The organism is Marmoricola sp. URHA0025 HA25 (assembly GCF_054059435.1).
Genome location: NZ_JBSSCD010000001.1, coordinates 3,706,912 through 3,763,700, shown reverse-complemented (window position 1 = coordinate 3,763,700; position 56,789 = coordinate 3,706,912). Strand labels below are relative to the sequence as shown.

General features: G+C 68.0%; 55 protein-coding genes and 1 tRNA gene (2 of these 56 only partly in view). 44 read left to right on the top strand and 12 right to left on the bottom strand.

Annotated elements, in window-relative coordinates:
* The 7 genes from ACVW00_RS18520 to ACVW00_RS18490 form a co-directional block, all read left to right on the top strand.
* On the top strand, positions 1-1,542 hold the 3' portion of the coding sequence (locus ACVW00_RS18520) for an ATP-binding protein (protein WP_457112364.1). The gene continues 801 nt to the left of window position 1, outside the view; 1,542 of the gene's 2,343 nt are visible here — the last part of the coding sequence; its start codon lies off the left edge, out of view; its stop codon occupies positions 1,540-1,542.
* A 272-nt stretch (positions 1,543-1,814) separates the two neighbouring features.
* On the top strand, positions 1,815-2,819 hold the full coding sequence (locus ACVW00_RS18515) for an AraC family transcriptional regulator (RefSeq protein ID WP_457112363.1): 1,005 nt from the start codon (positions 1,815-1,817) through the stop codon (positions 2,817-2,819).
* Positions 2,820-2,939: 120 nt separating this feature from the next.
* Positions 2,940-3,845 (top strand): alpha/beta hydrolase, encoded by a 906-nt coding sequence (locus ACVW00_RS18510; RefSeq protein ID WP_457112362.1) that lies wholly within the window; start codon positions 2,940-2,942, stop codon positions 3,843-3,845.
* Positions 3,846-3,901: 56 nt separating this feature from the next.
* On the top strand, positions 3,902-5,899 hold the full coding sequence (locus ACVW00_RS18505; protein WP_457112361.1) for an acetoacetate--CoA ligase: 1,998 nt from the start codon (positions 3,902-3,904) through the stop codon (positions 5,897-5,899).
* A 72-nt stretch (positions 5,900-5,971) separates the two neighbouring features.
* Positions 5,972-6,436 carry a tautomerase family protein gene (locus ACVW00_RS18500; RefSeq protein WP_457112360.1) on the top strand — a complete coding sequence of 155 codons (465 nt, stop codon included), beginning with the start codon at positions 5,972-5,974 and terminating at the stop codon, positions 6,434-6,436.
* Between the two features lie 97 nt (positions 6,437-6,533).
* Positions 6,534-7,751, top strand: a complete 1,218-nt coding sequence (locus tag ACVW00_RS18495; protein WP_457112359.1) for an acetyl-CoA C-acetyltransferase — start codon at positions 6,534-6,536, stop codon at positions 7,749-7,751.
* 39 nt (positions 7,752-7,790) lie between these two features.
* Positions 7,791-9,293 (top strand): coniferyl aldehyde dehydrogenase, encoded by a 1,503-nt coding sequence (locus tag ACVW00_RS18490; protein WP_457112358.1) that lies wholly within the window; start codon positions 7,791-7,793, stop codon positions 9,291-9,293.
* Positions 9,294-9,379: 86 nt separating this feature from the next.
* Here the strand turns inward: ACVW00_RS18490 and ACVW00_RS18485 are convergent, their stop codons facing one another.
* The gene (locus ACVW00_RS18485; RefSeq protein WP_457112357.1) at positions 9,380-10,003 is read right to left on the bottom strand and encodes a TetR/AcrR family transcriptional regulator; all 624 of its coding nucleotides are present in this window, start codon (positions 10,001-10,003) and stop codon (positions 9,380-9,382) included.
* A 139-nt stretch (positions 10,004-10,142) separates the two neighbouring features.
* On the opposite strand from ACVW00_RS18485, the gene ACVW00_RS18480 reads away from it, so the two are divergent.
* The gene (locus ACVW00_RS18480; RefSeq protein WP_457112356.1) at positions 10,143-10,937 is read left to right on the top strand and encodes an enoyl-CoA hydratase/isomerase family protein; all 795 of its coding nucleotides are present in this window, start codon (positions 10,143-10,145) and stop codon (positions 10,935-10,937) included.
* Between the two features lie 48 nt (positions 10,938-10,985).
* Complete coding sequence (locus ACVW00_RS18475; RefSeq protein WP_457112355.1) at positions 10,986-11,762, top strand: SDR family oxidoreductase; 777 nt, start codon at positions 10,986-10,988, stop codon at positions 11,760-11,762.
* Here ACVW00_RS18475 and ACVW00_RS18470 read toward each other — a convergent pair.
* Complete coding sequence (locus ACVW00_RS18470; RefSeq protein WP_457112354.1) at positions 11,759-13,213, bottom strand: DHA2 family efflux MFS transporter permease subunit; 1,455 nt, start codon at positions 13,211-13,213, stop codon at positions 11,759-11,761. The genes ACVW00_RS18475 and ACVW00_RS18470 overlap by 4 nt on opposite strands.
* Before the next feature lie 76 nt (positions 13,214-13,289).
* Here ACVW00_RS18470 and ACVW00_RS18465 point away from each other — a divergent pair, with 76 nt between their 5' ends.
* Both ACVW00_RS18465 and ACVW00_RS18460 read left to right on the top strand, forming a co-directional pair.
* Entirely contained in the window at positions 13,290-13,943 is a 654-nt protein-coding gene (locus tag ACVW00_RS18465; protein ID WP_457112353.1) for a winged helix-turn-helix transcriptional regulator, read from the top strand.
* Entirely contained in the window at positions 13,940-14,500 is a 561-nt protein-coding gene (locus ACVW00_RS18460; RefSeq protein ID WP_457112352.1) for a nucleotidyltransferase family protein, read from the top strand. The genes ACVW00_RS18465 and ACVW00_RS18460 overlap by 4 nt, the downstream gene beginning before the upstream one ends.
* Before the next feature lie 89 nt (positions 14,501-14,589).
* Here the strand turns inward: ACVW00_RS18460 and ACVW00_RS18455 are convergent, their stop codons facing one another.
* Entirely contained in the window at positions 14,590-15,183 is a 594-nt protein-coding gene (locus ACVW00_RS18455) for a TetR/AcrR family transcriptional regulator (protein WP_457113140.1), read from the bottom strand.
* Positions 15,184-15,390: 207 nt separating this feature from the next.
* Between ACVW00_RS18455 and ACVW00_RS18450 the strand changes: the two genes are divergently transcribed.
* The 12 genes from ACVW00_RS18450 to ACVW00_RS18395 all read left to right on the top strand — a co-directional run bounded on the left by ACVW00_RS18450 (position 15,391) and on the right by ACVW00_RS18395 (position 27,510).
* Positions 15,391-16,212: a crotonase/enoyl-CoA hydratase family protein gene (locus ACVW00_RS18450; protein WP_457112351.1), complete on the top strand. Its 822-nt coding sequence runs from the start codon at positions 15,391-15,393 to the stop codon at positions 16,210-16,212.
* Positions 16,213-16,275: 63 nt separating this feature from the next.
* The gene (locus ACVW00_RS18445) at positions 16,276-17,457 is read left to right on the top strand and encodes an acetyl-CoA C-acyltransferase (protein ID WP_457112350.1); all 1,182 of its coding nucleotides are present in this window, start codon (positions 16,276-16,278) and stop codon (positions 17,455-17,457) included.
* Between the two features lie 302 nt (positions 17,458-17,759).
* Positions 17,760-18,401 (top strand): SRPBCC family protein, encoded by a 642-nt coding sequence (locus ACVW00_RS18440; RefSeq protein ID WP_457112349.1) that lies wholly within the window; start codon positions 17,760-17,762, stop codon positions 18,399-18,401.
* A 35-nt stretch (positions 18,402-18,436) separates the two neighbouring features.
* Positions 18,437-18,961 (top strand): (2Fe-2S)-binding protein, encoded by a 525-nt coding sequence (locus ACVW00_RS18435; RefSeq protein ID WP_457112348.1) that lies wholly within the window; start codon positions 18,437-18,439, stop codon positions 18,959-18,961.
* Positions 18,954-21,329, top strand: a complete 2,376-nt coding sequence (locus ACVW00_RS18430) for a xanthine dehydrogenase family protein molybdopterin-binding subunit (RefSeq protein ID WP_457112347.1) — start codon at positions 18,954-18,956, stop codon at positions 21,327-21,329. The genes ACVW00_RS18435 and ACVW00_RS18430 overlap by 8 nt, the downstream gene beginning before the upstream one ends.
* On the top strand, positions 21,326-22,192 hold the full coding sequence (locus ACVW00_RS18425) for an FAD binding domain-containing protein (protein ID WP_457112346.1): 867 nt from the start codon (positions 21,326-21,328) through the stop codon (positions 22,190-22,192). The genes ACVW00_RS18430 and ACVW00_RS18425 overlap by 4 nt, the downstream gene beginning before the upstream one ends.
* A 34-nt stretch (positions 22,193-22,226) precedes the next feature.
* Positions 22,227-22,649: a hypothetical protein gene (locus tag ACVW00_RS18420; RefSeq protein ID WP_457112345.1), complete on the top strand. Its 423-nt coding sequence runs from the start codon at positions 22,227-22,229 to the stop codon at positions 22,647-22,649.
* Between the two features lie 84 nt (positions 22,650-22,733).
* The gene (locus tag ACVW00_RS18415; protein ID WP_457112344.1) at positions 22,734-23,906 is read left to right on the top strand and encodes an XdhC family protein; all 1,173 of its coding nucleotides are present in this window, start codon (positions 22,734-22,736) and stop codon (positions 23,904-23,906) included.
* A gap of 61 nt (positions 23,907-23,967) precedes the next feature.
* The gene (locus tag ACVW00_RS18410; protein WP_457112343.1) at positions 23,968-24,420 is read left to right on the top strand and encodes a hypothetical protein; all 453 of its coding nucleotides are present in this window, start codon (positions 23,968-23,970) and stop codon (positions 24,418-24,420) included.
* Complete coding sequence (locus ACVW00_RS18405; protein ID WP_457113139.1) at positions 24,420-25,949, top strand: class I adenylate-forming enzyme family protein; 1,530 nt, start codon at positions 24,420-24,422, stop codon at positions 25,947-25,949. Before ACVW00_RS18410 ends, ACVW00_RS18405 begins: the two co-directional genes overlap by 1 nt.
* 158 nt (positions 25,950-26,107) lie before the next feature.
* Positions 26,108-27,199 carry an AraC family transcriptional regulator ligand-binding domain-containing protein gene (locus ACVW00_RS18400; protein ID WP_457112342.1) on the top strand — a complete coding sequence of 364 codons (1,092 nt, stop codon included), beginning with the start codon at positions 26,108-26,110 and terminating at the stop codon, positions 27,197-27,199.
* Between the two features lie 53 nt (positions 27,200-27,252).
* On the top strand, positions 27,253-27,510 hold the full coding sequence (locus ACVW00_RS18395) for an alpha/beta fold hydrolase (RefSeq protein ID WP_457112341.1): 258 nt from the start codon (positions 27,253-27,255) through the stop codon (positions 27,508-27,510).
* 90 nt (positions 27,511-27,600) lie between these two features.
* Here the strand turns inward: ACVW00_RS18395 and ACVW00_RS18390 are convergent.
* From ACVW00_RS18390 to ACVW00_RS18375, 4 genes are all read right to left on the bottom strand, one after another.
* Positions 27,601-27,703: transfer RNA gene (locus ACVW00_RS18390), tRNA-Ser, on the bottom strand.
* A gap of 2 nt (positions 27,704-27,705) precedes the next feature.
* The gene (locus ACVW00_RS18385; protein ID WP_457112340.1) at positions 27,706-28,830 is read right to left on the bottom strand and encodes a tyrosine-type recombinase/integrase; all 1,125 of its coding nucleotides are present in this window, start codon (positions 28,828-28,830) and stop codon (positions 27,706-27,708) included.
* Positions 28,827-29,039: a helix-turn-helix domain-containing protein gene (locus tag ACVW00_RS18380; protein WP_457112339.1), complete on the bottom strand. Its 213-nt coding sequence runs from the start codon at positions 29,037-29,039 to the stop codon at positions 28,827-28,829. Before ACVW00_RS18380 ends, ACVW00_RS18385 begins: the two co-directional genes overlap by 4 nt.
* Positions 29,018-29,662 carry a tyrosine-type recombinase/integrase gene (locus ACVW00_RS18375; protein WP_457112338.1) on the bottom strand — a complete coding sequence of 215 codons (645 nt, stop codon included), beginning with the start codon at positions 29,660-29,662 and terminating at the stop codon, positions 29,018-29,020. The genes ACVW00_RS18380 and ACVW00_RS18375 overlap by 22 nt, the downstream gene beginning before the upstream one ends.
* A 212-nt stretch (positions 29,663-29,874) precedes the next feature.
* Here ACVW00_RS18375 and ACVW00_RS18370 point away from each other — a divergent pair, with 212 nt between their 5' ends.
* The 5 genes from ACVW00_RS18370 to ACVW00_RS18350 all read left to right on the top strand — a co-directional run bounded on the left by ACVW00_RS18370 (position 29,875) and on the right by ACVW00_RS18350 (position 33,867).
* Positions 29,875-31,032 carry a helix-turn-helix domain-containing protein gene (locus tag ACVW00_RS18370; protein ID WP_457112337.1) on the top strand — a complete coding sequence of 386 codons (1,158 nt, stop codon included), beginning with the start codon at positions 29,875-29,877 and terminating at the stop codon, positions 31,030-31,032.
* A 17-nt stretch (positions 31,033-31,049) separates the two neighbouring features.
* A complete protein-coding gene (locus ACVW00_RS18365; protein ID WP_457112336.1) occupies positions 31,050-31,751 on the top strand; it encodes a creatininase family protein in 702 nt (233 codons plus the stop codon).
* 138 nt (positions 31,752-31,889) lie between these two features.
* Positions 31,890-32,621 (top strand): DUF2637 domain-containing protein, encoded by a 732-nt coding sequence (locus tag ACVW00_RS18360; protein ID WP_457112335.1) that lies wholly within the window; start codon positions 31,890-31,892, stop codon positions 32,619-32,621.
* Positions 32,622-32,882: 261 nt separating this feature from the next.
* A complete protein-coding gene (locus ACVW00_RS18355) occupies positions 32,883-33,173 on the top strand; it encodes a hypothetical protein (protein ID WP_457112334.1) in 291 nt (96 codons plus the stop codon).
* Between the two features lie 328 nt (positions 33,174-33,501).
* The gene (locus ACVW00_RS18350; RefSeq protein WP_457112333.1) at positions 33,502-33,867 is read left to right on the top strand and encodes a hypothetical protein; all 366 of its coding nucleotides are present in this window, start codon (positions 33,502-33,504) and stop codon (positions 33,865-33,867) included.
* A gap of 802 nt (positions 33,868-34,669) precedes the next feature.
* Here ACVW00_RS18350 and ACVW00_RS18345 read toward each other — a convergent pair.
* Positions 34,670-35,302, bottom strand: a complete 633-nt coding sequence (locus tag ACVW00_RS18345; RefSeq protein WP_457112332.1) for a CoA transferase subunit B — start codon at positions 35,300-35,302, stop codon at positions 34,670-34,672.
* On the bottom strand, positions 35,299-36,063 hold the full coding sequence (locus ACVW00_RS18340) for a CoA transferase subunit A (protein ID WP_457112331.1): 765 nt from the start codon (positions 36,061-36,063) through the stop codon (positions 35,299-35,301). Before ACVW00_RS18340 ends, ACVW00_RS18345 begins: the two co-directional genes overlap by 4 nt.
* A 102-nt stretch (positions 36,064-36,165) precedes the next feature.
* Between ACVW00_RS18340 and ACVW00_RS18335 the strand changes: the two genes are divergently transcribed.
* Positions 36,166-36,939: an IclR family transcriptional regulator gene (locus ACVW00_RS18335; protein WP_457112330.1), complete on the top strand. Its 774-nt coding sequence runs from the start codon at positions 36,166-36,168 to the stop codon at positions 36,937-36,939.
* A gap of 475 nt (positions 36,940-37,414) precedes the next feature.
* Complete coding sequence (locus ACVW00_RS18330; RefSeq protein ID WP_457112329.1) at positions 37,415-37,879, top strand: hypothetical protein; 465 nt, start codon at positions 37,415-37,417, stop codon at positions 37,877-37,879.
* Positions 37,880-37,906: 27 nt separating this feature from the next.
* Here ACVW00_RS18330 and ACVW00_RS18325 read toward each other — a convergent pair whose 3' ends face one another.
* Positions 37,907-38,242 carry a hypothetical protein gene (locus ACVW00_RS18325; RefSeq protein ID WP_457112328.1) on the bottom strand — a complete coding sequence of 112 codons (336 nt, stop codon included), beginning with the start codon at positions 38,240-38,242 and terminating at the stop codon, positions 37,907-37,909.
* A gap of 398 nt (positions 38,243-38,640) precedes the next feature.
* On the opposite strand from ACVW00_RS18325, the gene ACVW00_RS18320 reads away from it, so the two are divergent.
* From ACVW00_RS18320 to ACVW00_RS18290, 7 genes are all read left to right on the top strand, one after another.
* Entirely contained in the window at positions 38,641-39,552 is a 912-nt protein-coding gene (locus ACVW00_RS18320) for an AraC-like ligand-binding domain-containing protein (protein ID WP_457112327.1), read from the top strand.
* Between the two features lie 211 nt (positions 39,553-39,763).
* A complete protein-coding gene (locus ACVW00_RS18315) occupies positions 39,764-41,668 on the top strand; it encodes a hydantoinase/oxoprolinase family protein (protein WP_457112326.1) in 1,905 nt (634 codons plus the stop codon).
* Between the two features lie 2 nt (positions 41,669-41,670).
* A complete protein-coding gene (locus ACVW00_RS18310) occupies positions 41,671-42,051 on the top strand; it encodes an acetone carboxylase subunit gamma (protein ID WP_457112325.1) in 381 nt (126 codons plus the stop codon).
* Complete coding sequence (locus ACVW00_RS18305; protein WP_457112324.1) at positions 42,048-44,198, top strand: hydantoinase/oxoprolinase family protein; 2,151 nt, start codon at positions 42,048-42,050, stop codon at positions 44,196-44,198. The genes ACVW00_RS18310 and ACVW00_RS18305 overlap by 4 nt, the downstream gene beginning before the upstream one ends.
* Positions 44,195-46,249, top strand: a complete 2,055-nt coding sequence (locus ACVW00_RS18300; protein WP_457112323.1) for a hydantoinase B/oxoprolinase family protein — start codon at positions 44,195-44,197, stop codon at positions 46,247-46,249. Before ACVW00_RS18305 ends, ACVW00_RS18300 begins: the two co-directional genes overlap by 4 nt.
* A complete protein-coding gene (locus ACVW00_RS18295; protein WP_457112322.1) occupies positions 46,246-46,899 on the top strand; it encodes a hypothetical protein in 654 nt (217 codons plus the stop codon). The genes ACVW00_RS18300 and ACVW00_RS18295 overlap by 4 nt, the downstream gene beginning before the upstream one ends.
* Before the next feature lie 168 nt (positions 46,900-47,067).
* On the top strand, positions 47,068-47,844 hold the full coding sequence (locus tag ACVW00_RS18290; RefSeq protein ID WP_457112321.1) for an SDR family NAD(P)-dependent oxidoreductase: 777 nt from the start codon (positions 47,068-47,070) through the stop codon (positions 47,842-47,844).
* Between the two features lie 243 nt (positions 47,845-48,087).
* Here ACVW00_RS18290 and ACVW00_RS18285 read toward each other — a convergent pair whose 3' ends face one another.
* Positions 48,088-49,026 (bottom strand): 3-carboxyethylcatechol 2,3-dioxygenase, encoded by a 939-nt coding sequence (locus ACVW00_RS18285; RefSeq protein WP_457112320.1) that lies wholly within the window; start codon positions 49,024-49,026, stop codon positions 48,088-48,090.
* Positions 49,027-49,046: 20 nt separating this feature from the next.
* A complete protein-coding gene (locus ACVW00_RS18280; protein WP_457112319.1) occupies positions 49,047-50,027 on the bottom strand; it encodes a zinc-binding dehydrogenase in 981 nt (326 codons plus the stop codon).
* A 99-nt stretch (positions 50,028-50,126) separates the two neighbouring features.
* On the opposite strand from ACVW00_RS18280, the gene ACVW00_RS18275 reads away from it, so the two are divergent.
* The 7 genes in view from ACVW00_RS18275 to ACVW00_RS18245 are tightly spaced (at most 60 nt apart) and all read left to right on the top strand, a layout consistent with a single transcriptional unit that may run on beyond the window.
* On the top strand, positions 50,127-51,509 hold the full coding sequence (locus tag ACVW00_RS18275) for an aromatic ring-hydroxylating dioxygenase subunit alpha (protein WP_457112318.1): 1,383 nt from the start codon (positions 50,127-50,129) through the stop codon (positions 51,507-51,509).
* Positions 51,506-51,841 carry a non-heme iron oxygenase ferredoxin subunit gene (locus ACVW00_RS18270; protein WP_457112317.1) on the top strand — a complete coding sequence of 112 codons (336 nt, stop codon included), beginning with the start codon at positions 51,506-51,508 and terminating at the stop codon, positions 51,839-51,841. The genes ACVW00_RS18275 and ACVW00_RS18270 overlap by 4 nt, the downstream gene beginning before the upstream one ends.
* On the top strand, positions 51,778-53,049 hold the full coding sequence (locus ACVW00_RS18265) for an NAD(P)/FAD-dependent oxidoreductase (protein ID WP_457113138.1): 1,272 nt from the start codon (positions 51,778-51,780) through the stop codon (positions 53,047-53,049). Before ACVW00_RS18270 ends, ACVW00_RS18265 begins: the two co-directional genes overlap by 64 nt.
* A gap of 60 nt (positions 53,050-53,109) precedes the next feature.
* Complete coding sequence (locus tag ACVW00_RS18260; RefSeq protein WP_457112316.1) at positions 53,110-53,688, top strand: 3-phenylpropionate/cinnamic acid dioxygenase subunit beta; 579 nt, start codon at positions 53,110-53,112, stop codon at positions 53,686-53,688.
* A gap of 11 nt (positions 53,689-53,699) precedes the next feature.
* A complete protein-coding gene (locus tag ACVW00_RS18255; RefSeq protein ID WP_457112315.1) occupies positions 53,700-54,572 on the top strand; it encodes an alpha/beta fold hydrolase in 873 nt (290 codons plus the stop codon).
* Positions 54,569-55,402, top strand: coding sequence for a 3-(cis-5,6-dihydroxycyclohexa-1,3-dien-1-yl)propanoate dehydrogenase (gene hcaB, locus ACVW00_RS18250; RefSeq protein ID WP_457112314.1), 834 nt, complete (start codon positions 54,569-54,571; stop codon positions 55,400-55,402). The genes ACVW00_RS18255 and hcaB overlap by 4 nt, the downstream gene beginning before the upstream one ends.
* 12 nt (positions 55,403-55,414) lie before the next feature.
* On the top strand, positions 55,415-56,789 hold the 5' portion of the coding sequence (locus tag ACVW00_RS18245) for an acyl-CoA synthetase (protein ID WP_457112313.1). 188 nt of this gene lie beyond the right edge of the window; the window shows 1,375 of its 1,563 coding nt (coding positions 1-1,375); its start codon is at positions 55,415-55,417; its stop codon lies beyond the right edge, outside the window.

Below are 56,789 nucleotides of genomic sequence, written 5' to 3'. Positions count from 1 at the left end.
GACTGGAGCCACAGCCTGTGCGATCCCGACGAGCAGGAACTCTGGGCACGGCTGTCCGTGTTCGTCGGCGGAGTCGAGGCCGACGCGATCCAGGACGTCGCGACCAAGTCGCCCGACGGGCTGCCAGCGGAGCGCGTCGTCCACCTCGTCCAGTCGATGGTGGACAAGTCGATCCTGGTCGCCGAACCGGGCCCGGACCGGATGCGGTACCGGATGCTCGAGGTCATCCGGCTCTTCGGGACGGCCCGTCTCGACGAGGCCGGTCGGCTGCTCGACCTCCGACGCAGCCACCGGGACTGGTACGCAGAGATGCTGACGCGGTACGACGGGCAGTGGATGAGCGCGCAGCAGGCAGAACACATGCGGCGCGTGCGGCGGGAGGACGCCAACGTCCGGGCGGCGCTGCGGTTCTGCTGGCGTCAGGACGGTGAAGCCGTCCGCGGCCTGGAGATGGCTGCGCGCCTCCGCAAGTACAGCATGGCCTACGGCTGGCTCACCGAGGATCGGCTGTGGCTGCAGCGACTGCTGACGAAGGTTCCCGAGCCGGGCGCTGCCCGCTTCGGCGGGTTGCACGCCGCGTGCTGGCTGGCCGTCCTCCAGGGTGACCGCGAAGCCGCCGCAGACCTGCTCGCGCAGTGCCGTGAGCTGGCCCGCGAGCTCGACGACTCCGCGAGGACCCGTGCCGAGCAGGTGGCGGGCTGGCACGAGCTCTTCCTCGGGGATCTCGCGGCTTCGGTTCCGCACCTGCAAGCGGCGGTCGAGGGCTTCCGCGCGCTGGGATGGCTGGACGAGGAGGCCGACACGCTGGTGCTCCTCGGGATGGCCCATGGCTTCGCCGGCGAGCTTGCCGAGGCAGAGGGCAACTACGCGGAATGCCTCCGGATCTGTGCGGACGGAGCCAACCCGTGGGCCCGGTCGTACGCGCTGCAGTGGGGTGGTCTGGTCGCGCACGAGCGGGGCGACCGCGAGCAGGGCCTTTCCTGGGAGACGGAGAGCCTCCGGCTCAAGCGCGAGATCCAGGAGCGACTCGGCGTCGCTCTGTGCCTGGAGGCACTGGCCTGGATCCACTGCGACACCGACGCAGCCAGGGCAGCGACCATGCTGGGTGCCGGCGCGGCGCTGCTGAAGAACCTCGGGACCACCCCGGGAGCACTGCCGGGTCTGCAGCGCTACCACGACGCCAGTGAGGCGAGGCTCAGGGAGGTTCTCGACGACGCGGCGTTCGTCGAGGCGTTCGAGCGCGGGGCGTCGATGCCGGTCGAGGTCGCGATCGCGTTCGCACTGGACGAGATGCCCGCGGCGGCGGCGTCCGGACCGACGGAGAGCGACGGGTACACGGCGGCGAAGCTGACCCGGCGCGAGAGCGAGATCGGCAGGCTGATCGCCGACGGGTTGAGCAACAAGGAGATCGCGGCGCGCCTGGTGATCTCCACGCGCACGGCGGAGAGCCACGTCGAGCACATCCTGGTCAAGCTCGGCTTCACCTCGCGGACACAGGTCGCGGCCTGGGTCGCGAAGCAGGCCGAAGCAGGAGCTCCGTAGGCGACTCGGTAGTTTCCCCGTCGTACCGCGGCGGGATCTGGCCGCACGCTCGAACGCATGACCGGCGGATCGCCGAGGACGGCACTCGTGTCGCGCAAGGACAAATCCTTGTCGTGCGAAGACAAGCACCGCGGGGCGCAGTCGACGCAGACTACAGATCGCCTGCGATGCCGACCCTCGAGCGCGTCGCCGGTTCGCGACTCTCACCGCGTCCGAGAGCTGCACCTCTCGGGCCACCTCACGATCCGCTGCAGCAGTGCCAGGAGCCGGCCATGACCCTCACCCAGTCCGCGTCCCCGCTCACCCCCACCGTCGATCGCGACGAGCGCGAGCACCTCTGGCGAACGGCGGTCCACGATCGTCTGGCCAGCATGGACATGCGACTCACGGGGCGTTCCGCGGGGCGCCCCTCAGGGGGCTCTTCGACGCGCTCCGCGGGCAACGCACGGCAGCTCTCGTCCTTCGCCCACCGTGACCTCGGCGACCTGCTGATCACGGACTGGCAGACCGCCGGCGTCGAGGGTGTTCGCCGGAGCGCGATGGCGCGACGCGATGCCGAGGCGTTGCTCCTGTTCATCGTCTTCAGCGGCCAGCAGATCGTCGAGACCGCGGACGAGACGGTCGTGCTGCGGCCCGGTGGCGTCCTGCTGATGAGCACCCGCACGACCGGGAAGTTCGTCGTGCCGGACTCGCTCACGAAGCGCACCGTCCGGATTCCGCTGACGGCTCTGTCGCCGCTCGACATGAGCGCCGGGATCCCGGACTGCCTGTACCTGAACACCGCCGAGAACCCGCTCGTGGGCCTCGCACATGACTTCCTCGCCGGGGTCAGCAGCCGGATCGACACCATGTCGCCGGCGGAGGTCGAAGCCTCTCGCAACGCGCTGCTCGTGCTCGTTGCCGGCATGATCCGCGCGACGCAGTCACGCGACGTCGGTGAGACCGACTTCCTTCCCACGCTCCGTCGACACCTGGAGACGTGGATCGTCGAGCACCTCACGTCAGGTGCCATCCGGGTCGGTGACCTGGCCGCCGCCCACAACGTGGCTCCCCGCACCGTCCACCGCGCGTTCGCGGCCACGGGCGACACCGTCGGGTCGGTCGTTCGGGCCCAGCGCATCGCGGCCGCGCGGTCGGACCTGGTGAACACGACCTCGTCGATCGCTGCGGTCGCGCATCGCTGGGGCTTCTGCGACGCGAGCCACCTGGGACGTGAGTTCAGGCGGGAGTTCTCGATGTCGCCCGGCGACTATCGAGAGGCGTACTCGATCGCCTGAGCGCCCACGGATCGACAAGGCGCTCAGGTACCGGCGCCGGGCGCGATCGTTCTATGAGGCGGGCGTCACACGATCCAGTGTTGGTGGTGTCAAAGACCACGACCGAAGGCGGCCACGACCATGACGCGCGAAGACATCGAGTTCCAGGGCGAAGGCGGCGTGACCCTTCGCGGTTGGTTCTACCAGGCTCAGAACACCAGCACCCCGGCACCCGCCGTCGTGATGACCCACGGGATGACGGCGGTCAAGGAGATGCACCTCGACGACTACGCCGAGGTCTTCGCCGAGGCGGGCCTCAACGTCGTGGTCTACGACCACCGCAACTTCGGCGCCAGCGACGGGACTCCACGCCAGGAGAACGACCCGGTCCTGCAGCACCGCGACATCCGCAACGCGATCAGCTACGCGATCACGCGCCCCGAGGTCGACGGATCGAAGATCGGCCTCTGGGGAACGAGCTTCGCCGGCGGGCACGCCCTCCTCGTCGCGGCCGTCGACCGACGGGTGAAGGCCGTGGTCGCGCAGGTGCCGTTCATCTCCGGTTCGCGTCAGCTGACCAGCGCCGTCCGTCCTGACTTCATGTCGCACCTGCGCGACCAGTTCCACGGAGACCGGCTGAACCGCTTCTCCGGCGGCGACCCGGCGCTGATCCCGGTCATCACGCCGGACCCGACCGAGCCGGCGATGATGTCGGCGACCGACGCCTACGAGTGGTTCTCCAAGACCTCGGCCGAGCGGGCGCCGAGCTGGAAGAACGAGGTGACGGCCCGCAGCCTCGAGTGGGCCTCGGAGTACGAGCCGGGCAGCTACATCAGCCGCATCTCGCCGACCCCGTTGCTGATGCTCGTCGCCGACGAGGACACCGTCGCACCGTTCCAGTTCGCGCTCGACGCCTACGAGGCCGCGCGGGAGCCCAAGCAGATCAGGGTGCTGCACGGCGGGCACTTCGACGCGTACGGCGGGCCCGGCTTCGACGAGTGCGCCTCGGCCGCTCGCGACCACTTCGTCAAGCACCTGCGCGGCTGACCCGAGACGGCCCGAGACCACCGAGACCAACCGACTCAAGGGACAAGAGACCACCGATGAACACAGTCGTCCACGAAGCGCCAGGCACGCCGGTCCAGGACCTCCGGGTGATGCGACCTGCCCTCGAGGGGGCGGCGCTCGCGGAGACCGGACTCGGCCGCTACGTGGCGTGGCTGGCCGAGCGCGGGAAGCACTTCGAGACCTATCTCGACCTGTGGGCCTGGTCGGTCGCCGACCTCGACGGGTTCTGGGCGTCCCTCTGGGAGTACTTCGGCGTTCCCGGATCGCCCGGTGAGGCGGTCCTGCCGGACAGGTCGATGCCGGGCGCAAGGTGGTTCCCGACGGCCACGATCAACTACGCCGAGTGCATGCTCGGGTCGATCGACGACCCGGACGCGGTGGCGATCCACGCGCGATCGCAGTCCCGCGACACGATCGAGCTGACCTTCGCCGAGCTGCGCGAGCAGGTGGGCCGGGCGCGCACGGCCCTCGCATCGCTGGGAGTCCGCAAGGGCGATCGCGTGGCGGGGTACCTTCCGAACGTTCCCGAGGCGCTGGTCGCAATGCTGGCGACCACGTCGCTCGGAGCCGTCTGGGCCTGCTGTCCTCCCGAGTTCGGTGCGCGCAGCGTGATCGACCGGTTGGCGCAGCTCGAGCCGAAGGTGCTCATCACCGTCTCCGGCTACATGTACGGCGCCAAGGACGTGGACCGGTCTTCCGAGGTGGCCGCGATCCGCAACGCGCTGCCGACCGCGCAGCACGTCATCGGCCTGACCTACGGCGGCCACGAGGTCGAGAACGCGATCGACTGGGTGGGGCTGCTGGCGGAGCAGGATGCCGACGTACCCCTCGAGTTCGAGCCGATGGGTTTCGACGATCCCCTCTGGACGCTCTTCTCCTCGGGCACCACCGGGCTGCCCAAGGCGGTCGTCCACAGTCACGGCGGGATCGCCCTGGAGCACCTCAAGCTGCACGCGCTCCAGCTCGACACGCGCCCGGGCGACCGGGTGATGCTGATGACCACGACCGGGTGGACGGTCTGGAACTGCATGGTCGGCGCGCTGATGGTCGGTGCCGGGGTGGTGCTCACCGACGGCAACCTGCTGTACCCGGACGTCGCCGAGCAGTGGCGGATCGCTGCCGAGGCCGGAGCGACGCTCTTCGGCACGAGCCCCGGTTACCTGATGGCCGGGCTCAAGGAGGGTCTGCAGCCCGCTGCCGACAACGACCTCTCTGCCCTCCGGACGGTCGCGGTGACCGGCGCGGTGCTGCCGCCCGAGGCCTACGACTGGCTCTACGACGTGCTCGACCCGGCCGTCTACGTCAACTCGCAGAGCGGTGGCACCGACATCTGCTCCAACTTCGTGGCCGGCAACCCGTGGCTGCCGGTGTACCGAGGCGCGATCTCGGGGCCGACGCTGGGCGCCGACGTGACAGCGTTCGACGAGGCCGGCGAGGAGGTCTTCGGCACGGTCGGCGAGCTCGTGGTCCGTGCCCCGATGCCGTCGATGCCGGTGCGGTTCTGGAACGACGACGACATGGAGCGGTACCGCGCGTCGTACTTCGACACGTATCCGGGCGTCTGGCGGCACGGCGACTGGGTCGCGGTGAGCACGTCGCGCACCTTCGACATCCAGGGCCGCTCCGATGCGACGCTCAACCGCGGCGGTGTCCGGCTGGGTACCGCCGAGTTCTACAACGTGATCGAGGGGCTTCCCGAGGTGCAGGACAGCCTGGTCGTCCACCTCGAGGACACCGGCGGCGCCGGACCGGGACAGCTGATGCTGTTCGTCCAGCTCGCCCCCGGGGTCGAGATGGACGAGGCCCGGGTCGCGTCGCTCAAGCGGGTGCTGCGCGACCAGCTCTCGCCTCGCCACGTCCCCGATCTGGTCGCCGCGGTGCCGGCAGTTCCGCGGACCCTCACGGGCAAGAAGCTCGAGACGCCGATCAAGAAGATCCTGACCGGCGGCGACCCGGACCAGGTGGTCTCACGCGGTGCCATCACGGGCTACGACGCCATCGAGTCGTTCGTGCGAGCCGCCGGCCGCACCTGAGGCCTCACGGGCGCGCTCGGACCGCACTCACCGCCAGCACACATCCGCTCCAACGATCAGGAGGAACCGCACATGCCGTACTGGGAGATCTTCACTCCGGAGAACGCCTTCAGTGACGAGGACAAGAAGCAGCTGTCCAATGCGCTCACCCAGGTGTACGTCGACTTCGTCAACCTGCCGCGCTTCTACGTGGTCATCCGCTTCCAGGAGATGGCCGAGAACACCATGTACGTCGGCGGCGAGGTCAAGAACAACTTCGTGCGCATCGTGGTCGACCACATCGCGCGGCAGATGAGCGACCCCGAGTACCGGAAGATGGCGATGCAGGTCTTCGAGGACACTCTCGCGCCCTTCGTCAAGGATCGCGGCTTCGACTGGGAGATCCACTTCGACGAGACTCCGATCGATCTCTGGCGGGTCCAGGGGCTCACCGCCCCGCCGGAGGACTCGGAGATGGAGAAGCTCTGGGCCACGGAGAACCGCCCGGTGCCCTACGACCACGACACCATGCTTCCGATCCCCGTCCCCGCCTCCTGACCGAGGTCCTGGGGCGTGAAAACGCTACGCGCCCCGGGACCTCTTCCACCTCCAGCAGATCCGGTCCGCGACCCGGCAGCCACAGAGAGTTGTTCCGATGCCCGAAGCAGTCATCGTCGCCCACACCCGTTCACCGATCGGACGGGCCATGAAGGGTTCGCTCAAGGAGATCCGACCCGACGACCTCCTCGCCCAGGTGATCGGGTCGGTCCTGGAGGACGTGCCTCAGCTGGACCCGGCGGAGCTCGGCGACCTCATGGTCGGGTGCGGCCTGCCGGGGGGCGAGCAGGGCTTCAACATGGCGCGCCGCGTCGCGGTCCAGCTGGGCTTCGACCACCTTCCGGGAACGACCGTCACGCGCTACTGCTCGTCCTCGTTGCAGACGACCCGCATGGCGTTCCACGCCATCAAGGCGGGCGAAGGAACGGCGTACCTCTCGGCCGGCGTCGAGTCGGTCTCGAGCTTCCCGCGGGGGACCTCCGACCACTGGCCGGGGACGGAGAACCCGCTGTTCGCGAGCGCACGCGATCGCACGACGTCGCGGAGCGCCAGCGGCGAGGCGTGGACCGACCCGCGCGAGCTCGGTCTGCTCCCGGACGTCTACATCGAGATGGGCGAGACCGCCGAGAACGTGGCCTCGCTGACCGGGATCTCCCGTGTCGAGCAGGACGAGTGGGCGGTGCGGTCGCAGCACCGCGCCGAGGCAGCCACCAAGCGCGGCCACTTCGAGTCGGAGATCACGCCGGTGACGATGCCCGACGGCACGGTGGTGTACACGGACGACTGCCCGCGGTTCGGTACGACGTACGAGGCCGTCGCAGCGCTGAACCCGGTGTTCCGCGAGTCCGGCTCCGTCACTGCGGGCAACTCGTGCCCGCTCAACGACGGCGCCGCCGCTGTCGTCGTCATGTCGGATGTCCGGGCGCGTGAGCTCGGGCTCACGCCACTGGCGCGGATCATCTCCACCGGTGTGACCGGCCTGTCGCCGGAGATCATGGGCCTCGGCCCGATCGAGGCGACCAAGCAGGCCCTCGGCCACGCCCGGATGAGCGTCGGCGACATCGACCTGGCGGAGATCAACGAGGCGTTCGCCGTCCAGGTACTCGGCTCAGCCGACGCCCTGAAGCTCGACCTCGACAAGCTCAACGTCAACGGCGGCGCGATCGCGCTGGGCCACCCGTTCGGCATGACCGGTGCCCGGATCACAGGAACCTTGATCAACAACCTCCAGGCCGAGGACAAGACCATCGGGCTGGAGACCATGTGCGTCGGGGGTGGACAGGGGATGGCGATGTTGATCGAGCGCCTCGCGTAGCAATCCGGCAGCTCTCTTCGACCCTGGAAAGGAACGACGATGTCCACCACGCACAAGCCCGAACCGAAGGCCGTGGCCAGGCCGCGCCGCAGCACGCTGGAGCCGACGGGGATCCGGCAGGCAGCTGCGGCCGATGCGACGGCTCTCCATGAGGTCTTTGCTGAGCAGCGCGCCGCGTTCGGCGGCAGCCCGGCACCATCGCTGCGCGAGCGCCGGGCGACGCTGCTCAAGCTGCAACGCCTGGTCGAGCAGAACCGGCTGATCCTCGTCGAGGCCGCCAATGCCGACTTCGGCACGAGGGCTGCGTTCGAGACCGAGATGTCGGAGATCGTGGGCACCGTCAGCTTCCTGCGCTACATGAGGCGACACCTCCGATCCTGGATGGCTCCTCGCCGGCGCGCCGTGTCGGTGTGGTTCAAGCCCGCGAAGAACCGCGTCGAGCCGCGGCCCCTCGGTGTCGTGGGTGTGGTCTCGCCGTGGAACTTTCCGCTGCACCTCGCACTGATCCCGGCGGCGACGGCGCTCGCCGCCGGCAACCGGGTCATGCTGAAGGTCAGCGAGTTCACGCCCCACACCTCCTCCGTCCTCAAGCGGCTGATCGAGGAGAACTTCAGCCGCGACACCTTCTACGTCACCGATGGCGGCGGCGAGGTCGCCTCGGTCTTCACGACCCTGCCCTTCGACCACCTCCTGTTCACCGGTTCGACGCAGGTCGGCAAGATCGTGGCCAGGGCGGCAGCCGAGAACCTGACCCCGGTGACCCTGGAGCTGGGCGGCAAGAGCCCGGTGATCGTCGATGCGGACTACCCGATCGAGAGGGCCGCGGCCAACGTGGCTTGGGCGAAGCTCTACAACGGTGGCCAGGTGTGCATCTCACCGGACTACGTCCTCGTTCCGCGTGGACGAGAGAGGGAGTTCGCGACGGCAGCGCAGGAGGCGGCGCGCAAGCTGTACCCGAAGGCGGCCGGGAACCCCGACTACACCGCGGTCCTCAACCAGCGACACTACGACCGGATCAACGGCTACGTCACCGAGGCGCACGCGCTCGGTCTCGACGTGATCAGCGTCGAGGATCCCGACCTCGGCCGCGACCGCCGCCAGCTCCCGCTGACGATGATCGTCAATCCGCCGGCTGACGCGACCGTGATGAACGACGAGATCTTCGGGCCGGTGCTTCCGGTGATCGGGTATGACAGCGACGACGCGGCGGTGGACTTCGTGAACGCTCGTTCGACGCCGCTGGCGCTGTATGTGATGAGCAGTGGCAAGCGGAACCAGGCGCGTTGGTTGGCGCGGGTGCCCAGCGGGAGCGCGGTGGTCAACGACTTGATGATCGGCTACCTGCAGAACGACCTCCCCTTCGGCGGACGTGGGGGATCGGGGTACGGCGCCTACCACGGTCGTGACGGGTTCGACGCGATGTCGCATCTGCGGCCGGTGATGTACCAGCGCTCGATCTTCGGACGCACCGGCGGCCAGATGCTCTACCCGCCCTACGGCAAGGTCTCCAGCACCCTCCTCGCGCTGATGCGCCGAATCTGACCACCCGGCACAGCCGGACCGTGACCTCGAGGCCACGGTCCGGCCGCCAGGCCGTTGTCAGCCCCGAACGAGCGCGATGGCGATCCTCAGGCCGGCGGGGTCAGGACTGCTGCGATCGTCGTGCGCACCGACTGCAGGGAGCTGTCGTCGTGATCGGACAGCGCCAGGACGAAGCCTCCCTGGACCAGCGCGAGGACTGTGGTCGCCAGGTCCTCGGCGGTGCGGTCCGTGCGGATCTCGGCGCCGTCCTGGCCCTGCGCGAGGAGAGCGGCGAGCGCGGTCGTCCAGCGCCTGAAGTCGTCGTTGAGCTGCGCACGGAACGACTCCGAGGACGCCGCGAGCTCGGCGGAGAACTTGCCGGCAAGGCATGCCCGCCCGAACTCCGACCGGAGGAAGATCGAGACGATCTCGTCGAAGTAGCCCTCCACCTTCTGGCTGGTGGTCAGGTCGTCGCGCTCCGCCCACCCGGCGAGCAGGTCGAGCTGGAACTGCATGTACTGCTCGAGGACGGCCCGCGCGAACGACTCCTTGGACCCGAAGTGGTGGTAGAAGGACCCCTTCGGGACGTCCGCGGACTCCAGGATCGCATCGACCGTGGTCCCGTGGAATCCCAGGGCGTAGAAGGACCGCGTGCCCTGCTTGAGGAGGCGGTCGCGGTGCGACAGAGGCTTCTCGCCGACCGCGCTCCTGCGGCTGACTGGCTGCGCCACTCGCCCTCCTTCTCCGGTCCGGACCTCGGGAAGCGTAGCCCCGTGGCTACCATGCCCAGGTTCTTGACGATCTAGTCTAGACGATTTAGTCTAGCGCGCGGCCGGCACTCGGCCGCCTCCCCGACGCCAGGAGTTCCCGATGAGCCAGGTGAACCTCGAGTTCGTCGACGATGTCGCCGTCGTCACGACGCTCAACCCGCCCGCCGAGCTTTTCGACCACGGCCAGATCGCCGGTCTGCTCGATGCCGTCGCACAGGCCACCGAGAAGGGTGCGCGGGCGATGGTCATCCGGTCCGAGTCACCGATCTTCTCCGGTGGCGCCGACGTGAGCCTGTTCCTGGACAAGGACCGGAAGGCCGCGCGGGAGTTCCTCTCCGAGGCCATGGAGGTGATCTGGGCGATCGAGGACGCGCCGTTCCCCGTCGTCGCCGCCGTCAACGGCCTGTGCTACGCGGCCGGGCTCGAGCTCGCACTGGCCTGCGACTTCATCTACGCCGCCGACGACGCGGTGTTCTCGCAGGTCGAGGCACTGATCGGGGTCACCACCTTCCTCGGGGGCGCCTACCGGCTCGCCGAGCGCTGCGGACCCGGAATCGCGCGCGAGATCGTCTACACGGCGAGCGACTACAGCGCCGAGCAGTTCGCCGGGTGGAACATCGTGAACCGGGTGGTGCCGCACGCGGAGCTGCACGAGGCGGCTCTCGAGGTCGCGCGACGGATCGCGCGCGGCCCGGCGGTGGCCCACGGGCTGACCAAGAGGATGATCCGGCACGCGCTGACGCACGACTCCCGGTCCGCCGACGCCTTCGTCCTCGACGAGGCGACCGTCGTGTTCGAGACGCGGGACATGCAGAACGCCGTCGGGGCGCTGATCGGGCAGGGAGCCCGCAAGTTCCGGGCGAACCACCACGAGATCGTCTTCGAGGGTCGCTGACGCTTCGACGTCACTCGACCCGACCACACCCACAGTGAGGACCTGACCATGCAAGAGCTCTTCTCAGTCCGAGGCAAGAAGGCAATCGTCACCGGCGGCACCCGCGGGATCGGCTACATGATCGCGGAAGGCCTGCTGTCGGCCGGCGCCGAGGTGTTCATCTCCTCGCGCAAGGCGGATGCGTGCGACGAGGCGGCGGCCGAGCTCGGGAGGCTCGGGACCGTGCACGCGTTCGCACGGGACCTCAGCCAGGAGGGCGAGTGCCGACTGCTCGTCGAGGAGGTCGCAGAGCACACGGACTCGATCGACATCCTGGTCAACAACGCCGGAGCCAGTTGGGGCGCTCCGCTCGAGGACTACCCCGAGAGCGGATGGGACCGGGTGATGGACCTCAACGTCAAGGGGCTGTTCAACATGACCCGGTTCGCCCGACCCCTTCTCGAGAAGGCGTCGTCCGAGGGCGACCCGGCGCGGGTCATCAACATCGGCTCGATCGACGGCATCATCGTGCCGGCGTTCGACAACTTCGCGTACTCGGCATCGAAGGCGGCGGTCCACCACCTCACGACGCACCTTGCTGCCGAGCTCGCGCCGACCATCCTGGTGAACACGATCGCCCCGGGCCCGTTCCCGTCGAAGATGATGGAGGCCGCGCTGCGCGACCACGGTGATGAGTTCCGCGGGATGACGAGGGTCGGACGCGTCGGAACGCCCGAGGACATCGCCGGAGCCGTGATCTACCTTGCCTCGCGCGCGTCGACCTTCGTGACGGGCGCACTCATCCCGGTCGACGGCGGCATCAGCACGACGGGGCGCGCCAACTAGGCGGTTGCCGGCCCGGATGCGGACCGTGCCTGGGTGCCGGCGACCGGCACGGCGCTCTCCACCGATGGCGACCTCTGTCGCCGCGGCAGCGCTAGGGCGGCGAGCGACGTCAGCACGCCCGAGGCGAGGAGCATCCACCAGACGCGCTGGAAGTGGTCGACCGCGTTCTGGGGGGTGACGACGCCGAGGAGCGCCACCGTCAGCGCCACCCCGAACGTCGCGGCGAGCTGGCGGATCGCCTGGTTGACCGCAGATCCCGCTCCGAACCCGTCCCGGGGCAGGCTCTGCACGGCGGCGCTCGTCAGGTGGGGGACCACCATCGACACGCCGACGGCGGAGAGAAGGGAAGCTGGCAGCATGTGGTCCACCCAGTGCGGGGCGTCGTCGAGCGACGTCAGCAGGAAGGCGCCTGACGTCGCGTAGACCAACCCGCCCGGTATCAGCAGTGCACGTTGCCCGAAACGAGCAGCGACCCGACCCAGCTGCGGGGCCAGGATCATCACCAGCACCGGACCGGGCATCAACGCCAGTCCTGCGCGCACGATGTCGTAGTGCCAGACACCGGTCATGAACTGGATCAGTGCGAAGAACGTCGCCGTGAAGCCGATCGTGAACGAGAACGTGGCGATGTTGGCCCAGCGAAACGCAGGAAGCGCGAAGAGCGTCAGGTCGAGGGTGGGATGGGGCACCGACAGGCTGCGGCGTACGAACCAACCCAGGATTGCGGCCCCGCCGACGAGTGCGGCAAAGGTGCGGGTCGAGATCCAGTGCCACTCGTTGCTCTGCACGATGCCCAGCGCCATGAGCGCGAGCGCTCCGGCGAGCAGCAGGATCCCGAGCGCGTCGGGAAAGCGCTCACGGACCGCTTCGCGGGACTCGGGAAGCACCCGGACGGCGAGCACCAGCGCGATCAGGCCGACGGGGACGTTGGCCAGGAAGACCGCCCGCCAGTCCCACGCGTGCACCAGCAGTGCGCCGGCTGTCGGTCCGATCGCCGCGGCAAGCGCTCCGACCGATCCCCAGACCGCGACCGCGACCGGGACCTGCGGCCGGGGGAAGACCGACAGCACCAGTGCCATGGAGGAGGGCAACAGCGTGGCGGCGCCGAGCGCCTGAAGGACCCGGAAGACCACGAGGAGGCCGGCGGTCGGGGCGAGGGCGCAGAGAACCGACGCGAGGGTGAACGCGAGCAGGCCGATGACGAAGAGCCGCTTGCGGCCGAACCGATCGGCCATCCGTCCGGCGGGCACCAGCGTCGCCGCGAGCGCGATCGTGTACGCCGACAGCGTCCACGACATGGTCGAGAGGGACGTGGACGGGTAGCTCCGCCGGATGTCGTTGAACGCCACGAACAAGACCTGGGTGTCCAGGAACGCCATGAACACGGCGATGCTGGCGACGCCGAGCACGAGCCATGGCCTGGTCTCGCGTTGCTGGGAGGGCGAAGGCATGGGCCGACTCTAGAGCACGCTGGTTTAGAAAATCAATCGCTTGATAGAGATAGTAGATCTCGCCTAGAGTCGGGGCGTGGTCCAGAAGAGCTACCAGCAGTACTGCGGGATTGCCGCAGCGCTCGACCGTGTCGGCGACCGGTGGACGCTGCTGATCCTGCGGGAGCTCTCGTTCGGCGAGCAGCGGTTCACCGACCTTCGCACGGCGTTGCGGGGCATCGCGTCGAACCTGCTTTCCGAGCGGCTGCGGGATCTCGCGCACGCCGGCCTGGTGGAGCAGCGCGAGCTGCCGCCCCCCGCGGCCCGCACGGTCTACGCACTCACCGCCGAAGGCGAGCGCATCCGTCCGGTGCTCACGGCGCTGGCCAGGTTCGGAGTCCCGTTCCTGGCTGATCCGGCCGACGAGGACGTGCGACCACGCAGTGCCGTCCGTGGAGTGCTGAGGGCGCTGTTCGACCCCACGCGTGCTGCCGGCCGCGACCTGCTCCTGCGCCTGGACCTCGACGGGGAGGAGCACTGGCTGGAGGTGCGCGCCGGAAGGCTCGTCGACGCGGATCGCCGGGGCACTCCCGACCTCACCCTCGCGGGCAGCGCCGCCGCGCTCGTCGAGGTGTGTCGTGGAACCAGCACGCTGAAGGAGGCCGCGCCCCGTCTCGCGGTCACCGGAGACGCGACGGCCCGGGAGGCGTTCGCGGAGATGTTCCCTGCCGCCGACCTGTCACTGCCGTGACCCGCGGGCAGACCGGGTCGGTCGCGGGCGTGCTCCTGGCTGCGGGCGCCGGGATCCGCTACGGCATCCCGAAGGCGCTCGTCGACGGCTGGTTGGCGGGCTCGGTCGACACGTTGCGCGAAGGCGGCTGCGATCCGGTGCTGGTCGTGCTGGGTGCGGGCGCCCGAGAAGCGAGACGCCTCGTACCCGACGGTGTCGACGTCGTGATCGCCCCTGACTGGACCGACGGAATGGGTGCGTCCCTACGGGCAGGGCTCGCGGCGGTCGCGACCTCCGGCGCCGACGCCGCGCTGGTGCACCTGGTCGACCTCCCCGACGTGGGGCCCGACGTCGCGCGCCGGCTCACCGGACTCGCGACCACGGACGTCCTGGCTCGCGCCGTCTACGACGGCCGGGCCGGACATCCGGTGCTGCTGGGGCGCGCGCACTGGGGGCCCGTGGCTGCGGAGGCCCTGGGGGACGAGGGCGCGCGCGCCTACCTGCAGCGTCACGAGGTGGACGGGATCGAGTGCGGTGACCTGGCAGGAGGCCACGACGTCGACGTGCCCGGCCCGTAGCGGCCCGCCGGCTCGAGCGCCGGATCAAGCAGACGTGCAGGGCGAGCTCCGGAGAGCTGCCGGCGTGCCCGCAGTGGGCGAGAGTCGCCTCAGCGCCCGGGGCGGGATCGTGAAGGTCGAGTGGTCCGCTTCCGCGACTTCGGCTGCGCGCTGTCGACCTGGGCGGCGAGGGCGGCGTCGAGGAGCGTCTCGGCGGCCATCCGTGCCTGGAGGGCGGCCTGCGGGTGGTCCGGGTGCATCTGGGTGTTCACGAAGACCCCGTCGACCAGCATCACCAGCTGGGTGGCGAGCGGCTCGGTCTCGCGAAGCCCGGCCTCGGTGAGATAGCGGGCGAACGCCTCCCGCATGAACTCCTTGTGCGCCACCGCGATGGCGACGAACCGATGGTCGGGGTCCGCCATCTCGACCGAGACGTTGATGAAGGTGCAGCCGCGGTACTCCGGGTCCGCAACCACGTCGCCGAGCGCGTCGAACACGGCGAGGACGCGCTCCCTCGGGGTGGTGGCGATGCGGTCGACCTCGCGTTCGAACCTGGCTCGAACTCGCTTGTCCTTGTCGACGAGGAACTCCTCGACGAGCCCCTCCTTGGAGCCGAAGATGCGGTACAGGCTCATGATCGGAGCCTGCGCCTCCTCCAGCAGCCGGTTGATCCCGACGGCCCGGATCCCCTCGGTGTAGAACAGCTCCGCGCGCAGTCATCAGGCGCTGCCGAGGGTCCGGCGCATTGGTCTTCGCAGTCCGTACCATGCGTCGATGGTAGTGAATGTTCTCTCCTGTGCCAAAATCCGCCGTCGGCGACGGCGGTGAACATCGCTGGTGACCGCGGTCTCTTGACGCGGAAGAGAGTGCTCTCTATCGTGAAGGTCCCATTCCCCTGGAGAGGACCGAACATGTCGGGCAGTGCAACCGAGGTGCAGGCAGAGAAGAGTCAGGCGACCGGTCGTGTGGTCACCGAAGTCCAGGGTCACGTGCTGTTGATCGGGCTCGACCGGCCTGACAAGCGGAACGCGTTGACGCCGGAGATGTTCGCGGAGATCTCCGAGATCTACGCGCGCTACGACAAGGACGACGACCTGCGCTGCGCCGTCCTGTACGGCGAGGGCGCGGTGTACTGCGCCGGGGCCGACCTGACCCGGCTCTCGGAGCTCGTCGAGGGCGACGGCATGAGCTACGGCCCGGACGAGTACGACCCCTTCGGGACCGAAGGCGCTCGCCTCTCGAAGCCGTTGATCACGGCCGTGCACGGGATGTGCTTCGCGGGCGGGATGGAGCTCGCTCTCGCCGGCGACATGATCATCGCCGCGGAGGGCACCTTCTTCGGTCAGCCCGAGGTTGCTCGCGGCCTCTTCGCCTTCGGCGGCGGCGCCGCTCGCTGGAGCGACCGGATCGGCTGGGGCAACGCCATGCGCTACCTGCTCACCGGGGACGCCCTGGACGCGACCGAGGCGCACCGGCTCGGCCTGGTCCAGGAGGTCGTTCCGGCCGACCAGCTCAAGGCCCGGGCGACCGAGCTCGCCACGATGGTTGCGAGTGCCGCGCCGCTCGGCGTGCGCGACACCCTCTCCGTGGCGCGGAAGGTGCACGACGAGGGTCTACAGGCGGGCCTCGACCTGATCGCGCCGCTGCGCACGCAGATCCTCGGCACCCAGGACGCGGCCGAGGGCCTGGCGTCGTTCAAGGAGCGTCGGGCCGGCAACTACGTGGGCCGCTGAGCTCCCCGGACCCCCACTCGCAAGCACCATCCACCACACAACTCACGATCTGAGGACTCACCGATGCGCGAAGCTGTCATCGTCTCCACTGCCCGTACGCCGATCGGAAAGGCCTACCGGGGAGCCTTCAACGACACACACCCGACCACGATGGGCGGACATGTCGTCAAGCACGCCGTCGAGCGGGCGGGGATCGATCCCGACGAGGTCCAGGACATCACGGTCGGGCTCGCCATGCCCTCCGACGTCGCGGCCGGCGGCATCGCCCGCCAGATCGCGGTGCGCGCCGGGCTGCCGGTCTCCGTCCCGGGCAGCACCCTGAACAAGTTCTGCACCTCGGGCCTCGAGGCGGTCGCGTTCGCGTCGTACAAGGTGCTGAACGAGGGCCTGGACGTCGCCGTCGGTGGCGGGGTCGAGTCGATCAGCATGGTGCAGGTGCCCGGGTTCCAGTTCATGACCCCGGAGCCGTGGATCGAGAAGAACAAGCCGGACTTCTACACCCACATGATCGACACCGCGGAGGTTGTGTACGACCGGTACAAGGTCAGCCGGGACATCCAGGACGAGCTCTCCTTCCAGAGCCAGCAGCGGACCGCGCGGGCTCAGGCCGAAGGGAAGTTCGACGACGAGATCGTGCCGATGGAGACCTCGAAGAAGATCGTCGACAAGGAGACCGGCGAGGTCTCGTACCAGACGGTGACCCTGACCAAGGACGAGGGCAACCGGCCGGACACCACCCTGGAGGGACTGCAGGCCCTCAAGCCGGTCGTCCGCCCCGAGGGTTGTGTCACGGCCGGCAACGCCAGCCAGCTCTCGGACGGGGCTTCGGCCGTCGTCGTGATGAGTGGTGAGGAGGCCGAGCGCCGCGGCGCGCAGCCGCTGGGATACTTCCGCGGCTACACGAGCGTCGGGCTCGAGCCGGACGAGATGGGCATCGGCCCTGTCTTCGCGGTCCCGCGGCTGCTCGAGCGGTTCGGCCTGAAGATCTCCGACATCGACCTGTGGGAGCTCAACGAGGCCTTCGCCGTGCAGGTTGCCTACTGCCGCGACCAGCTCGGCATCCCCGACGAGCTGCTGAACGTCAACGGCGGCGCGATCTCCATCGGCCACCCGTACGGGATGACCGGCGCGCGCCAGGTCGGGCACGCGCTGATCGAGGGCAAGCGGCGCGGTGCGAAGTACGTCGTGACGACCATGTGCGCGGCCACCGGCATGGGCGCTGCAGGGCTGTTCGAGGTCGCCTGACCCGGACCCCTGTCTCCTGCAGCGAGCCGCTGCACCCGAACCGCAGCTCGACCTCGTCGCTCGGACCCTGCACGCCCCTCACGGGCGGCGGGGATCCTGACGAGGTCGAGCTGTCCGGCTTTCAGGGCCCGGAGGAGGTCGGCGCGAGCGTCGGCCCGAACCGCGGTGCGGGGTGCGGGAAGCGCTGGTCGGTACATTGACATGAGAGTGAGTGTTCTCTATCTTTACGTGACAGCCACCACACCCCAGCTGCGCGGACGAGTCGTCACGACCCCGGGCACACGCGAGCGAGGACCCGGCACGTGAAACTCGAGCACTCATTCCACGTCGACGAGCACATCGATGCGGCATGGGACGTTCTCAACGACGTTCGCAGAACGGCCCTGTGCATGCCGGGAGCCTCCGTCGACACCGTCGACGGCGACGACATCACCGGTCGGTGCAAGGTCAAGCTCGGGCCGATCGAGCTGACCTACCGGGGACAGGCGAAGTTCCTGGAGCGTGACTCCGCGACCCACAGGATCGTGCTGCAGGGCCAGGGCCAGGACGGCACGAACGGGCGCGCGGCGCTCACCGTGGTGGCGAACCTGACTGCTGACGGCGCGCGGACGCGCGTGGACCTCGAGACCGACCTCAAGCTCACCGGCAAGCCCGCTCAGTTCGGACGTGGCGTGATGGCCGACGTCGGCGACCGGATCATCGGCCAGTTCGCCGATGCCCTCGCCAAGCAGCTGGCCGAGGACGAGCTCGCCCCCCAGGACGTCGAGCCGCTGTCGTCGGTCAGCGGCCCTGGCTCCGGGGCAGCAGAACCCCTGGACCTCCTCGCGGTCGCCAGCGGTGCGCTGGTCCGACGTACGGCGACGGTGGCGATCCCGCTGGTGGCGGTGCTCGTCCTCGCCTTCGGTGCACGACGAGCGTCACGACGCCGGGCTCGTCGACGGTAGAACGGCCCACCCTCGATGCAACGGAGCCCCCAGTCATGACACACGACGCGATCACGAAGTCCGCCGGCTCGCACCGCGTGGCGATCTCCTACGCGCTCAACGGAGAACCGGTGAGCTGCGAGGTGGACGCGCGGACCCTTCTGGTCCACCACCTGCGCGAGGAGCGCAACCTCACGGGCACCCACGTCGGCTGCGACACCAGCCAGTGCGGCGCCTGTGCGGTCCACATCGACGGGCGCGCGGTGAAGTCGTGCACGGTCCTCGCGGTCCAGGTCGACCACTCCGAGGTGACGACGATCGAAGGTGTGCGAGGGCAGGGCCCAGATGGGCTGCACCCGATCCAGGAGGCGTTGCGGCGCAAGCACGGCCTGCAGTGCGGCTTCTGCACGCCCGGCATCGTGATGACGGCTCTGGACCTCCTCGACAGCGAGGAGCCGCTGACGACCGAGCAGGTCCAGCACGGGCTCATCGGCAACATCTGCCGCTGCACGGGCTACCAGAACATCGTCGATGCCCTGGTCGAGGTGTCCGCGTCGACGTCGAGCGACACCCATGAGTAGTGCCCCGGCGTCGGACGCCGCAACGTCGACGCAGTACGTCGGCGAGTCCGTGCCGCGACGCGAGGACCTCCGGTTCCTCACCGGCACCGGGACGTTCTCGGAGGACATCACCCTGACCGGGATGCTGCACGCGTCGCTGGTGCGCTCGACCCTCGCCCACGCGGACATCGTCTCGATCAACACCGCGGCCGCTCGCGCACAGCCCGGCGTCGTCGCGGTCTTCACCGCAGCCGACTTCGGCGACGACGAGATGGGCACGGTCCCGACCGACTGGACCTTGCCGATCATGGACGGCATTCCCGAGCGCTACCCCCTGGCCCGGGACGCCGTGAAGTACGTCGGCGAGGCCGTGGCGGTCGTGATCGCCGAGACCCGAGTCCAGGCCGACGACGCCGTCTTCCACGTCGACGTCGAGTACTCCGAGCGGCTCGCGGTGGTCGACACCGAAGGAGCCGCGGCAGAGGGTGCACCCCAGGTGCACGACCGTTACGAGCGCAACACGTCGTACCTCTGGCACCTCGGCTCCGGGGACTGGGACGCCGTGGCCGCGACGGCCGACCATGTGGTCGACCTCCGGCTGGTCAACCAGCGAGTGCACGCGTGCTCCCTGGAAGCGCGCGTCTCGATCGCGGACTACCAGGTGGGCACGGGCACGCTCACGCTGTACCTCGGGACCCAGAACGTGCACGTCGTGCGCCGCAACCTGTCCCTGGCGATCGGCATTCCCGAGAACCGCATCCGCGTGGTCACACCTGCGGTCGGCGGTGCGTTCGGCTCGAAGCTGTGCCTGTATCCCGAGGACGTGATCGTCTCCGCCGTGAGCCGGCGACTGCGCCGGCCCGTGCGATGGGCGGAGACCCGGGCCGAGCACTTCACCGGCACCTCCGGCGGGCGGGACCACGTCGAGTACGTGTCGCTGGCCGCGGACGATCAGGGCAAGATCCTCGGCCTGAAGGTGACCACGTACGCCAACCTGGGCGCCTACGTCTCCGGCATGGGCGCCGGCATCCCGGTGGTCGCGGGCATGGCCTATCCGGGCGTCTACGACATCGAGGTCGCCGACGTCGACATCCACGGGCTCTTCACCAACACGAGCACGACCGAGACCTACCGCGGCGCCGGCCGGCCGGAGGCCGCCTACCTGATCGAGCGGGCGGTCGACGAGCTCGCCGCCAAGTCGGGCATCGACCGCGTCGAGCTGCGCCGTCGCAACTTCATCCAGCCCGACCAGTTCCCGTACTCGAACTCCACAGGAATGACCTACGACTCGGGCGACTACGAGCGGGCGCTGGACAAGGCACTGGAGATGATCGGCTGGGACCAGCTCGTGGAGGAGCAGGCAGCAGCCCGGTCCGAGGGCAGGATCGTCGGGCTCGGACTCAGCGTGTACACCGAGTTCGCCGGGTTCGGGGACTCCTACCAGCTGCAGCTCATCGGCTTCGACCGGGCGACCTGGGAGCAGTCGGTCATCACGGTGACCAGGACCGGCTCGGTGATCGTCCAGGTCGGCATCGATGCCGCCGGCCAGGGCCATGAGACCTCGATCGCCCAGATCGTGGCGACCGAGCTGGGGGTGCCCATCGACGACGTCGAGGTGCTCCAGGGTGACACCGACATCGTCCACTTCGGCACCGGCACGTTCAACTCGCGGTCGATGTCCAGCGGCGGCACCGCAGCGGCCCTCGCCGCACGGAAGATCCTGGCCAAGGCGACCGTGCTCGCTGCGCACATGCTCGGCGCCGACGTCGAGGACGTCGCGTACGCCAACGGAGTCTTCAGCAAGGGCCCGGACGGCGGCCCGCAGGTGACCTTCGAGGAGGTCGCCGTAGAGGCATGGCGTGGAGTCGACCTCCCGGAGGGCATGGAGGCGACGCTGAAGGAGATGGCGGTCTTCGACCCGAAGGGGTTCACGGCTCCGTTCGGAGTCCACGTCGCCGCAGTCGAGATCGACCGCGACACCGGTGCGGTCACGATCGACCGTTTCGTCGCGGTCGACGACTGCGGGAACCTGATCAACCCGAAGCTCGCGGACGGCCAGATCCAGGGAGGCGTCGCGCAGGGCATCGGGCAGGCGCTCTACGAAGGTCTCACCTGGGACGAGGACGGCCAGCCGACGACGGCCAGCTTCATGCAGTACGCCGTGCCGCGAGCCCACCACCTGCCTCGGCTGGAGACCGGACACACCATCACCCCGTCGCCCGTCAACCCGCTCGGGGTCAAGGGCATCGGTGAGTCGGGTGCCATCGGTTCCCAGCCCGCGGTGGTGAACGCCGTCATGGATGCGGTGCGCCCGCTCGGCGTCGGCAACCTCGACATGCCGCTCACGCCGGCCAAGGTGTGGACCGCACTGCAGGAGGTCGCGAAGTGATCCCGTCGTCGTTCGCCTACGCCGCCCCGGAGACGCTCCAGGACGCCTTGTCGATCCTGGCGTCGAACGCCGACGACACCAAGGTGATGGCCGGCGGTCAGAGCCTGATCCCGCTGCTCAAGCTCCGTCTCGCCAGCCCGGCCGTGGTGATGGACATCTCCCGGCTGGACGACCTGCGGAGGATCGAGCGGACACCCTCAGGGTTCAGGATCGGCGCACTGGTCACGCACGAGGGCCTCATCAGTGACGAGCACGTCGCCCGGAGCTGGCCGATCGTCGAGGATGCCGGCGAAGACCTGGCCGACGCCCTGGTGCGCAACCGGGGGACGTTCGGCGGGTCGTTGGCCCACGCCGACCCGGCCGGAGACTGGCCCGCGGTGGCGCTGGCGACGGACGCCGTCGTGCACGTCCGGAGCCTGCGTGGCGCACGGAGGATCCCGATCGGCGACCTCTTCACCTACCTGTTCACCGCCGACATCGCCGACGACGAGATCCTCACCCACGTCGAGCTCCCGGAGCCGGCGCCCGGCACCGTCACGGCGTACGTGAAGATCGCCCACCCTGCCTCGGGCTATGCGGTGGCCGCGGCCGCGGTCAGCCTCACCGTCGACCCGGACGGCACCTGCCGATCCGCGCGGGTCGCGTTGACCGGCGTCGCGACCACGCCGCTGCGGTCGGCCGGTGCGGAGCGTGCGCTCGAAGGGGCCGTGCTCGACGCCGACACGGTCGCGCGTGCCGTCGAGCACGCGGCCGACGGCGTGGATGTCATCGGTGACAGCTACGCGCCCGTGGAGTACCGCAGACATCTCATCGGAGTCGTGACCGGTCGCGCGATCCAGCGCGCGCTGGATCGCCGACCCTGACAACCACCCACCAAACCGAGGAAAGTCGACCCTGATGACCGAACAGCTGAAGTTCTTCTCCGACGAGTGGTGCGCCGCCGCCGCTGCTGCGCACCACGGCGAGCTCGCAGAGCGCCAGGCGAAGGCCCTGAAGGATCCCGCCAACTTCAATCGAATCCTGGGGTTCGGCGTCAGTGATCGGCCGGACCTGGTCACGCACGTCGAGATCGTGGCCGGTCGCGTGGTGAAGTGGACGGCGACCGAGCTCTACCCGGACGACCAGATCTTCGCCGCGTTCAGCGGGAAGGTCGAGCACTTCCGTGAGGCTGCCGAGGGAAAGACTCCGGCGGCGAACCTCGTCATGGGGGGCAAGGTGCGCCTGGTCAAGGGGGCGATGAAGGACGCCATCGAGAACGCACGTGCGCTGAACGTCCTGCTCGGCGCGTGGGGTGAGCTGTCGACCGACTGGGACGTCTGAGGCAGCGTTCGACCGCGCTGACAGCCGAGCACGAACGCGGCGAACGCGACCAATGGGTTCGCCACCGACGGAGAGGAGAGACCGATGCGCGACATCGTCGACGGGTTGATCGCCTGGCGCTCCCGGGGTGAACCGTTCGCTCTCGCCACGGTGATCCGGACCTGGAGCTCTGCTCCCCGCCCGGCCGGTACGACGATGGCGGTCTCGGCATCGGGGGAGGTGCTCGGCAGCATCTCCGGCGGATGCGTCGAAGGAGAGACCTACGGGCTGGCGCAGCAGGTCATCGTGAGTGGTTGGGCAGAAGTGAGGCGCTTCGGCGTCACCGACGACGACGCGTTCGCCGCCGGTCTCACCTGCGGAGGCACGATCGAGGTGTTCGTCGAGCCTGTCGGCGACGAGCAGTACCCGATGCTCGACAGGATCCTCGACGCGATCAAGGGTCATCGCCCGATCGTGCTCGCCACCGTCACCTCCGGGACCCACGTCGGACACCACTTCTCCCTGGACGAGGACGGGTTCAACGGACCCGTGGCCGCCCTCGGGTCCCAGAACGATCTGCTGCCCCGGATGGCTGCGATGCTGAGCACGTCCGGCACCGACGTCGCCGAGGTCGAACAGGCAACCGGTGCGCCGACGCCGGCCTCGGTGTTCGTCCAGTCGTTCGCCCCGCCTCCGCGCATGATCGTCTTCGGGGCCATCGACTTCGCCGCCGCCGTGGCGAGCATCGGACGGTTCCTCGGCTACCACGTCACCGTGTGCGACGCGAGGGCCGTGTTCACGACCCCGGCGCGGTTCCCCGACGTCGACCGCCTGGTCGTGGACTGGCCGCACCGGTTCCTGGCGACGGAGAAGGTCGACGAGAGCACGGTGCTCTGCGTCCTCACCCACGACGAGAAGTTCGACATCCCGCTCCTCAAGGTCGCGCTGCAGACGAGGGCCGGCTACATCGGCGTGATGGGTAGCCGGCGTACCCACGCACGACGCGTCGAGGCCCTGCGAGACGTGCAGGTGCCCGAGTGGCAGCTCGCGAGGCTGTCCTCGCCGATCGGGCTGGACCTCGGCGCGCGCACGCCGGAGGAGACCGCGGTCTCGATCGCCGCCGAGATCATCGCCACGACACGGGGCGGCAGCGGCGTCTCGCTCCGCGACTGCCGAGGCGCGATTCATCGTGACGCCGTCGCCGTGCCGGGCGAGGACACGACCGGCGCCTTGTCTCGTCAGCCGACCGACCGACACGACCTGGTTCCACAGCAGTGAGCGCCCGACATGCCCGACGACGCCCCCATCAACCGCCCGCGCGCAGTCCCAAGGAGAAGTGATGGCCAACCCGGCTACGAGTGACTACCAGGTCACTCTCGACGACGGCTCCGACGCCAACGGCATCGCCGGCGTCGTGGCAACCCTTCTGAGCCAGAACCTCGAGGCCTTTCCCGATCGGATCCGGCTGGCGCGCAAGCTGACCCGGCCGGTGACGATCAGCACCACCGACATCGACAGCACCTGCACCGTCACCTGCGGGTCGAGTGCAGTCATGATCTCCAACGATGTCGTCGGCAAGCCCAGCGTGACGGTGACGGCGACCGTCGAGCAGATCCTCGACCTGTCCCAGCTGAAGATGAAGGCGTCCGGGCTGCTGCCCGTCGGCTTCTTCACCAGGCGCGGGGGCCGGATCCTGGGCGCCATCGCCACCCGCAGCCTCAAGGTGCGAGGCTTGATCACCCATCCGGTCACGGCGCTGCGCGTGATCGCTCTCCTGTCGGTGGTGTCGTGATGCTCAACGTCGCGCAGATCCTGTCGGACGCTCGGGCGAACGCGCCGCAGCGAGTGGCGCTGCGTTTCGGTGACCTGGCCATGCCGGTCGAGATGCTCGACGACCTCGCGCGCCAGTGTGCCCGGCTGTTCGCGGGTGCCGGCGCAGGGCCGGGTCATCGGGTGGCCATGGTGATGCCGAACGTGCCGCAGTTCCCGATCGTGTACTACGCCGCGCTGCGGACCGGCGCAACGATCGTTCCGCTGTCACCCCTGATGAGCGCGGGGGAGTTCGAGTTCATCTTCCGTGACTGCAAGCCGACGGTCGTCGTCGCGTGGAGCGGCTTCCACCAGGCTGCTGCGAAGGCCGCGGAAGCCTGCGGCGTACAGGTGGTGTACTCCGCGGGACCTCCCGGCGGACCGGACACCGGGCTGCCCGACCTCCTGGAAAGTGCTGCAGCGGCACCGGCCGCTGACGACGCGATCGTCCGGACCGACCCGTCCGACCTCGCGGTGATCATCTACACATCGGGGACCACCGGCTCGCCGAAGGGTGCCGCGCTGACCCACGACAACCTGATGTGGAACACCCGCCTCTTCAGCCAGGCCGTGGGCCTGCTCGAGGGCGACGTCGCGCTCGCCACGTTGCCGTTCTTCCACTCCTTCGGGCAGACCTGCATCATGAACGCCGGCCTCGGCTCAGGCGTCGAGATGGTGCTTCAGCCGCGCTTCGACGCGGCCGGAGCCCTCGACCTCATCGAGCGGCACAAGATCACCCTGTTCATGGGCGTGCCGAGCATGCACGCAGCGCTGCTGGCGGAACAGCGCTCGCAGCCGCGCGACGTGTCCTCGCTCCGGTGGCTGGCTTCGGGCGGGAGCGGTCTGGCGGCCGGACTCCGGGAGGAGCTCTTCGGTGAGTTCGGGGTGCCGCTGTACGAGGGCTACGGCCTTTCGGAGACCTCTCCGATCACGCACGTCTGCGGTCCCGGCCGGCACAAGCCCGGCAAGGTCGGTCCCCCGATGTGGGGCATCGAGCAGCGGGTCGTCGGCGACGACGGGACACCGCTCCCGGTCGGTGCCGTCGGTGAGCTGCACGTGCGGGGGCACGCGATCATGGCGGGCTACTTCGGCCGCCCGGATGCGACGGACGCGGTGATCGACGCCGACGGCTGGTTCGCAACGGGCGACATCGTCACGATCGACGAGGACGGCTTCGTAGAGATCGTGGACCGGAAGAAGGACATCATCATCCGCAACGGCCACAACGTGTACCCCTCGGACATCGAGACGGTGCTGAGCGAGCACCCAGCGGTGCACTTGTCGGCCGTGATCGCCGTGCCGGACGACAGGGTCGGCGAAGAGGTCGCTGCCGTCGTGATGCTGAAGGCTGGTGCCGAGGCGACAACCGATGAGATCACCGCGTTCGTCAAGGAGCGGGTGGCGGCAGACAAGTACCCCCGGATCGTGCGGATCGTCGACGAGCTCCCGCTCGGACCGACCGGGAAGGTGCTCAAACGGGCGATCGAAGTGCCGATGATCGACCCCACGTAGGCATCGGCCGGTCGAGGAGCCGTCTCGTGACCCGGAGGATCGTCGTCCCCGCCAGGTGGCGACTCCACGGGCACGACGACCTCGACTCCGCCGCGGATGTGCAGTTTGCTTTCCGAACTCGGGATTGTGCTTTGCCCTCACACGACGAGGAATGGTCCTTGCGCGACACCGACCTACCCATCCGGGCGTCGGTGCTCGACGGCCTGTCGGCGCTGGTCACCGAGCTCGGCGGCTCGGGCGACGACTTCTTGGCCGCCTACGGGGTCGATGCCCTCACTCCCACCAGTCGCGATGCCTTCATCAGCCTGCGCCTCGTGGAGCGGATCCTGGACGATGCTGCGCACCAGCTCGACGCCTTCGACGTCGGCCTGCGGATGGCTGCCCAGCAGGACCTCAACATCCTGGGTCCGCTTGCGATTGCCATGGAGAACTCCCCCACCGTCGGCGACGCGCTCGAGTGCGCGAACCGCTTCCTTTTCGTGCTGAGCCCCGCCCTTTCCCACGCGGTCGTCCCGGACCCCCTCGGAAACCCGGGGGTCCTCGGTGTCCGCTTCGCCAACAGTCTCGGTGACGGTTGGCCCCAGGGCATCGACTACGGGCTCGGGGTGACGCATCGCGCGGTCGCTCTGGTCGCCGGAGGCGTGCCGTACGGGCTCCGATCGGTCCAGCTGCCGCACGCGCGGCTCGCTCCGGAAAGCGTCTATCGCGACCACTTCGGTGCGGAGGTCGCGTTCGACTGTCCTGATGCGGTCCTGCGCGTGCCGCGGCAGATCATGGACCTGCCGGTGCAGGGAGGCAACCACCTCCTGCTCGACATCGCAATGGACTTCCTCGAGTCGCACTTCAGCGATCGGGCCGTGCCGGTCTCCGAGCTGGTCTCGGTGATCCTGACAGCCCAGCTGGGGCCCGAGCAGCCTGATCTCGCCAAGGCCGCCCGCCTCCTCGATCTCCATCCACGGTCACTCCAGCGCCTGCTCACGTCAGAGGGCGTCGGGTTCAAGGACCTGGTGGACCGGGCGCGCCGTCAGCACGCGCTGGACCTGATCACGACCACCAGGCTCTCGTTCTCGCAGATCGCCGCTCTCGTGGGCATGCGCGAGCAGTCGAGCCTGACCCGTGCGGCACGCCGGTGGTTCGGCATGTCGCCGTCCCAGCTTCGGAGCTCCGGGCGGGGCCCGATGACACCAGCCGGCTCGACCGACCCGATCAGTGCTGAATTCGGCGCGTGGTCGGCGAGGCCCGAGGCGTAGCCGGAATGTCGCGCTGGCCGGAGCCGAACCCTTCACCGAGTGACTACTCGAGGGTGAGCAACGGCCGAGGCGCGGTGCTCGTCCGCAGCATCGAGGGCTTCGACCGGGCCCGGGAGCGCTACCCGCAGGTCTCCGCGCCGGTCACCCTGGTCTACAGCGAGAACGACTGGTCCCGACCCTCCGAACGCGATCGTGTGGCGGACGCGCTGGTCGACGTCCACCGCATCACGCTGCCCCGCACCGGCCACTTCTCCGCGTTGGAGCGCTCCGAGGCGATGGCGCGGATCCTCCTCGACGTGGGCCCGAGCTGAACCAACACCCGCACCGAGCTCGACCACCGTCATCCCGCCTTCGGGAATGGCGAAGCCGCAGGCCAGCGAGCTGACCTGCGGCTTCGTGTGTGGTGGGCAGGGGCGGGGTCGAACCGCCGACCTTCCACTTTTCAGGCAGAACGAAACCGCAGGTCAGAAGGCAGATCTGGAGGTTCGTGCACCCCACGTGCCCCATCACTTGGTCGTTACCGATCTCGGGAGCTTGGCCGCATCGCCATACTCGGCGATCACGCTCAAGGCCTCAGCGATCGCCTCGTCCCGACCGTTGACCGTGTGGAGGTACCTCATCGCGGCAGCCGGTGAGCTGTGGCCGAGTCGCTTCATCAGGTCAGCCAGCGTGGCGCCCGTCGCCGCGGCGAGCGTCTGACCTGTGTGCCGCAGGTCGTGGAACCGAAAGCCCTCCATGCCAAGTCGGTCGCGCGCACGGGAGAACGCCTGGGTCAGCGTGTCGCCCGGCATCGGTCCGCCGCTCCTCGACACAAACAGGCGACTCTCGCCGGCGTGCGTCCGGAGGTGTTGGCGGAGGTACGGGATTACATGAGGTGGCAGCGCCACAGTTCGATAGCCGGCATCGGTCTTGGGCTTGGCATCGAAGCGGGAGCGTGACGAGAGCAACTCGACCTGATTCCGGTGGACACTGACAGTTCCGGCTTCGAGGTCCAGGTCCGCACGGCGCAGCGCCAGGATCTCGCCGCGCCGCAGGCCACCCCAAGCCGCCAGGATGACGGCCGCCTTGTAAGGACCGGGAACCTCGTTGACGAGGGCGGCGACCTGCATCGGCGACGCTACGGTGCGGCGCTTGGCGCGAGTGGTGCCGGCGCCGGGTATCTGGCAGGGGTTCTTGGCCAATATCCCCTCCCGGACGGCGGTGTTGAGGATCGCGCGCAGCAAGCGGTACGACTGGTCGATCGAGGTGTTGCCGCCCTTACCGCGCATCGCGGAGGCGTACCACGTGCGTACCCGCGCCGGGGTCAACGACTTGACGGGTACCTCGGCGAGCGGCGCGAGGTGAATACGCAGGTTGCGCTCGTGTGTCTCTCGCGACCTCGGGCCGAGCCGACGGTTGTCCTCGAGCCACTGCTCGGCGTACTCGAGGAACGGTGTGCTTCCACCCGTTTCATCGAGCCATGTGCCGCGGCTGATGTCGAGCTCGGCTGCGGACAGCCACCGGTCGGCGTCCGTCTTCGTGGCAAAGGTGTGGGGCGCAGTCTGTCGGCTGCCTGAGGGCCCGACGAACGACGCCTGCCAACGACCCGAAGGGAGCTTGCGGATTTTGCCGAAGCGGCGGCGGTTCCTCATCCGACTGCGCTCCTGCTCTGCCAGCCGTCAGGCGGCGTCACGCGCCCCGCCTCGACGAAAGCCTCAAGATCCCGTTCGGCGATTCGTACGTGTCGGCCGACGTGGTGAAAGCAAATCCGGCGCTCGGCGATCAGTCGCCGGACGAACCTCGGTGTCGTGTTGAGGGCGTCCGCTGCCTGGTCGACCGTCAGCAGCTTCTCAAGTGACATGATCGCCTCCGATCTGGGTCGCGCGGCTTCCTGGTCGGCGCGACGGCCGTCCTGCGCACGTCGGCAGCCCTACGCGCCGGATCCAATGGGGGATCGACCTGGCGAATCTGGTTCGTGCTGGTCGGAGCGATGGTGCGACCGAGCCGCTCGCTGATCACAGCTGTCGGGATCCCGGTCTCGATCGCAGCGACGACGTACGCCTGGCGCATCGTCTGAAATGGGACGACGGGTAGACCGGCCTTCTGGCAGTGCCGGTGGAACAGGACCTCGACGGACTTCGGATGCAGCGGCGCTTCGTCCGCCCACACGAAGAGGCGCTTCGAGCGCTGGTCGTCGCCAGAGACGTCCTTGTCCCAGGCGATGACATGTTCGCGGAGCGCTTCGTGGGCATCCGGGTCGAGGGCGTAACTGCGTGCTATGCCAAAGGGCATTTCACGGTGCTTCTCGGCATCGGCAGGACTCGTGCTCAGACGGGTCTCCTGCAGGTCGACGTCTTGTCGTCGAAGGTCGAGCAATCTCTTAATCGGGATCCCAGTTGTCGCGATGAGCATCCAGAGCGCAAAGAACCGGTCGTTGCGAACCTGGTCGACGAAGTCGCCGAGTTGCTGCGGCGTCCACGTCATGGGCTGGAGTGGATGCTTCGGTGTTGTCACAACATCTCCCAAGAGCTTGGTCCTGACGTCGATCGAACACTGCTGATGCGGTCCGCAGAAGATGGCACCGGGTAACAGCGGTGATACCTGGTTATCCACAGGTTCTCGATTGCCACTGGGTTCCTGTCCCCGCCATGTGCTGCACTCAAAGGGCGACGAACCTTCTCGGGACCGGAGCAGCAGTGGAGACACGACTCAAGGCATCACGTCAGGCACGCGGCTGGTCACAGTTGCATCTTGTTGCGGAACTCGAGCGTGCATGCACCGCGCGAGGCATCGGGCCGCCGACCCGCGCAAGTCTGAAGACCCAGGTTTCCCGCTGGGAGAACGGCCATATCGAGCCGGACGACCTGTACTCGTCATTGCTGGCCGAGGTCTACGGCACGACGCCCGCGGACCTGGGGCTGCGGTCGCAGTCAACGCTGTGGGAGCCGCGTGCCGGCGCCCTCGGCCGGCCCTCGGCCGAGCTCGTCGAGTCCCTACGGGGCGTTCTCAACGAGTACACCCGGACTGACAACGCCGTGGGGCCCGGTCACTTGATCGGGCTTTCGGTCCAGCATGTTGTCGAGCTCCAGCAACTGGCGTTGAACGCACGCGGTTCCTTGCGCGGCGAGATTATGGCGCTGTGTTCGCGGTTCGCCGAGTTCGCCGGCTGGCTCTGTCAGGACGCTGGTGATCTTCTGGAGGCCGAGCGCTGGACTGACCGAGCCTTGGACTTCATCGAGGGCTCTGACGACGCGCAGGCCCGAGCCTACTTGCTGATGCGGAAGAGTGCCGTCGCCGCTGAGCGAGGTGAGCCGCTGCGCGCGGTCAACTTGGCCGAGGCCGCGTCGGGGCGAGACGCAGCGCAACTGAACCTCAAGCTGCAGGCCGTGATTGCCCGCCAGCTTGCGATTGCCCATGCATTGAGCGGAAACGCGCCCGAAAGCGACCGCGCGGCCGAGACGGCCGTCGGTCTGGTGGTCACGGACGGCGAGGACACGCCCAACGAGTTGGCGTACTGCACGCCGGCCTACGTGCTGATGGAGACAGGTGCCGCGGCGGCTCGACTCCGCTCGTACGACCTCGCCGCTGACCGACTGTCGGAGGCCGTCTCGAGTTGGCCGGACGGCTTCAGACGCGATCAAGGCTTGGCCGTCGCTCGGCTGGCGATTGTGGAAGCAACCCGAGGCGAGATCGACATCGCGTGCGAACTCGGGAAGCGGGCCCTCGACCTCGCCGCGGTTGCCTCATCCGCGCGGACGCTGGCGCTGCTGAAGAGCCTCGAGAAGAGACTTGCTCGCCATCGTCGGTCTACGGTGGTCACTGAGTTCCGGAGCTACGCGGGCAAGCCGGACTGAGGCGCCGAGGAGGAGAGGTGGACTTCCTGCCCACCGCCACGTCAACCGACGAAGCAGACCGAAGCGCGAGCATTGCCGTCCTCCCCGTAGGGAGCTTCGAGCAGCACGGCAGCCACCTCCCGCTCGCGACGGACGCGATCGTCGCGTGCACTATCGCAAAGGCCGTCAGTGAGCATTACGACCTCATGCTCCTGCCCCCGATCACGATCTCCTGCTCCCACGAGCACAGCGACTTCGCCGGGACCGTGAGCATCAGCGCTCCGACCCTGCACGCCGTCATCCGCGACATCGCTGACTCACTCGAGCGCGGTGGCATTCGCAAACTGATCCTCGTCAACGGTCACGGCGGCAACTACGTCCTCGGCAATGTGGTCCAGGAGGCCAACGTCGGTGCGAGGCGGATGGCGCTCTTCCCGCATCGCGACGATTGGGAGCAGGCCCGCAAGGCGGGGGGGCTGGTCACCTCGAACCATGAGGACATGCACGGCGGCGAGCTCGAGACATCGATCCTGCTCCACGCGGCGCCCGATCAAGTCCGAAATGGTGCGGATGACTGGGTATCTCCGGAGCGCACGCACCTTCATCAGCTCGGCGTTGGTGCCTACTCGCGCTCCGGAATTGTCGGCCGCCCTTCGCTCGCGTCTGCCGACAAGGGCCGCTTGGTGCTCGATGAACTCGTCCGACTCTTGACGGCGCATCTAGAGCACCTGAAGCAGTAGCCGATGGCAGGTGGACAAGTCGGCTCACCAGGCCGATTGTCCACAAGTTCTCGGCGGCCTGCTGTGCAACGGGGCATCAGCTGCTCCACTCGGTTGCCCAGACCGTAAAGAGCAACGCTCGGGAGGTGCTCTGTCACCATGGCAACCGCAGACCACCGTGCTGCACGAACTGCGTCTTTCGGCGTGGGGCTCGTAGCGATCACCGCTGCGGTGATCAGCCTCTCTCATGTCCGCGCTCTGGCTCTGCGAGCCGGCGAGAGCGAGCTGACGTCGTGGCTGCTGCCAGTTTCGATCGACGGTGCCGTCGTGGCTGCCGTTTCGGTGCTGCTGGCCGATTCCCGTGCCGGCCGCCGGCCGGCACCACTGACCTGGCTGCTGCTGGCGCTCGGTCTTGTTGCTTCCCTGGCCGCCAACGTGGCATCGGCGGAGCCAACGGCAACGGCCAGGGCCGTAGCCGCCTGGCCGCCGGTCGCGCTGGCGCTCGGCATCGAGGTTCTTGCTGGTCTCACGCGCCGTAGCGACCGCGAAGCGATTCAGGCGCATGCCGGTGTGCGCCGGTGGGCTGTTTCGGCTAGGACCATTGGGCCGTCCGGCAACGGCAACGGCGTGGTCGCGAGCGGCCGGCCTGCCGACGGCATCTCCGGCAGGCGGCCGGTCAGCCAGTCGGCGAACGTCAGCGCTCAGCCGGCACGCCCTCGGCCTGGCGTAGATGACCGCGCTGCGGTGGACCGGATCCGTGCCCTGGACGCCGCGGCTTCTGGTGGCCGCGCATCGCGTCTGCAGATCCAGAAGGCGCTGGGTTGTGGTGGCTCTCGTGCGGCGCGGTTGGCGGAACTCGCTCGCCGGCCGGTTCCCGACTCGGCCAGCTGAGATCGAGGGCATTCGGTCGGGCCCCGACACACTGTGGCGTGGACCACATCCACACTCCGGTACTACCTCACGGTAACGACTCTCATCGGTTCTACCGTCCATGCACCGGCGCGGGCTCGACCCCGCGCTCCCTCCGACTCTTGTCGATGCGGTCTCCCACGGACCCGCGCCGGTTCCAAGCACGCGGCGGCAGTCTCGCGCCGGGTCGGTTGGAATCCGACTTTAGGCCCGGCAGAGGACGCGGCGCTTAAAGGGATAGGAATGACCACTCGTGGCAGGCGGGAGCGCTTCCTTGCGGTCAACAGCGATGCAGAGCGCCGCGCCCGGTCAGAAGCGCTGGTGGCGGAGATCGCCGACGCGCTAGCTGCTGCGGGCGAATACGTGGCTCGGATCGACGCGCAGCCGACTCAACGCGTCGTCGATTTCAACTGGGCAGCCCGGCAGGCGGGTCGGCGCTTGAGCATTCGCGTGCATGTGGACATGAAGTACTCCAGAGCTGAGCCCGATGGAAAGGCTCAAGTTCGGGTGACCCCACTGAACCCGCCGAGCTAGACCCACTTTCGGACTCCGATACTCAAGGAGCTGAAAGGAGAGGACACACCTTTTGCACCTCCGGTGAACAGGGCCGAATCGGGTCTCCTTCACGCTACGGTTCGGCCGGTCATGCAGGAGGTGTGTTGTCGATCGCTGGCTGCGTTCGGGGAGGGGGAACGTTGGTCGGCTGGGAGTCGGGTAGCCGGTTGAGTCGGGTGGGGCTGATGGCTTGTGGTCGAGCGCGAAAGGTTCGGCGAGAAATGTGGTCGGTGGTGAGCACGAGGGCGGCTCGCAATGTCGTAGGCGGGTGACAGAGTCCGAACCGGATGTGTGAAAGGAACCCCCGATGAGCGAGAAGAGCCAGCGAGCGTTGGTCGCGGAGGCGCGCAGGACCGCGCGTGATGCGCAGACGAAGCGGCGGGCGGACGCGCAAGCCCGGGACAAGCGGATCGAGGACCTCGCGGTGACGGTGATGGTTGCGGTCGCGGAGCGGAACCAGGTGGTCGAGCAGGCCGAGCGGCGCGCGGGGGAGGCGCTGCGGACTATGACCGAGGCTGAGGGGCTGAGCCTGAGCGAAGCGGTCGAGTGGTGCGGGGACGCGCTGGATGAGCGCGAGGCGACCCGGCTGCGGCGGATCGTGCACGAGAAGAAGCGGGCAGCCGTGGCGGCGACGGCAAAGCCGAGCCGCGACCCGGTGACGGCGTCTGTCTGAGTCGGGGGAGTCCGTGCCGGTACGCCGGATGGATGAGGCTGGCGTTGCCGCGCTCGCGGTGGCGCTGGCCGATCCGGTGCGGCCGGCGCGGTACCGGTCGAAGATCGTGACCGTGCCGGGAAACGACTGCATGTGGTGGACCGGAGCGGTCTCGGGCCGGTCGCGCCGGGAGGCGCAGAGCTGGGCACGGGGGGTTCTGGTTCGCGCCGGGGCGAGTGATCATCGCTCACCGGTTCGCGTACGCCGTGGTGCACGGGATCGAGTCGTTGGCAGAGACGCGGCAGCTCGGTGACCGCTGTGACAATCCGCTGTGTCAGCGGATCGCGCCGGGCCATGTCGAGCCGTCGAGCGCGCTGCGCAAACCGGCGCGAGTGGGCGGTGCGCCGCCACGACCTGGGCAGCCCGCTAGGGTCTTTTTCGTAGGTCATCATCACAAGGGCACTTGATGCGGCGCGCCACACACTCGACGCGCCACGGACCGACCAGCTGCTCCCCGGTGACGGTGTCTGACGAGCGATGGACCAGGTTGCCTAGGTCGGGATGATCGCGCTGGACATGGCGTCGACGCACTCCTCGCATCTGTCTCGCAATCAAGGTTCAAAGGCGACGTCCCAGTCTCGGCGCATGTTCAGTGCGCTTCGACCGCAAGCAGTCATTGTCGTACCGAACGACTTTGCGTGGACGCGCCGTTCAGCCTTGAGTTCGCGACTCCAAGAACCTAGCTCGACAACCTGGAACCACTTGTGGGGCTTCAGAGCTCTGTTGTTGCCTACCTTCGCCATGATGGCACCCATTGCCGAAGTCACGTGACCAGGAGTTCGGGCTCGGTCTTCTGGCGGACCTCGTCCTCGGTGACGTCCGGGGCGAGCTCGACCAGGTGCAGCCCGTCCGCCTCCACCTCGATCACCGCGAGGTCGGTGATGATCCGCTGGACGACCTTGCGGCCGGTGTAGGGCAGCGTGCACTCCTCGACGATCTTGTAGGACCCGTCGCGCGCGACGTGCTCCATCAGCACGATCACCCGCTTGGCGCCGTGGACGAGGTCCATCGCGCCGCCCATCCCTTTGACCATCTTCCCCGGGATCATCCAGTTGGCGATGTCACCGGTCTTCGAGACCTGCATCGCGCCGAGGATCGCGGCGTCGATCTTGCCGCCGCGGATCATCCCGAAGGACGTGGCGGAGTCGAAGAACGACGCCCCACGTCGCAGCGTCACGGTCTCCTTGCCGGCGTTGATCAGGTCCGGGTCCTCCTCGCCGGCGTAGGGGTACGGGCCGACGCCGAGGATGCCGTTCTCCGACTGCAGCACCAGCTCGACATCGTCGGAGACATAGTTGGGGACCAGCGTGGGCAGCCCGATGCCGAGGTTGACGTACGACCCGTCGGTCAGCTCCGCGGCGGCCCGGGCGGCCATCTGCTCGCGCGTCCAGCTCATGCCGGTTCCTTCCTGACGATGCGCTTCTCTATCCTCTTGTCGGCGGCCTGCTCCGGCGTCAGTGCCACCACCCGCTGCACGTAGACGCCGGGCGTGTGTACGTCGTTGGGGTCGAGCTCACCCGGTTCGACGAGGTGCTCGACCTCGGCGATCGTGAGCCGGCCGCACATCGCTGCCAGCGGGTTGAAGTTGCGGGCGGAGTCGCGGTAGACCAGGTTGCCGTGCCGGTCGCCCTTCCAGGCGCGCACCAGGCCGAAGTCCGCGACGATCGCCTCCTCCAGGACGTACTCCCGCTCACCGAAGACCCTCGTCTCCTTGGGCGGGCTGGAGACGATCACGTTGCCCTCGGTGTCGTATCGCCACGGCAGTCCGCCCTCGGCCACCTGGGTGCCACCGCCGGTCGCGGTGAAGAACGCCGCGATGCCCGAGCCGCCGGCCCGCATCCGCTCCGCCAGGGTGCCCTGCGGGGTGAGCTCCACCTCGAGCTCGCCGTGGAGGTACTGCCGGGCGAACTCCTTGTTCTCCCCCACGTACGACGCGATCACGCGCCGGAGCCGACCGGAGCTGAGGAGCACACCCAGACCGAAGTCGTCGATGCCTGCGTTATTGGACACGACCTCGAGCTGATTGGTGCCCGCTTCCAGGATCGCCTGGAGCAGCACCGAGGGAATGCCACAGAGACCGAAGCCGCCCACCGCGAGGGCGGCGCCGCTCGGGATGTCAGCGACTGCTGCCGCTGGGGAGTCACTGACCTTATCCATGGAAGAACCCAATGTGATCGTCCGTATGTGGTCAACGACTGACCGTTGAACTGACGCAGATCTCCCGTCAGATGAGTCATTTGAATCTAAGATGTTCACTCAATGGACACCCCAAACGATGTCATCGGTCGCGTCGCAGCGGTCCTGCGTGCACTCTCCGCGCAGGAGCCGAATGGTGCGACGACAGCGGCCCTCGTCCGGGAGGTCGACCTTGCTCGGGCGACCATCCACCGGATCCTGACGTCGCTTACGGCCCAGGGCTTGGTTGATCGTGATGACGCCGGCCGGTGGCTGCTTGGCCCGGAGCTCTACCTGTTCGGCACGATGGCCTCGGGTAGGTACGACCTTCGCAATGTCGCCCGACCTTGGGTGCGCCGCCTCGCGGAGGCAACCGGTGAAAGCGCCTTCTTCTCGACTGTTCGCGGTGACGAGACCGTGTGTCTCCTCCGGGAGGACGGAGCCTTCCCGATTCGTTCGCACGTCTTGTACGAGGGCGTGCGCTTTCCGCTCGGCGTGGTCTCGGCCGGGATAGCAGTGCTTGCTTTCCTTCCTGAAGGTGAGATCGAGGAGTACCTCCGATCACGCGACTTGACCGCGGCCTACGGCGAGTCGCACTCAGCCGGGGCAATCCAGGCCAGGCTGGAGCAAACTCGCAACGTCGGGTGGAGTCTCAACCCGGGCTTGATCGTCCCCGGCAGTTGGGGCATGGCCGCCGCAGTGTTCGCTGGAAACCGGCCGGTGGGCGCCCTGACGCTGACTGGAATTGAAGCTCGATTCGGTCCCGAGAGGGTGCCGGAGCTGGGCGCGCTGCTACTCAAGGCGGCTCACGGCCTGGGTCGAGCAGCACAGGGCGAACAAGCGCCGTCTCGTACTTAGGAATCTGCTCCAGAGTCCCAGAGTGGGCTGAGCAAGGCTTCCCGCCACGCCTCGGGAGCGAGCGGTGTGGGTCCGTTGGCTTCACGAACCTCCCGGATCGCCCGGGGGCATGTGAGTCGCGCGGGAGATTACTTGGATCCCGCCGGTGCTCTGGTCAACGGGACGGGTGTGAATCGACTGGTCGGTCATCTAGTCGGTCATGGCAGACTGCTCCTTGTAACTAATAGAACTAACTGCCAAGATCAGTCTTTCGAAAACCGGCCTCTCTTTGGGCCTGTCGGTCCCGGGACTTCGGAAAGGACGGGCTCTGGTGACGGGTGTGGACAGCCGCGTGCCGGATGCCGCCCGCGCTCACGGGCGGGTTCGCGCTTCGCCCTCGATGCTCTGGTGAGCTGGAATGGCACAGTGACGGGAGAGACGACGAGCAGGACCTGCACCGGGAATGCAACGGTGTTGGTGTTAGCCGGGTGGCTGCGTGACTGAGAGCCCCGAGGCCCCGGCCGCGCCGTCCGCCGCTGGGATGGTCCGGACAGGCGTCTACTGGCAGCGCGAGGTGTACGAGCTGGCGCGGTCGGCGTACATCGCCGACCTCGACGCCGCGCCGGCCGGCCCGGAGTTCTTCGTCGACTGGCTGCGCCAGGCCCTCGAGGAGCACGCGTCCATGGATCCGCGGACCAGAGCTGATTGTGCCGCGCAGCTGCCTGAGGTCACGCCCGGGCGCGGGTTCAACCAGATGTACCCGTTGTCCGCCGAGCTGCTCGAGCAGGTCCGGGAGGCGATTGTCGAGGACCGCAGACAGCTGGGCCGCGCCTCATCACGCTCCGCGTTCGTCCGCGAGGCCGTCCTGGTGGCCGTCGACGCCGCCCGCCGTCGCCGCGGCGGAACTCTGCCGCCTCCGCCTCACCGGCTGCCCAACCGTCGGCCTCGGCGATTCGGCTGACGCTGTCGTCCCAGGTGGCCGATGAGGTCAGATTCGCGCCTGCGTGAGCACCGGGACGACCTGGAATGCCTTCTGTGGGTAGCGGGCGAGCGCCTGCGCATCCGGACAGGAGGCGATGTGATGCCAGTCATCACCCACTACGTCGACGCCGCCGCCGAGCTCGCCGAAGCCACCCGGCCCGCGCTCCGCGATCACGGCCTCGTCGCACCGTCTCGTGCCGTCGTACGACGACTTGCCCAGGACATCGAAGATGGGCTCGCGCCCGACACCGACGACGCGGCCCGCAGCGACCTCATCGCCATCGCGGTCCGCGAGAACCGGATCGAGCCCGTGCCCGCGCAACTGCTTGACGCACTCGGACATGCGGCGACGATGGCGAGCCTCAATTCGGCGGCGGCGGCGGGCGCGGTCGGCACGGGGACTGGTCCGCAGCCCGAGAGTGCCGTGAACGACCGCCACGGTCGTCGAGAGGGACGAGCCCAAACCATTGTCAGCTCCTCCACGGCGGCCCGGAAGGAGCCGGATGCAGGGCCAAGGCTGCAGCGCTTGCCGGCGGGGGAGCGGCGCTGGCTCGCCGGCTCGGCTGACCCATGCGTCCATCGGTGCACCCGAGAGCTGACGCCGAACGCGCCCGGTGCGAGCCGTTCCGTTGAGCGGCACACCGCTTCACTGTGGCCTGGCTCACACTAGGTTGTAGTGAGCGAATCGAGGACCCGACCGTGGATTTGTTCGACACGAGGCAGACCTCCGAGGGAGACCGCATGGCGTTCTGGCTCGAGACCGTTTGCCAGCAGATCCTGCCGGTCAAGATCGACCCTCGGAGCGACGCGCAGCCCAAGGCGGCGATGTCGTGCTCGCGGATGGGCGACCTCGCCGTGCGCGAGGTCGTCGGCGGCGACCACGTCTACGTCCGTGACGACAACGACGTCCGCAAGGGTGACCCCGAGACGGTCCAGATCGGCATTCCGACGCGCGGCAGCTCGATCCTTGTGCAGGACGGCCGTGAGGCCGTGCTGAACAGCGGCGACATGGTCCTCTACGACAGCTCGCGTCCCTTCACGCTCGTCATGGAGGACAGATTCCACTGGCACGTCTTCCTGCTCCCCAAGTTGAAGCTTCGGCGCTCGGACGCCGAGCTGCGAACCTTGACAGCCGTGACGATGCGCGGCGGGGACGGGATTCCCGGCGTCGTCTCCCACTTCCTCCTCGACCTCGCGGCCAGACGTTCCGATCTAGAGACCAGTGCCGCTGCGCCGGCGCTGGGGGAGAACGCCGCCGACCTCATCGCCACCCTTGTTCGCTCCGAGTTCGGAACCCCATGGAACGTGGACCGCCCGGAGGTTGTGCTCCGCCAACAGGTGATGTTGCACATCGAGCAGCACCATCACCAGCCGGACCTGGATCCGACCGCGATCGCCAATGCCATCGGAGTGTCCATCCGAACGCTGCACCAGCTGTTCGTGGGCGACGAGTTGACGGTGATGGAGGCGGTGCGCAAGCACCGGTTGGCGCAGATCCGTCGCGACCTGTCCGACCCGCGCCTCGCGCACCGCTCGATCGGGAGAGTTGCAGCGGCACACGGACTCACCAATGCCACCGTCTTCGCACGTGGGTTCAAGGCAGAGTTCGGCACCACTCCGCGCGAGTTCCGCGCCACCGCGCTGCTGTCCTGACCGCGGGCCCGCGGCACCGCGTCACGGCGGACCACCCCACGACGCACGGTTCGACCTTCAGTGCAGCTCTTTCGACCTGGCGCGCGGCCTTTGGTGCAACGTCTTGTCGCCGTGTGACGGGGGACACAACATCGGCAGTGCGCCGCTCACCTGAGGGCGCGAACCCAGCTCCGCTGCAGGTTCCAGACCACACCGATGGGAGTCCCCAGCGATGTACAACGTTGACATCGACACTGGCGGCACAATGACTGACGGCCTCGTCAGCGGTGAGGGCAAGGTCGTGTCGCTGAAGGTGGAAACCACCCCGCACGACGTGACCATTGCCTTCGTCGACATCCTCGAGGCCGCCCGAGACGAGCTCGGGTTCGACAGCCTTCGTGCCTTCCTGAAGGAGGTCGAGGTCATTCGCTGGTCTTCGACCATCACCTCGAACGTCCTTGCCCAGCGCGTCGGCCCCAAGCTCGGCCTGCTCGTCACCAAGGGTCACGAGCACGACCTGTACGACGCGGCCGCGGCCGGGACCGTCATCGGTTCCCTCGTGTCGGCGGAGGACATCACCGGCATCGGCTCGGACGCCGACGAGCACGAGGTCCGGATGGCCATCAAGTCGCTGCTGGACCGGGGTATCCGCCGTATCAACATCAGCCTGGCCGGCGCTTTCCCCGAGAACTCCTCGGAGATGAGGGTGGTCGAGGCGATCGGTCAGGACTACCCGGATCACTTCCTCGGCTCCATCCCGGCCCTGGCCGGCACCGAGGTCATGCTGCGTCCTGACGACAGCACCCGCACCATCGCGTCCCTCATCAACGCGTACGTGCACCCCTCTCTTGCCTCGACGCTTTACCGGGCTGAGGAGATCGTGCGCGAGCAGCACGGTTGGCAAGGCAACGTCCTGATCGGGCACATCAAGGGCGGGGTTGCGAGGATCGGCAAGACCAAGGCGTTCGACACCATCGAGTCCGGGCCGGTGTTCGGCACCTACGCGTGCGCGAACCGGGCCGCAGAGGTCGGCGACGCGAAGGTGATCGCCATCGACGTGGGTGGAACGACCGCGAAGGCCAGTGCGGTCGAGAACGGTCAGGTCGTGCTGAAGGCCGAGGGGGACCTGTTCGACATTCCCCTGAAGTTCGAGTTCCCGCTCCTGCGTTCCATCGCCCTCGGCGGCGGCTCGGTCGCCCGCGTCGCCGACGGTGTCGTCACACTCGGGCCCGACAGCATGGGTGCCGCGCCAGGTCCTGCGGCCTACGGCCTGGGTGGGCGGAACGCCACGATTACCGACGCATTCGTCGTCGCCGGCTTCGTCAAGCCGGATGGCTTCCTCGGCGGCAAGCGGCAGCTCGACGTGGAACGGGCCGAGAAGGCTCTCCTGAAGCACGTCGGAGAGCCCCTCGGGGTCGACGCCGCCGCCGCCGCGCGAGCAGTCGTCGAGGCGGCCTGGGACGACGTCGCCCGGCTCGCGCGCGAGACGGCCGAGGAGGTCGGATGGGACCCCAGCGAGTGTGTCGTTTACGCCTACGGTGGCAACGGCCCCCTCTTCGTGACCGCCGTGGCAGCGCGACTCGGCGCGAAACGCGCACGCTTCTTCCAGTACGGCAACGTGTTCTCCGCAGTCGGGTCCGCCATCTCTGACGTGGTCCACGTCTACGAGTCCGCGCTCACCGGTGCATCCCGGCTCGAATCCGTCGGAGCTGCACTCGTCGACGAGGCGCACCGTGATCTCCGGGGCGAGGGCTTCGCTCCGGAGCGGGCCACGCTCGAGTGGGAGCTGCGTGCAGGCGAGTCCGCCGCGGCGGGCGAGGGCGGCTCGCCGAGCGCCCTCACCGGAGACGTCGACGGTGAACCGACCTTGGTGAAGCTGACGGCGCGCTACCCGCTCCCGACACTCGAGCAGCCGAAGGTCGCGAACGGTGGCAGCGGCCGGCCGAGCGGCAGCCGCAGCTCGGTCTACGGCACTGACGGGACGATCCACACCTACGCGGCAGCCGACGTCGCTGGTGGTGAGCTGTCCGGTCCCCTGCTGGTGGACGGCGGGTCCTACACGTGGCTCGTGACCCACGGCTGGACCCTCGCCACCGACAACCTCGGCGACGCCGAGCTCACCTGGAAGGAGGCCTGACCATGTCGAGCACCCTGCTTCGCGTGGCCGAGTACCTCGACGCAGACCTGACGACGGAGCGGTGGCACTGCCACGACTGCAGCCGTGACCTGGGCAACCTGCGCGAGAACTACAAACGCGGCCTGCTCGTCGCCGAGCGCGACCCGCGCGAGATCCACAAGCCGGTCCTGGAGGGCGAGTACACCTTCGCGCCGAAGAGTGACTGGATCCGGATCATCGAGTTCTACTGCCCCGGCTGCGGGCGTCAGGTGGAGAGCGAGTACCTCCCACCCGGGCACCCCCTCACCCAGGACACGTCGCTCGACGTGGACTCCCTGAAGGCACGACTCGCCGCCGGCGAGGTTCGCATCAACGAAGACGGAAGGCTGGAGGTAGCACGATGAAGGCGATCGACATCGACGTCGGGGGTACCTTCACCGACCTCGTCCTCACGTGGGACGACCGGCGCTATGTGGCGAAGTCTCCGACGACCCCCTATGACCTCTCCGTAGGCTTCCTCAACGTCCTCAATGCGGGCGCCGAGCAGCTCGGCCGTCCGCTGCAGGATGTGCTCCCCGAGGTCGAGATCGTGCGGTACTCCACCACTGTGGCAATGAACCGCCTCATCGAGCGCAAGGGCCCACGGCTCGGCCTGATCACGACCGAGGGTCACGAGGACGCCGTGCTGATCGGGCGTGGTGCCCAGTGGACCGACGGCAAACGCATCGGCGAGCGGCGCAACCTTGCCGTGCAGGAGAAGCCCACGCCGCTGGTCGAGCGCGACATGATCGTGGGGGTCGCCGAGCGGATCGACTCCAAGGGCAACGTGCTCCGCAAGCTCGACGAGGACGACGTGCGTGCCAAGTTGCGACAGCTCGTCGACAACGGCGCACGTGCCATCGCGGTTTCCCTGCTCTGGTCGTTTGCGAACCCGGAGCACGAGCGGCTGGTTCGCAAGATCATCCGCGAGGAGTACAAGGGGTTCCACGTCGGCTACCTTCCGGTCATCCTCTCCCACGAGGTGGTGGGAAAGGTCGGCGAGTACGAGCGCACGATGACCGCGATCCTGGACGCATACCTGCAGACGAGCATCAAGTTCGAGCTCGAGACGACCTGGGACCAGCTGCGCAACAACGGCTACTCCGGCACCTTCCTGCTGACCCACAACTCCGGCGGCAGCGCGGAGATCTTCAAGACCACTGCGAGCCGGACGTTCAACGGCGGGCCTGTCTCCGGTCTGATGGGTTGTTTCCACATCGGGCAGGCTCTGGGCTACCGGAACGTGATTGCGTCCGACGTCGGTGGGACCAGCTTCGACACGGGCATGGTGGTCGACGCCTCGGTTCGGTCGTACGAGTTCCGGCCCATCATCGACCGGTGGATGGTCGGCATCTCAATGCTGCAGACCGCGACGATGGGTGCCGGCGGCGGCTCGATCGCCTGGATCAACGACCTTCTCGGCGGACGCCTCGAGGTGGGCCCGAAGTCGGCCGGCTCCTACCCGGGGCCGGTCTGTTACGACCTTGGTGGCACGGAGCCGACTGTGACCGACGCGGACGTGGTCCTCGGGTACATCGCGCCTGACGGGTACTTCGGCGGCAAGATGGCGCTGAACAAGGAGAAGGCCGTCGATGCGATCCGCACGCAGATCGCGGAGCCGCTCGGACTCAGCGTCGACGAGGCCGCGGCCATGATCCGGCGCATCGTCGAGTCGAATATGGCGTCGGCCATCAAGCGGGAGGTGCACCTGCGCGGTTACCACCCGGAGGACTTCGCCCTGTTCGCCTTCGGTGGTGGTGGTCCGACGCACGTCGCCGGCTACCGCGAAGACGTTCCCGCAGCCGTGATCTTCCCGGAGGCGCCGGTGTTCTCGGCTCTCGGGAGCTCGGTGATGGACATCATGCACGTCTACGAGCAGAGCGGACGCATGCAGTTCATGGCTCCGGTCACCCAGGAGATCGTGCTCGACCGTGAGGACTTCAACGCCCGGGTCGGAGTCATGCTGGACAAGGCGAAGAAGGACCTGGAGGCCGAGGGCCTCTCCGACGCGAAGACCGTCTTCAGCCTCGAGCTGGACATGCTCTACGGCGGACTGGTCCAGGTGAAGCGGGTCTCCGCTCCCGTCCTGACGATCGAGTCCGACGACGACGCGAACCGGGTCTACAACGACTTCGAGAAGGAGTTCGCCGAGGCGTTCAGCCCGCACGTGGTCAACAAGCCGGGTGGTGTCTACATCGACGGCATCATCCTCAAGGCGACGGTGATCACCGAGAAGCTGGCACTCGAGGTCCACGAGCTCACCACTCCGGACCCGACTGCCGCGGTAACCGGCAGCCGGTCGGCTTACTGGCCCGAGCTCAGCGAGCGCGTGGACACCGCGGTATTCGCGTTCGACAGCCTCGAGCCGGGGAACGTCGTCGTCGGCCCCGGCATCGTCGAGATGGAGTTCTCGACGATCGTCGTGCCGCCGCACCAGCAGTTGCGCATGGACCAGCACGGACTTGGCATCCTCGAGAACCAGGCAGTCAACCGACCGGAGGTTGCACGATGAGCTACCCCACACTGGAAGAGAAGCTTGGTGCGCTGAAGGTGAGCGAGCCGAGCGAGTACGAGCTCAAGTGTGTCCAGCTCGTGCAGTCCGGCGACTACGAGATCGGCGTCCAGCGCACGGCCGACATCCTCGACGAAGGCTACGAGATCTTCATGCGGAGCTCGCGGTCGTCGATGGGCGTCGCCGGCGACTCGATCGTGGCGATCTTCAATGCCCAGGGCGACCTGGTCAACGCCTCGGCGGGTACGTACCTGCACGCGGTCATCCCGCCGATCGTCATCAAGTACATCATCAGCCGGCACTCGCAGAACCCGGGCATCAACGACGGGGACGTCTGGTACACGAACGATGCCCTTTACGGCGGTATCCACAACCCGGACCAGGTCGCCATCATGCCCGTCTTCTACGAGGGTGAGCTCGTCGCGTGGACCGCCGCGCTCTCGCACACCACCGAGACCGGCGCGATCGAACCGGGCGGCATGCCGCTCACGGCGAAGTCCCGGTTCGAGGAGGGCATGAACCTCCCGCCGATGCGGGTCGGGCAGAACTTCCAGATCAGCCACGACGTCCTCGAGATGTTCGCTGCTTTCGGTATCCGCGCCGAAGCGAACGTCACGGTCGACATGCGTGCTCGGGCGACGACCGCCGACCGTGTCCGCGTCCGGCTCCTGGAGATGTTCGAGCGCGAGGGCAAGGACTTCGTCGTCGGACTCCTGCGCCGCATGCTGCAGGAGGCCGAGGCGGGTGCGCGCAAGCGCATCAAGCACTGGAGTGACGGCGTATACAGGGCGGTCACGTTCAGCGACGCAGCCGGCCTCCAGCCGGGGCTGATCAGGAACTGCTCGATGACGATGACGAAGAAGGGCGACACCCTGACCTTCGACTTCGCCGGTACGAGCCCGGAGACGCCCTCGTCGTACAACGCCCACCCGCAGGCAGTGATCGGGCACATGGCGAACTACATCTACGAGTATGTCTTCCACGACCTCCCGGTCAGCTCGGCGACGTTCCAGCCGATCGACTTCATCTTCCCGCCGAACACCATGCTGTCGCCGGACGCCCGGGCTGCGACGTCCTGCTCGGTCATGGCGGCGACCGGGGCGATGAGTGCCGTCGCGAACTGCATCTCCCGGGCCCGGTTCGGGTCCGATGAGTGGGGCCAGGTCGCATCCAGCCAGGGCAACGGCGGCAACGCGGTCGTCCTTGCGGGCGTAAGCCAGTGGGGCGCGAACTTCGCCGACATGATCGCGTACCCGATCAACACCGAGGGCCAGGGCGCTCGTGCCGTCAAGGACGGCATGGACGCGTACGGGTTCCCGTGGTGTGCCTTCGGGCGGGCGCCGGACGTGGAGTCGATGGAGAACGAGTTCCCGCTCCTCATCCCGTTCTCCTCCCATTGGAAGGACTCAGGCGGGGCCGGCAAGTACCGCGGCGGCGTGGGTACGGCGCAGCTGTGGGTGACGCACCACGTGCCGATGCTGTTCGAGATGGCGATCGCCGACAACTCGTCGATCCAGACCCCGCAGCCCCTGTTCGGTGGGTACGCCCAGCCGACGGTGCCAGGCATCGTGCTCAACGGCATCGACGTCAAGGAGGCGCTTGCCGCTGCCGAGTCCGGAACGCTGACACTCGAGGCGCTCCTCGAAGGGGCTTTCGGTGGCGAAGTCGTGTCCCAGCCGTATGGCAGCGCGATCCACCCAGTCATGGACGGTCAGAGCGTCATCGTCGGTCTCTCGACCGGCGGGACCGGGTACGGCGACCCCGTGGACCGCGAGCCGGCCGCAGTCGAGCGCGACGTGATGAAGGGCTTGGTCTCCATCGAGAACGCCAAGGACCTGTACGCCGTCATCATCGACCCGGAGGCGGTCCGCGTCGACGATGAGGCGACCCAGGCGTTTCGTGCCGAGGTCGTCCATGCCCGGCTCGGCCGGGGTCGTCCTTACGACGAGTTCGAGGCCGAGTGGTCGCAACGGAAGCCGGACGACTCCATCCTCGAGTTCTTCGGGTCGTGGCCCGAGGGTGACGTCGTCACCCCCGTGATGCGCCCATGAGTCGGACTCTCGTCCGCACCCTGCTCGGCGGGGGCGAGGGCACGCTGGCCGTGCCGCTCGCCCTCGCCGCGGCAGCCCGCATTCAGGAGCGCGACTGGGAAGACTTCCTGGAGGACCCGACCCAGCTCGCAAACGGCATCAGGGACCTCGTTGACGCGGTCGCCCCGGACGGCGTCCCCGTCAGCGACGACCTGGTCCTCCTGGAGCAGGCGTCGTCCGCTGGGCTCTCCGGCGGACCGCACGCACTTGCTGCGGTCGTGGCGACCGAGAGACTCCGACAGAGCCTCGGTGACCGCGTTGCGCTGGTCAGCGTCCTTCCTGGTCCGGCGAGGCTCGCGGCGGCTGGCGCGGTGGCCGCCGCCGAGGCGATTCTTGAGCTCGGCAAGAAGTTCCTTGCCGCAGGGGCTGACGTGGTCCTGGTCCGCGACGAGGCCGGCGAGGCGGCAAGCCTGTCCACCCTGCTGAACATCGCGCGGTTCCACCAGGCGCTGGCGGTCACTGATGTTCGCGACGACCTGGGATTGCCGCTGGTCACCCGGGTCGCTGTCGAGGATCCAACTTCGGCATCGGGGGTGGTGATCACCGCTGAAGTCATCAGCCGTGACATCGACTTCACCCAGCTGGAGGACTGGGTCGACGCGGTCCACTGACTGCCGAGCCTGGCTCGATCCCACTCCCCCATGGGAAGCACCATGACCAGGTCCGCCGCCGGAACCGCGCTCAGTCGACGGGGTCTTCGTGACCGCTTGACTCGCACAGCACATCCACTTTCGATCGGTTCGTCGCGCTGAGCTGCGAACTATATGAGGAGAAGAACCGTGAGCACGGAACTCAAGAACGCAGGCGTACTCATCACCGGTGGAACCTCTGGCCTCGGAGCCGAGACAGCGCGAGTCCTCGCCGCCGAAGGCGCGTTCGTGGTGATCGCGGGTCGCAACGCCGATGCGGGAAAGCAGCTTGCGGACGAGCTCGGCGACAACGCGAGCTACGTCCAGACCGACGTGACGGACGAGGACCAGGTCGCGTCAGCAGTTTCGGTAGCAGCGGGTGCCCCGAACGGCCTGAGGCTCGCGGTCTCTGCGGCAGGTGTAGCCACGGTCGCCAAGACCCTCGGCCGGGACGGCTCGCCCCACCCGCTCGCCCCCTTCCGGCAGATGCTCGACGTCAACCTCGTCGGTGCCTTCAACCTCCTGCGCCTGTCCGCGGCTGCGATGGCCGCGAACGACCCGAACGAGGATGGAACCCGAGGTGCGGTCGTCCTGACCTCGAGTGTCGGCGCGTACGAGGGACAGATGGGTCAGATCGCTTACGCGGCATCGAAGGGCGGGATCGTGTCGATGGTCCTTCCTGCTGCTCGTGACCTCGCTCGCTCGGGCATCCGCGTCAACTGCATCGCTCCGGGCGTCTTCGACACTCCATTCATGGACATCCTGAGCGAGGAGGCTAAGGCCGGTCTCGGAGCGTCCATCCCGCACCCGTCCCGCCTCGGCAAGTCGTCGGAGTTCGCCGGGCTGGTGAGGCACATCGCCCACAACCCGATGCTGAACGGGGCGACGATTCGGCTCGACGGCGCCCTGCGCCTGGGAATGAAGTAGGCGCGGGTCCCGCTGCTCGACGTTGGCGAGATGCACCGCGCCCTCGATGCGAACCCATGTCGGGTTCGGAGCAGGCCAGTGCCCTCACCGCCCGTGTCGGCGGAGTGATGTGGCCCTCAGTGCCGAGACTGACGAGCGGCAGTGCGCCCCTTCGTAAGTCGCTACAGCCGTCCTGGACGTTGAGGGCGTCGCAGCACGCTGTTGCGTCCGTCGGCCCGACCTCACGAGCGTGGAGCACCAGGCTCAGACAGGGCGAGCGGTCGCAACCGCGAAGCCCGCGATCCACTCTGGGATGGGGTGGTAAAAGCGCGAGGTCATCTCGTAGTCGCCCGTCGCCGAGAGGGCTGAGAATGCAGCGATCCAGGTCCGAACTTCGTGCCCGGAGCCGCCGCCTTCCTTGCCCATCGACTCGACGGACCACTCGTCGAGAGGCTCGAGGTCGTTCTTCTCGAAGTGGTCGAGCAGACGGTTGTCCCATTCGGGGTTGATCGGGATCATCGTGGACTCGCCGGCGGCGTACGCACGCCCGGCCGCGACCACCCGCTCCTCGCCCTTCGCTCGCTGCTCAGGGGTTGGCGGGAGCCCTTCGATGAGTGCGTCCGCGACCCGAGGCGGCGCGCCGTCGAGGACCGGCACGGGCGGATCGTGCGACAAGCCGCCTGAGCCGAGGAATAGGACCCGCTTGTCGAGGTCGGCGGCGGCCTGCCCGATCGCGGTGCCAAGCGCTCGGATGCGGGAGACCGGCCCGAGAGGTGTTGCGACACCATTGACGAAGACCGGAACCACGGGGACACGGTCGATCCCGTCGAAGATGACCTCCAAGGGCTGGACGAAGCCGTGATCGACCGTCATCCGGGCAGAGACGGTGAGGTCGATGCCTCGATCGAGCACCCCTTGGGCGAGGTGCTTCGCGGACTCCTTGTCCACCGAGAGCGGTCCCGACGCCGACCCGAAGTCTCCGACCGCGTTCGCGTCGGTCGCCAGGCAGAACGGCGGCATCTCCTTGTAGAAGAACCCGTTGTAGTGGTCCGGGGCGAAGAGGACCACGAGCTCGGGGTCGAACGCCTTCACGAACGTGCGGGCCTCGTCCACCGCGGCATCGACCGCCGCGAGGACGTCGGCTGCGGGGTCGTTCTTCCCGATGAGAGGGGAGTGGGACAGTCCGAGGACGGCGGCAGTCATCGCAAGGTGCTCCTTCAGGTCTAGCTGTCGTGGTTCGGGTGGACGACGATCTTGCCGGTGATGGCGCCTTCGATCATGAGCTGGAAGCCCTTGTGGATCTCGTCAAGGCCGATGGTCTGGTCGATCACGGGACGGACGCCGGTGGCGGAGAGCATCTGCAGAAGGGAGACCATCTCGTGACGCGTGCAGCCGGTCGAGCCGAGGATGCGCTGCTGCTGGTAGAACACCCGACCGAGGTCGGCCGGCGGGTTCATCCCGCTGGTGGCTCCGGCGATCACGATCGTGCCGCCCGGGCGCAGACACTTCAGTGAGTGTGCCCAGGTCGCCTCGCCCACGGTCTCGATGACGACGTCGACCTTGCCCGGGAGTCGGCCGCCGGTCTCGATGACGCCGGCTGCGCCCCAGGCCAGCGCTTCGGCGCGCTTCGACTCGCTCCGCGACGTCGCGTAGACCTCCGCGCCACCGGCGGATGACAGCATGATGGCAGCTGAAGCGACGCCTCCGCCGGCACCCTGTACTAGAACCTTGTCGCCCGGCTTGATCTGTGCCTGGGTGAAGAGCATGCGGTAGGCGGTGCCCCATGCAACGGGAAGGCAGGCCGCCTCGTCGAACGAGAGGCCGGCCGGCATCGGGAGAAGGTTTCGTCGCGGCACCGTCAGGTACTCGGCGAACGCACCGTCGTGTCCCTCGGAGAGCAAGGACCGCTGCGGGTCGATGGTCTCGTCGCCCATGCCGCGGTCGGCGTCGGCCACGATCGGGTAGACGACCACTTCGTTGCCGTCCTCGTCGTACCCGGCGGCGTCGCACCCGAGGATGCGGGGGAGGAGTCCCGCCGGGTGCCCCACGCCACGGAGGGTCCACAAGTCGTGCATGTTCAGCGACGAAGCGACAACCTTCACCAGCGCCCAGCCCGGCGACGGGGTCGGGGTCGGCACCTCGAGAAGCTCGAGGCAGGACAGCGGGTCGGTGGCGCTCTGCGACGTCGCGACGGCAGCTCTCATGGGTCCACCGTGCTCGCTGGGCACTTCTCGGGCATGCCATGTGCCGGTGGACGGCACGCGAAGTGGATGCGCTCCGCACCCGAGATGTTCCCTGACCCCATGACGTCCACGATCGAGCCGACCAACGCGCCCGCGTCGCCGTGTGGCACCAGCGGGCGCGCCACCGAAACGCCACACGGTGCTCTCAACAGGCCCGCCGAGCTCCAGCGGACTCTGGACGTGTCCGGCCTAGTGGACTCCGAGGGCGGACTGCTCGACCGTGCCGTCTTCACGGACACTGAGGTGTACCAGCAGGAACTTCGGCGCGTCTTTGCGCCGAGCTGGCTCTTCCTGGCCCACACAGATCAGTTCAAGAAGCCGGGTGACTTCTTCGCGACCTTCATGGGCGAGGACCCCGTCCTGGTGACGCTCACCCGCGAGAGGAAGCTCAAGGCGTTCCTCAACTCCTGCCGGCACCGGGGGGCGCGTGTCTGCCGGGCCGATTTCGGGCAGACCCGGAACTTCACCTGCAGCTACCACGGCTGGTCCTACGACCTGGACGGCAACCTGGTGTCGGTGCCGAACGAGGGCGGCTACCCGGAGTCCTTCGCCCGCGAGCAGTGGGGGCTTGTCGAGGTGCCGCACATCGAGACCTACAACGGACTCGTCTTCGCCACCTGGAACCCTGCTCCGGTCCCGTTGGGCGATTCGCTCGGCGACATGGCCTACTACATGGACGCGATGCTCGACCACGACGACGAGGGCACCGAGGTCATCGGCGGTGTCCACAAGTGGGTCCTCGAGGGCAATTGGAAGCTGGCCGCGGAGCAGTTCGCGACCGACTGGTACCACGTGAACATGAGTCACGCCTCCGCGCTCATGGTGATGTCGCCGACGGGCAAGGGGCCTCGCGACAAGATCGTGCACCGGACCGGTCGCCAGTACGTCGACCCGAACGGCCACGGTGCAGGGTTCCCGGTGCACCCGAAGAACAGGTTCGATGCCAACACCGTTCACGACCACATCGACTACACGGCTCTTCGCGAGCGGCTCGGTGATGCCCGTGTGGAGGGGCCGCTGACCAACGGGCACGCGACCGTCTTCCCGAACTTCTCCTACCTTCCGGTCAACGGGTCCATCCGCATCTGGCATCCCAAGGGGCCGGACCGGATGGAGGTCTGGGCGTGGACGGTCGTCGACAAGTCGTGGCCTGAGGAGGTCAAGCAGGCCCAGCGCCTGTACAACCTGCGTACCTTCGGCCCGTCCGGGATCTTCGAGCAGGACGACGGTGAGAACTGGTCCGAGTGCCAGGCGATCGCTCACGGATTCATCACCAACGGGGTCGCGCTGAACTACCAGATGGGACTTGGCTCCGAGCGGCACGACGGGCGTCACCCGGGGACCACCTCGGAGCTCTACAGCGACGCCGCCGGCCGATCGTTCTACGCGCGTTGGCGCACGCTCATGAACACCCCCGCCTGGCACGAAGGAGACGCACGATGAGCGACGGAATCCTGGTTGCCAAGCTCGACGACATCGCTGAGGGCGAAGGCATCGCCATCGACAAGGCAGTCACGGGCACCGTCGGCAACATCGCTCTGCTCCGGGACGAGGACGGCAGTGTCTGGGCCCTCGACGACACCTGTACCCACGAGACTGCCTCGCTGGCCGATGGGTGGGTCGAGGACGGCCACGTCGAGTGTCCCATGCACGCCTCCAAGTTCTGCCTGAAGAACGGCGAGGTTCAAGGGCTTCCGGCGACGAAGAACACATGTCCGCACCGCGTCGAGGTCCGAGACGGCGATGTCTGGCTGTATCCGAACGAGGCGCCGTGACGGTCAACGACGTCGTCATCGTCGGAGGCGGCGTCGGCGGGATCAGTACTGCCAGCGCCCTCCGCGCTGGCGGGTTCCTGGGCCGGATCACCCTGGTCGATGCTGGCCAGCACCCGTACGACCGACCGCCGCTGAGCAAGGACTACCTCGCCGGCAAGAAGGGGCTCGCGGACATCGCGCTGCAGCCGCCCGGCTGGTACGACGAACAGAGCGTCGAGCTCCGCAACAACGCGACAGCAACAGCGATCGTGCCAGCGGCTGGCGTGGTCGAACTGGCCACCGGTGAGCGGCTCAACGCAGACCGCGTCGTCCTCGCGACCGGAGGTGAAGCGGCGCGACTTGCCGTTCCTGGCGCGGACCTTGACGCTGTCCACGTCCTCCGAAGCGCGGACGACGCCTGTCGCCTGCGGCGGGCTCTCCTCCCAGGGGCGCGAATCCTCGTGGTCGGCGCGGGACTCGTCGGCGCGGAGGTCGCCTCGACTGCGCTCGGGCTCGGCGCCGAGGTGACGCTCGTCGACCCACTTGCCTCGCCTCTCTCAGCAGCCATTGGTCACGAAGCGGCCGACTGGCTGCACTCCGTCCACGCCGTCAACGGGATTCGGACCCTGCAGACAGGGATCACAGGATTCGAACAGACCGCCGTGGGGATCGAGACCGTGCTCGACGGGACGCCGGAGTCCTTCGACGCTGTCGTCCTCGGTGTTGGGATGAAACCCAACACCGCCCTCGCAGAGGCGGCCGGTCTCCAGGTGGACCGGGGCGTCGTCGTCGACGCCGGCCAGACGACGTCGAATCCCGCCGTCCTCGCGGTCGGTGACCCCACTCGCCGCAGGGTGAACGGGTCGGTCGCCAAGCGCGCTGAACACTGGGAGGCAGCCCAGCTCGACGGAGCGCGCGCCGCAGCAACGATCCTGGGCTTGCCGGTTCCGGCAGAGACTGTCTCCTGGTTCTGGACCGACCGACACGGGATGCACGTGGAGGCGATCGGCTCCTTGGCCAGTGCCACGACGACGGTTGTCCGCGGCACGCTCGGAGAACCACCGTTCGCTCTCTTCGGCCTCAAGGACGGGCAGATCGTCGGAGCCGTGGCTGTCGACGACTCGAACGTCGTACGCGCGGCGCGTCGCATGGTCGACCGACGCATGCCGGTTGACCCGGGAAAGCTCGCTGACCCGACCACCGACCTGCGCAAGCTTCTTCGCGGTTGAGCGTGCCGAACACCGGCACGCCGCATGGTGTCGCACACCGTTGAAGGGTCGAATGACAGGGTGACGACGACCGAGACCAGCGCCGAAGCCGGACCCGTGGCCGGCGCGCTTGCGTCCGCCCAGATCCATTTCGAGGTCCAGCAGTTCTACTTCCAGGAGGCGGAGCTGCTCGACGACGGTCGCTATGCCGACTGGTTGGCCCTGATGGCCGACGACCTCGACTACTGGATGCCGACGCGAACCAATCGACTGCGACGCCAACAGGCCCTCGCCACCGCGGCCCGGGGCGAGGCGGCGTACTACGACGAGTCCAGGGAATCACTGGCGTGGCGCATCCGACGATTCGACTCGGGGATGGCCTGGGCCGAGGACCCTCCTTCCCGAACGCGGCACCTGGTCACCAACGTGGTGGCTCGGTACGTCGACCCCGAGGAACACGCCGGCTTCGCGGCGGGAGACCTTTCCGTCCGATCCGCCTTCCTCGTCTACCGCAACCGTCTCGAGCGCGAGGAGAACGTCTTCGCCGGATCCCGCGAGGACGTTCTCCGGTGCACCGGCGGCGGCTTCCAGGTGGCACGCCGGGTCATCCTCCTCGATCAGAGCGTCCTCATGTCCAAGAACATCTCCACCTTCTTCTGAGAGGCCACCCCGTGACCGCCACTGAACGCATCGGGCTCGAGATCACCCGCCGCACCGTCCCTACCTCCCTGGGCGACATCGCCGTCGCCGAGGTCGGCTCCGGACCTGTGCTGGTGATGCTGCACGGCGGAGGACCGGGCGCATCGGGTGTCAGCAACTACCACCAGAATCTGCCCGCACTGGCACAGCACTTCAGGGTGGTGCTTCCTGACCAGCCGGGCTTCGGCGACAGCTACCGTCCCTCGGAAGCCGAGCTGGATGCGCGCTCGATCACCGAGATCACCGTCGACGCTCTGTGCCAGGCCCTCGGCGCCCTCGACATCGGCCAGTTCCATCTTCTCGGCAACAGCCTCGGTGGCGCCGCGGCGATCGCGATGGCCCAGAGCCAGCGCGACCGCGTCGTCAAGTTGGTCCTGATGGCACCCGGTGGCGGCTGGCTGCCGTTCGGCCCCACACCCACCGAGGGTCAGAAGCAGATGTTCAGCTACTTCAACGGGGCAGGACCGTCGGAGAAGAAGATGGCCGCGTTCATCCGCACGATGGTCTTCGACCACAAGCAGTTCGGCGAGGACGTGGTCCGCGCTCGCTACGAGGCCTCACTGGACGAGAGCCACATCGAGTTCTATCACCGCTACAACGCCGCCTTTGCCAAACGCCACGGGATGGACCCGCTCTGGAAGAACCTCCACCTCATCAAGGCCCCGACCCTGCTCCTGTGGGGCAGGGACGACCGCACCATCACGCTCGACGGAGCCCAGCTGATGCTCAAGCTGATCCGCGATGTCCAGCTGCACGTCTTCGGAAACTGTGGCCACTGGGTGCAGCTCGAGAGGCAGGCTGAGTTCGAGCGCCACGTCTGCGACTTCCTGGGTGCCCCGTCGTGACCGGCTGGCTCGAGGGGTACTGCGCACTAATCACGGGCGGAGGGTCCGGGATCGGCGCCGCCGTGGCGCACCGGTACATCGACGAGGGTGCCGCCGTGGCCATCATGGGGCGTGGCAAGGACCGCCTCGAAGAGGTGATCGCTCGCAGCAGCAACCCTCGACGCATGCTTGCCATCGAAGGTGACGTCCGGTCCGTCGAGGACCTGGCGAATGCGGTGGATCAGACAGTCCGAAGCTTCGGCAGGCTCGACGTCCTGGTTCCCAACGCCGGCATGTGGGACTTCCAGCGTCAGCTCACCAAGCTCACCGGACATGAGCTTGCCGAGGCGTTCGACGAGTTGTTCTCGGTGAACGTGAAGGGTTACCTGCTCGCGAGCCACGCAGCGTGGCCGGAGCTCGTCAAGACCCGCGGCAGCATCGTCATGACCTTGTCGAACGCTTCGTTCTACGTCAACGGTGGCGGGCCGGTCTACACCGCGAGCAAACACGCCTGCCTCGGCCTCATGCGAGAACTTGCCTACGAGCTGGCGCCCAAGGTCCGGGTCAACGGAGTTGCCTGCGGTGGGATGAACACCGATCTCCGGGGGCCTGCGTCGCTCGACCTGGCAGGGCGGTCGATCGCGACTTCGTTCGCCAAGAACAACGACAGCTCGCCCAGGCCACCGATCCCGCTGTGGGACTCGAGCACCGACCCCAACGACTTCACCGGTTCCTACGTCCTCCTGGCCTCTCGCGAACAAGCAGGCCCCATCACCGGTCAGGCCATTTCGGTCGACGGCGGCATGGGCGTCAGAGGTTTCAGAAGCGATGCCGGCGGCGACAACCTCTGAGGAGCAGCTCACATGACCAGCGTTGACATCAATCCTGCCGCGGCAGTCGCCTGGCATGCGCGTGTCCGGCCGGACGCCACCGCGGTCATCTACCGCGGAGGTGACCTCTCCTACGCGCAGCTCGACGACAAGAGCGCCAGGTTCGCCGCGGTACTCGCCGAAGCGGGGGTGGGAAGTGGCGATCGCGTCGGGTACCTCGGCATGAACAGCACGTCGTTCCTCGTCACCATGCTGGCATCCTTCCGCCTCGGCGCGATCTACGTTCCGGTGAATTTCAGGCTCGCCGGGCCCGAGCTGTCCACCGTGCTCGAGCGGAGCGGCGCCCAGGTGTTGGTGTGCGAAGAAGGCCACCGCGGCCTCGTGGACAGCCTGAGCCCCGCGCCTCCTGCACTGAAGCGGTACCTGCTCGTCGACGACGACCGCGAGGTTCCGGCAGCCGAACCCGGGGGAGTCTGGGAGACCTGGACCGGCCTGATCCAAGCTGTCGAGCCGCAGGCGAGCATCGTCAAGCGCGACCAGGACGACCCGGCTGTTCTCATGTTCACCTCGGGGACGACAGGCCTTCCCAAGGGAGTCATCCTCACCCACGGCAACGCCTGGTGGAACTCCTTGAACGTCGAGCTGATGGTCGACTCGCGCATCGGCGACACTACCCACGTCGCAGCGCCCCTGTTCCACATCGGGGCGCTGAACAGCTTTGCCCTCAGGTCACTGGTGCGCGGCAACAGGATGGTTCTGCGCCGAGCGTTCGAGCCCGAGGAGACGCTCGACGACTACGCCGAGTACGGCGTCAACTCGACCTTCGCGGTTCCCGCGATGTTCCAGGCGATGCAGCGTTCTGCGGCCTACCCAACGGTGGACCTGAAAGAGCTCCGGTCCGTCGTGGTGGCGGGTGCTCCGGTTCCGCCCTCCCTCATCCGGGACTGGTCCGACCGCGGCGTCCTGCTGCAGCAGGCCTGGGGTCTCACCGAGACGGCGCCCTTCGCCACTCACCTTCCGGCCGACTGGACGCTGAGCAAGATCGGCTCCGCAGGGGTGGCCATGCCCTACACCGAGGTCATGGTTGTCGACGCCGACAACAAGCCTGTGCCCGAGGGCGAGCGCGGCGAGATCCTCGTCCGGGGCCCGAACGTCACTCCGGGCTACTGGAAGAACCCGGAGGCGACCGGTGCTGCCTTCGATGCAGAGGGCTGGTTCCATACCGGCGACATCGGCTACCTCGACGAGGATGAATGCTTGTTCATCGTCGACCGGCTCAAGGACATGATCATCTCCGGTGGGGAGAACGTGTACCCGGCCGAGGTCGAGCGTGCCCTGGCGGACCTCCCCGGGCTGGGCGACATAGCCGTGATCGGTGTGCCGGATGAGAAGTGGGGCGAGGCCGTGG

Coding starts and splice junctions, on each gene's coding strand:
- ACVW00_RS18515 (WP_457112363.1), top strand. CDS start 1,815: ATGACCCTCACCCAGTCCGCGTCCCCGCTCACCCCCACCGTCGATCGC.
- ACVW00_RS18510 (WP_457112362.1), top strand. CDS start 2,940: ATGACGCGCGAAGACATCGAGTTCCAGGGCGAAGGCGGCGTGACCCTT.
- ACVW00_RS18505 (WP_457112361.1), top strand. CDS start 3,902: ATGAACACAGTCGTCCACGAAGCGCCAGGCACGCCGGTCCAGGACCTC.
- ACVW00_RS18500 (WP_457112360.1), top strand. CDS start 5,972: ATGCCGTACTGGGAGATCTTCACTCCGGAGAACGCCTTCAGTGACGAG.
- ACVW00_RS18495 (WP_457112359.1), top strand. CDS start 6,534: ATGCCCGAAGCAGTCATCGTCGCCCACACCCGTTCACCGATCGGACGG.
- ACVW00_RS18490 (WP_457112358.1), top strand. CDS start 7,791: ATGTCCACCACGCACAAGCCCGAACCGAAGGCCGTGGCCAGGCCGCGC.
- ACVW00_RS18480 (WP_457112356.1), top strand. CDS start 10,143: ATGAGCCAGGTGAACCTCGAGTTCGTCGACGATGTCGCCGTCGTCACG.
- ACVW00_RS18475 (WP_457112355.1), top strand. CDS start 10,986: ATGCAAGAGCTCTTCTCAGTCCGAGGCAAGAAGGCAATCGTCACCGGC.
- ACVW00_RS18470 (WP_457112354.1), bottom strand. CDS start 13,213: ATGCCTTCGCCCTCCCAGCAACGCGAGACCAGGCCATGGCTCGTGCTC.
- ACVW00_RS18450 (WP_457112351.1), top strand. CDS start 15,391: ATGTCGGGCAGTGCAACCGAGGTGCAGGCAGAGAAGAGTCAGGCGACC.
- ACVW00_RS18445 (WP_457112350.1), top strand. CDS start 16,276: ATGCGCGAAGCTGTCATCGTCTCCACTGCCCGTACGCCGATCGGAAAG.
- ACVW00_RS18435 (WP_457112348.1), top strand. CDS start 18,437: ATGACACACGACGCGATCACGAAGTCCGCCGGCTCGCACCGCGTGGCG.
- ACVW00_RS18430 (WP_457112347.1), top strand. CDS start 18,954: ATGAGTAGTGCCCCGGCGTCGGACGCCGCAACGTCGACGCAGTACGTC.
- ACVW00_RS18420 (WP_457112345.1), top strand. CDS start 22,227: ATGACCGAACAGCTGAAGTTCTTCTCCGACGAGTGGTGCGCCGCCGCC.
- ACVW00_RS18415 (WP_457112344.1), top strand. CDS start 22,734: ATGCGCGACATCGTCGACGGGTTGATCGCCTGGCGCTCCCGGGGTGAA.
- ACVW00_RS18410 (WP_457112343.1), top strand. CDS start 23,968: ATGGCCAACCCGGCTACGAGTGACTACCAGGTCACTCTCGACGACGGC.
- ACVW00_RS18405 (WP_457113139.1), top strand. CDS start 24,420: ATGCTCAACGTCGCGCAGATCCTGTCGGACGCTCGGGCGAACGCGCCG.
- ACVW00_RS18385 (WP_457112340.1), bottom strand. CDS start 28,830: ATGAGGAACCGCCGCCGCTTCGGCAAAATCCGCAAGCTCCCTTCGGGT.
- ACVW00_RS18380 (WP_457112339.1), bottom strand. CDS start 29,039: ATGTCACTTGAGAAGCTGCTGACGGTCGACCAGGCAGCGGACGCCCTC.
- ACVW00_RS18375 (WP_457112338.1), bottom strand. CDS start 29,662: ATGACGTGGACGCCGCAGCAACTCGGCGACTTCGTCGACCAGGTTCGC.
- ACVW00_RS18360 (WP_457112335.1), top strand. CDS start 31,890: ATGGCAACCGCAGACCACCGTGCTGCACGAACTGCGTCTTTCGGCGTG.
- ACVW00_RS18355 (WP_457112334.1), top strand. CDS start 32,883: ATGACCACTCGTGGCAGGCGGGAGCGCTTCCTTGCGGTCAACAGCGAT.
- ACVW00_RS18350 (WP_457112333.1), top strand. CDS start 33,502: ATGAGCGAGAAGAGCCAGCGAGCGTTGGTCGCGGAGGCGCGCAGGACC.
- ACVW00_RS18345 (WP_457112332.1), bottom strand. CDS start 35,302: ATGAGCTGGACGCGCGAGCAGATGGCCGCCCGGGCCGCCGCGGAGCTG.
- ACVW00_RS18340 (WP_457112331.1), bottom strand. CDS start 36,063: ATGGATAAGGTCAGTGACTCCCCAGCGGCAGCAGTCGCTGACATCCCG.
- ACVW00_RS18335 (WP_457112330.1), top strand. CDS start 36,166: ATGGACACCCCAAACGATGTCATCGGTCGCGTCGCAGCGGTCCTGCGT.
- ACVW00_RS18325 (WP_457112328.1), bottom strand. CDS start 38,242: ATGTCCGAGTGCGTCAAGCAGTTGCGCGGGCACGGGCTCGATCCGGTT.
- ACVW00_RS18320 (WP_457112327.1), top strand. CDS start 38,641: ATGGCGTTCTGGCTCGAGACCGTTTGCCAGCAGATCCTGCCGGTCAAG.
- ACVW00_RS18315 (WP_457112326.1), top strand. CDS start 39,764: ATGTACAACGTTGACATCGACACTGGCGGCACAATGACTGACGGCCTC.
- ACVW00_RS18310 (WP_457112325.1), top strand. CDS start 41,671: ATGTCGAGCACCCTGCTTCGCGTGGCCGAGTACCTCGACGCAGACCTG.
- ACVW00_RS18305 (WP_457112324.1), top strand. CDS start 42,048: ATGAAGGCGATCGACATCGACGTCGGGGGTACCTTCACCGACCTCGTC.
- ACVW00_RS18300 (WP_457112323.1), top strand. CDS start 44,195: ATGAGCTACCCCACACTGGAAGAGAAGCTTGGTGCGCTGAAGGTGAGC.
- ACVW00_RS18295 (WP_457112322.1), top strand. CDS start 46,246: ATGAGTCGGACTCTCGTCCGCACCCTGCTCGGCGGGGGCGAGGGCACG.
- ACVW00_RS18285 (WP_457112320.1), bottom strand. CDS start 49,026: ATGACTGCCGCCGTCCTCGGACTGTCCCACTCCCCTCTCATCGGGAAG.
- ACVW00_RS18280 (WP_457112319.1), bottom strand. CDS start 50,027: ATGAGAGCTGCCGTCGCGACGTCGCAGAGCGCCACCGACCCGCTGTCC.
- ACVW00_RS18275 (WP_457112318.1), top strand. CDS start 50,127: ATGACGTCCACGATCGAGCCGACCAACGCGCCCGCGTCGCCGTGTGGC.
- ACVW00_RS18270 (WP_457112317.1), top strand. CDS start 51,506: ATGAGCGACGGAATCCTGGTTGCCAAGCTCGACGACATCGCTGAGGGC.
- ACVW00_RS18265 (WP_457113138.1), top strand. CDS start 51,778: ATGTCCGCACCGCGTCGAGGTCCGAGACGGCGATGTCTGGCTGTATCC.